Genomic DNA, 56,736 nt, shown 5'->3' with positions numbered 1-56,736 from the left:
CGACGGCGTCACCGGTGAAGACCTTCTCGGCGTAGTGGACGTGGTTCCCGCTCCACGCGGTGTGGACGGCCCGCACGCTGCCCGTGTCGAAGCCGAGTCCCGGTGTGCCGGCATGGAGTACGTGGGCGCTGTCCGCACCGGTGCGCCCCTTGCGACCCTCCCTCAGGTGGGTCCCGACATTGAGGCGGCTGCGCTGCGGTGTGCGCTCACGCCCCCAGCGCCCCGCAAAGTCGAGGACCTCGTCGTGCCCCGCGGGCAGCGGCAGCGCGAGGGTCACCCCGTCGACCGTGAAGGGCCCGTCGTCGAGGTTGGTCAGCGTGGCCCGGACCCGGACCAGCCCGGACGGGTCCAGCCCCAGCTCGAGTTGGAGCGTGAGCCGGGCCTCGGCGTCGAGGGCGCGGACGTCGAGCAGGCCGGGGCCGCCGGCGTGGGTGTGCTCGAGGGGTGCCCCGTCGAGCGAGACGCGGTCGACGACGAACCTCGTGCTCCACGAGCGTCCGGAGCGTGAGCCCTGCAGCCCGGGGCGGCCGGTCCACCCGGTGTGCTGCTCGGGGAGGACCGCCAAGCGGCGCGGCGGGTCGATGTCGTTGGGCCGTTGAGCGCCACGCCGGCCCGGACGAGGGCGGGGAGGTCGTGGACGGTGAGCCCGGGCAGCCGCTCCCCCCAGTGGACGACCGCGGGGAGCAGGTGGTCGGAGAGGTCGACGACGAGGGTGACCTCGTCCGTGGAGAGGGCGACGGTCAGGGCGGCGGGTTCCGTGGATGGCGTGGGCATGGGTAGCGGCTCCAGAGGTCGGGTCCGTGCGGGCGGTGTCGTGGTGTCCTCGTCAGCCGGTGACGGCCTCAGCCCGGACGAGGACGAGGGTGTCGACCTTGAGGAAAGGGCTCTGCAGCCCGACGCTGCCGAGGACGTCGCCGGGGAGGGTGACCCCCCGGCGGGCCCAGTCGGGCGCCACGGTCCGCGGCGGCACCTCCCCCGTGGGCGTGAGCAGGGTGACGTGGTAGGCGGTGTCGGGACGCAGACCCGGGAGGGTGCAGCGCCCCGCCGGCCAGACGAGGCTGTGCTCGAGGAGGGACAGCTTGTACAACGCCTCGCTGCCGTCCCGGGCGACGACCCCGTCGAGCTGGAGGGCGCTGTTCGGGGTGTCGGAGTGGACGACGGTCCCGGTGTGGAGCAGGTTCCGGTGCCGCTTGTGGAGGTCGACCCAGGCCTTGAGCCGGGCAAGCTCGTCGGCGTCGGCGGCGCTGAGGTCCCACTCGATCCCCAGGTGGCCCCACAGCGCGGTCCCCACCCGGAAGTCGAGGTCGAGGCGGCGCCCGGTCGTGTGGTCACCGCCGGAGCCGACATGCGTACCGAGCAGCTCCGGCGGGACGATGAGGCCGGTCATCGGGTTCATCCGGTGCCGCTCGTGCGCGTCGATGCAGTCCGACACCCAGAACCGGTCGGCAACCTCGGCGGTGGCGAGGTCGACCCGCGCCCCGCCGCCCGCGCACGACTCGATCTCCAGGCCCGGGTGGCGCTCCTTGAGCTCGGCCATGAGGCGCAGGACGGCCAGGCTCTGCACGTGCACGCCGGCACGCCCCGTGGGCGAGTGCGCCGCGTCGACCAGTGGCCGGTTGTGGTCCCACTTCAGGTAGGCGATGTCGTACTCCGCCACGAGGGCGCTGACCTGCTCGAGGACGTGGGCGTACGCCTGCGGGTGGCCCAGGTCGAGGACGTGCTGGTGGCGCGAGGGGATACCCGGCCCGTGGGCGGTCTGGAAGAGCCAGTCCGGGTGCTGCTCGGCGACCTCGGAGTCGAGGTTGACCATCTCCGGCTCGACCCACAGCCCGAACTCCATGCCGAGCCCGTGGACCCGGTCCACGAGCGGGCGCAGCCCGTCGGGCCAGACCTCGGGCGACACGACCCAGTCGCCGAGTCCCCGGGTGTCGTCACGACGCCGACCGAACCAGCCGTCGTCGAGGACGAATCGCTCCACCCCCACGGCTGCCGCGCGGTCCGCGAGGTCGAGCAGGTGCTCGGTGTCCTGGTCGAAGTACGTGGCCTCCCACGTGTTGAGGATGACCGGCCGGGGCCGGCTCGGGTGGTGGGGCCGGGCGCGCAGCGTGTCGTGGATGCGCGAGGACGCCTCGTCCAGGCCGTGGCCCCACGTGCCGACGAGCCAGGGCGAGGTGTAGCTCTCCCCCGCGTCGAGCACCACCTCTCCCGGCAGCAGCCGCTCCCCGCCGCGCAGGAGTCTCCAGTCCGTCGTCGTCCGCTCGGCGTAGACGACCTGGTTGCCGGCGCAGGCCAGGTGCAGGCCCCACACCTGGCCGCGGCGGTACCCGAAGTCGGTGGTGCCGGCGAGGAGCAGCGTGGGGGCGTCGTGCCCGGGGCGCCCGCCCCAGGACTCGCGCACCCACGAGCCGATGTCGAAGGGGCGGCGCTGCGGGTGCCGCTCGTTGGCATGGCGGCCGGTGAAGTCGAGCAGCTCGACCGCCGGGGACGGGACGGCGAGCGCGGGCTCGACCTGGGTCACCTCGAAGGGTTCGACGCCGGTGTTGCGCACGGTCGCGCGAACCCGTAGCAGCCCGGAGTCGAGGAGCTCGACCTCGGTGCGCACGACGAGGTGGGAGGCGTTGTCGACGGCCTCGGACTCCAGCCGGGTCGCCGAGGACGGCACGGCGCCGTCTGCGGGGCCCAACCGGTGGTGCACGGCCTCGAAGGTCGGGCTCCAGTCGCGCCCACCCCGGTGCCCGAGGATGCCGGGGCGCCCCAGCCACCCCGCGCTGTGCAGGGGCAGGAGGGCGACGTGCTCCTGGGTGGTGATGACCGAGTCGGTCAGCGGGTACCCGAGCGCCCTCAGCACCTCGGCGGGGTCGGCGTGGTCGGGCAGCTCCCGACCCCAGTGCACGATGCCGGGCAGCGTCGCCGGTCCCAGCCGCAGCAGGACCGTTGTCCCTCCACGCGTCAGGGCGACCACGGTCTCGTGGTCCCGGCCGACGGCGGCGGAGGTCTGCGGGGCGGGCGGGGCGGGGGCGGTCAAGAGACAGGCCTTTCAGACTCGGTGCAATGGCGGGGCCGACCGGTGCGGCAAGGAGGAGACCGCACCGGTCGGCCGGGACCGGCCCTGTACGGGGAACCGGCCGGGGGGTCGCCCGGGGCCCCCTCACGGGGCCCGGGCGGCTTCGGTCACTTGAACAGGGCGTTGACCTGCTCGTTGGCTCCGGTGAGCGAGCTGGCGTCGGCCTTGCCGGACATCACGGCGTCCATCGCGGGCTGCATGATGGCGTTGATGTCCGCGGCGTTGTCCGTGATCGGGAAGAGGAACGTCGTCTTCTCGTCGACCTGCTGGGTGAACGCCGTGACGTCGATGCCCTTGCCCTCGAAGGCCTTCTTGGCGGCATCGACGCCGGAGCTCACCGCGGGGAAGACGACCCCGGCCTCACCGACGATGTTCTGGCAGTCCGCCGAGCCGAGGAACGCGACCCACTTGGCGGCGCCCTCCTTGTTGTCCGTCCCCGCGAAGATGGAGTCGGCGAGGCCGTTGAACATGCTGGCGCGCTTGCCCTGGGGCCCGACCGGGGTGGGGGCGATGCCCAGCTCGAGGTCCTTGTACCCCGTGTAGGAGCCGATCATCCACGAGCCGTTGGCGTTGATGGCCGACTTGCCGGCGCCGAAGTTGTCGTTCATGCTCGCGCCGACCGTCGTCTCGAGCGACGGCATGTAGCCCTTGTCGATCAGTCCCTTGAACCAGGTGATCGACTCCTGGAAGCGCGGGTCGTCGTAGTTGTACTTCGTGCCCCACGGGTTCTTGTCGGTGTGGGTCCATCCGGTGGTACCGGTGAAGTAGCTCCACTCCGTCTGGCCGTTGCCGGCGCCGGACCCGGCGAGACCGAGGCCGTAGACGGCGACGTTGCCCTTGTCGAAGCCGGCCTCGTCGCCGCGCTTGCCGCTCTTGTCGACGGTGAGCCTGGCGATGACCTTCTCGTAGGTGCCACCGTCCTGCGGGTTCCACGTGAGGTCCTGCATCTCCTCGTCGGTGATGCCGGCCTCCTTGGCCATCTTCTTGTTGTAGAAGAGCGCGACCGTGTCCCAGTCCTTGGGGAGCCCGTAGCGCTTGCCGTCCTCGGCCACCCAGAGGTCGGCCAGGCCCTCGGCGTACTGGGTGGTGTCGACGTCCTTGATGACGTCGTCGAGGGGGAGGATGACCTTGTTCCTGACGAACTCCGGGTACTTGGACAGGTGGTCGGTGAACACGTCCGGGGCGGTGTTCGACTGGAACCCGGTCGTCAGGGTCGACCAGTAGTCGTCCCAGCCGCGCTGGGTGATCTTGACCTTCAGCCCGGGGTTCTTAGCGGCGAAGGCGTCGGCGCACTTCTGGTAGGCGGGCTGCTGGTTGGCGTCCCAGAGCCAGTAGTCGATGGTTCCTCCGCCGGCGGAGCCCCCGTCGCCGTCACCACCGCCGCACGCGGCGACCGTGAGGAGGGGGAGGGCTGCCAGAGTGGCGAGCGCTCGGGTGGTCTTGCGGTTCATGTCGTTCCTTCCTGGGCGGACCGTGGCGTCCGAGGGGGTTGTTGTGATGGGTGGGGTGCGGTTACTTGATGCCGGTGAAGCCGATGGAGTTGACGATCCGGCGGCCGAAGATCGCGTAGAGGATGAGGACGGGGACGGCCGCGATGAGGGTGGCGGCCATGAGCCCGGCCCAGTCGGGGGATCCCTGGGGGGTCTGGGAGCGGAAGACGCCGAGAGCCACGGTGAGGACGCGGGACTCGTCCGTCTGACCGACGAGGAGAGGCCAGAAGTAGTCGTTCCAGGCGGCGATGAACTGGAGGATCCCCAGCGTGATGATCGGCGGCATCGCCATCGGCATGATGATCCGGAAGAAGATGCGCAGGTGGCCGGCGCCGTCGATGAGGGCCGCCTCGTCGATCTCCCGCGGGATGCCGAGGAAGAACTGCCGGAGGAAGTAGATCGCGAACGGGGTCATGAAGAACGTGGGCAGGATGATGCCGGGCAGGGTGTTGAGCAGCCCGAGCGCCTTGATGGTGAGGAAGTTCGGGAGCGCGGTGAAGATCGGCGGGACGAGCAGCGCGGTGAGGAACAGACCGAACACCGTGTCCCTGCCCCGCCACCGGAGCCGGGCGAAGGCGTAGGCGGCCGCAGCGCTGAACACGACCTGCCCGACCGTCACCGCGGAGGCCACGAGGACGCTGTTGCGCAGGTAGAGCCAGAAGCTGATCGAGGCGCCGGACCCACCCTCGGCGAGGGCCTCCTCGACGGACGCAAGGCCGAGCACCCGCTTGAAGCCGCCGAGGCTGAAGTCGGCCGGCAGGAGCGAGCCCGAGGCACCCGCGAGCGCCCTGTTGTTCGACAGCCCGGTCCGGACCGTCCAGTAGAACGGGAAGATCGTCAGGAGGATGAAGAGCCACAGGACGGTCCAGGAGAGCAGCCGTCCCCAGTTGACCCGTTGGGCCAGGCCGGACCGGTGGTCGGGGTGCCGTGCCGAGCGCCGGGCCCGCGAGGTCGTCGTCGAGGTCGTCGTGGTTGCCATGTCAGCTCCTCAGGCCAGGTCCGACTCGTTGCCGCCCAGGAACTTGTTCTGCGCCCAGGCGACGACGGCGAGAATGACGAACAGCACGGCGGACAGGGCTGCGGCATAGCCGAAGTCGCTTCTCTCGAAGGCGCGTTCGACGATGTACACCTGGATGACGCGGGAGGCGTTCCCCGGGCCACCGCCGGTCGTGACCGCGACGGTGTCGAACACCTGGAACGAGCCCGTGACGGTGATGATGAGGACGAGGACGAGGACCGGTCGCAGGAGGGGCAGCGTGATCCGCCAGAACGTCTTCCACTCGGTGGACCCGTCCACCGCCGCCGCCTCGTAGACGCTGGTGGGGATGGTCTGCAGCCCCGCGAAGATCAGCAGGGCCGTGTATCCCATGTGCTTCCACACGTTGACGAAGGCGATGGTCGGGATCGCCCAGCTCTCGTTGCCGAAGAACGCGATCCGGCCGATGCCGCTCCACTCGAGGAAGGAGTTCACGATGCCGATCTGGTAGTCGAGCATCCAGAACCACAGGAGGGCGGCGATGACGGGGGCGATGAGGTACGGCAGGAGGATCGAGCCCCGGATGATCCCCGACTTGGTGAGGCGGTGCATGAGGACCGCGAGGCCGAGGGCGATGACCGTCTGGAAGCCGATGTTGAGCACGACGTACCAGAGGGTCACCTTCATGGAGTTCCAGAAGAGGGCGTCCTGGGCGATGGCGACGTAGTTGTCGAAGCCGATGAGCTCCGGTGAGCCGAAGAGGCTGAACTCGGTGAAGCTGAGGTAGAGGCCGCGGACGGTCGGCCACAGGTAGAACGTCACCAGCCCGAGGGCAGCCGGCGCGATGAAGAGCAGGGCGATGCCGAGGTCGCCCTTGCCGACCTCGGGCCGCGGGGTGCCGGCCTTGCGGCGCAGCGCCCGCGCCGGCGCCGGGACGACGGGTGGTGCGGTCATCGAACCCTCCTCAGGGTCGTGGCGACCCTGGGTGAGGGTGAGCCGCCGTTGGCCTTAGTGCTTTAACGAAACATCGCTTTAACGAAACATGACAGACTCCCCCCATGACGTCAAGACCCGTCCAACCAGCAGTCGGTCACGAGTCGGCAACGGGAGCCGGGGGCGTGGGCCCGCTCCAGGGCGCCGCTACCCTTGGCCGGGAACGGCCGGCGGCGCCGGTGACCAGCGACGACGGAGTGACGAGGATGGCAGTGCACCGGCCGGTGAGACGTCCGCGGATCGTCGACGTCGCGAAGGCCGCCGGGGTGTCGCCGCAGACCGTCTCGAACGTCATCAACGGCCGTGGCGGTTTCACGGAACCCACCCGGGCCAAGGTGGAGCGGGCGATCGACAAGCTCGGCTTCCAGCCCAACCGGTACGCGCAGAGCCTGCGGTCCCGGCGCACCGGCCTCATCGGCTTCGACCTCGTCCGGCGGCAGCTCGACGTCTCGAACCCGTTCACCGTCGGACTGCTGCACGCCCTGGTGCCCGCCGCCAGTCACCACAACCGGCGCGTCCTTGTGTTCACGCACGACGAGGAACAGCCCGAGGAGTTCCGCACGACGGCGTCGGCCGGGCTGGTGGACGGCTTCATCCTCTCGGACTCCACGGCCGGCGACGTCCGTGCCCGGATCCTCGAGGACCTCGGGGTCCCTTTCGTCGTCATGGGCCGTCCTGAGACCGGCTCCGAGGTCGTGGCCCTCGACATCGACAACGCCCTCGCCATGCACGACGCCGTCGACCACGTCGTCGACCAGGGGTGCCGCGACATCGCCTACGTCGGGTACAGCGCTCCGGCGCACTGGAACGTCGACCGTCGCCGGGGCACGCGAGAGGCGTTGGCGGCCAGGGGGATCCGGCTCCCGCGGCACCGGGTGATGACCGCGGCCTCCTTGAAGGCCCTCAGGGGTCGGCTCCCCGAGTTCCTCACCCACCACGGGGTGCCCGATGCCGTCATCACGTCAAGCGACTCCATCGCCGTCGCCACCGTGGCGATCGCGCAGATGCTCGGCATCCGAGTCGGCAAGGACGTCGCCGTGACCGGGTTCGACGACAGCCCACTCGCCACCATGGTGAGCCCCGAGGTCACGAGCATCTCGGTGCCGGTCGAGCCGATCGCCGAGCAGCTGCTCGACCTGCTCGACCAGGTGCTCCAGGGCGGGCCGGTCCCGCCCACGGCTCCGGTCGGCACCCGGCTCATCGTGCGCGGCAGCAGCGGCTTCAACCCCCGGGGACGGTGAGCCACGCGCAGGTGTCCGGCGGGAGGTGGCTGCCGTCGAGCGCCCCGCTTGCGAGGAGCACCTCACCGTCCGGCAGCTCGACGGCTGCCTCACCCATGTTGAGCACGCACAGCCAGTCGGCACCGCGACGGAAGCCGATGGCCGTCGGGTGCCGCGGCAGCCAGGTGAAGTCGGGGCGCCCACCCAGCAGCTCGGCCCGCAGGGCGAGCGCGCGGCGGAAGAACGACAGCGCCGACGACGGGTCACCGGCCTGGACGTCCACGGACAGCCCCGCGAACGAGGCGGGCTGGGGGAGGTGGCCCGGTCCGGGGCCGAACCCGAGGCTCGGGCCGTCCGGTGCCCAGGGCAGGGGCACGCGGCAGCCGTCGCGGCCCTTGACCGCTCCGGCGGAGCGCAGCCACATCGGGTCCTCGAGCAGGGCCTCGTCGAGGTCGGGCACCTCCGGGAGCCCCAGCTCCTCCCCCTGGTAGACGTAGGTCGAGCCCGGCAGCGCGAGGAGGACCATGGCCGCCGCGAGGGCGCGCGCCCGTCCTCGGCGCAGGTCCGCGCGGGGGGCGGTGCCGGCGCTGAGCAGCCACGCGTTGAGGTCGGTCCCCACCGGGAGGCCGTAGCGGCTGGCCGGCCGCACGCAGTCGTGGTTGCCGAGCACCCAGGTGCTGTTCGCCCCCGACCTGGCCGAGGCCTGGCGCTCCCTGTCGATCGCCGCACGGAACGCGTTGGCGTCCCACGGGGTGTCGAGCAGGTCGAAGTTGAACGCCTGGCTCAGGCCGCCCTCGGTGAGGTAGCGGTGCACCCGCGCTCCGGGCACCGCGGCCTCGGCCACCGTCATCCGGGGCTCGTCGTAGTCGTCGAGCAGCTCGGTCCAGCGGCGGTACACGGCCATCAGCTCGTCGCGGTCGAACAGCGGGTGGCTGCCGTCGAGCGGGGTGAGCTTCGGGTCGAAGCTCGTGATGTCGGCCCAGGGCTCGGACAGGTCCTTGGCCAGGCCGTGCGCCACGTCGATGCGGAACCCGTCGACACCACGGTCGGCCCAGAACGACAGGGTCCGCTCGAAGTCACGGTGCACGTCCTCCTCGTCCCAGTTCAGGTCCGGCTGCTCGGGGGCGAACAGGTGGAGGTACCACTCGCCGTCGGGCGCGCGGGTCCAGCAGGTCGGGCCGAAGTGCGAGGGCCAGTCGTTCGGCGGCAGCGCGCCGCCCTCTCCGCGACCGGGTCGGAAGATGTACCGATGGCGTTCGGGCGCCCCGGGCCCGGCCGCCAGGGCGGCGAGGAAGTCGGGGTGCTGGTCGGAGGTGTGGTTGGGGACGATGTCGACGATGACCCTGATGCCGGCGCCGTGGAGCGCGTCGACCATCTCGTCGAAGTCCTGGAGCGTGCCGATGACCGGGTCGACATCGCGGTGGTCGACGATGTCGTACCCACCGTCGGCCAGCGGCGACGGGTAGAACGGCGAGAGCCACACCGCGTCGATGCCCAGGGCCGCGAGGTACGGGACCCGGTCCGTCACCCCGCGCAGGTCACCGACCCCGTCACCGTTCGCGTCGGCGAAGCTGCGCGGGTAGATCTGGTAGACGACGGCCTCGGGCCACCACGGCGCCCGGGGCGGCACCGTGCGATGGCGTCCCGGGCCACGGGTGGGCGCGAAGCGCCCCGTGCGCTCGTGCAGTGCGCTCATCCCTTGACGGCCGAGGACGCGACGCTCTGGATGAACCAGCGCTGGAAGGCGAGGAAGACGACGACGACGGGGATGACCAGCATGACGCCGAAGGCGAAGATCTGGCCCCAGTCCGTCGGGGGCTGACCCTTGAAGACGGCGATGGCGAGGGGCAGCGGCCGCACGAGTGGCTGGTCGACCATCATCACGGGGAAGAGGAAGGAGGACCACGCCGCGAGGAAGGTCAGGATCGTCACGGAGGCGTACACCGGCTTCGACATCGGCACGATGATCTGGACGAAGATCCGGAACGGCCCCGCGCCGTCGAGCGACGCCGACTCCTGGATCTCCTTCGGGATCGAGATGAAGAAGGTGTAGAAGAGGTAGATCGAGAAGGCGCTCGCGACGAACGGGATGTACTGGACGAAGTACGTGTTGCGGAAGTCGTTCATCAGGTAGAACAACGGCACCGCGATCGCCTCGAAGGGCAGGATGACGAGCAGGATGATGATCGCGAGGATCGCGTCCCTCCCCCGCCACCGCAGCCGGGCCAGGGCGTACGCGGCCATCGAGTTCACGACGAGGCCACCGATGACCGTCACCGACGTCACGATGATCGAGGCCAGGTAGAAGTTCTGGAAGTAGCCGCTCGCGTCGCTGTCGAACCGCTCGAGGACCGCCGTGTAGTTGTCGAGGCTGAGGTTGGTCGGCGCGAACCCGGCGAGGCCGTTGAGCACTTCGTCGGCCGGCTTCATCGACCCGATGACCATGTAGAGGATCGGGGAGACGAAGAGGAGGGAGACGACGACGAGCAGGACGTAGGTGAGCGCGACACCGATGCGACGACGTGTCGCCATCGTCAGCCGCGGTGTGTCCGTGGTCGCGGGCCGGCTGGCCCTGGACTCGGTCAGGGTTGCGGAGCTCATCACTGCACCTCTCGGTCCTGGCGCAGGACGCGCTGCTGGATCACCGTGATCACGACGATCACGAGGACGAAGACGACCGTCATCGCCGCGCCGCGGCCCACGTTGTTCTCGACGAACGCGGAGGTCACGGCCTGGTACATCACCGTGGACGTCGAGTTGTTCGGCCCGCCGCGGGTCATGATGTAGACCTGGTCGAAGAGGCGGAACGAGAAGATCGTCGTGACGATGACGACGAAGATCAGCGTGTTGCGCAGCCCCGGCAGGGTCACGTTGCGGAACTTCTGCCACGCGTTCGCGCGGTCGAGTGTGGCCGCCTCGTAGAGCTCCTGGGGGATGGACTGCAGGCCCGCCAGGATGATGATCATCTGGAACCCCACACCGGCCCACATCGACATCAGGGCGATGGAGGCCAGGGCCATCTTCGGGTCGCCCAGCCAGTCCTGGGGCCCGACGGCCCCGAACGTCACGGCCGACAGGAACGCGTTGAGCATCCCGAGCCCGTCGCGCGCGAAGATCAGGCTCCAGATCGTCGCGACGAGCGCCATCGGGAAGACGACGGGGAGGAAGAACAGGGTCCGGAAGACCGAAATGCCGCGCACCTTCCGGTTCAGCAGCGTCGCCAGCGCCACCGCGAGCGCGGTCTGGAGCGGGACGACGAAGGCGGCGAAGACGACGTTGTTGAGCAGGCTGCGCCAGAAGACCGGGCTGGTGTCCCCGTCGAGGAGGATGCGGCGGTACTGCTCGAGCCCCATCCAGACGTTCGGCCGCGCCCCGTCGAGCCGCACGTTCTGCATCGAGAGCACGAAGGCCATGACGAACGGCAGGGCGACGAAGAGTGCGAGGAGGACGAGCGCGGGGGCGCTCAGCAGGTAGCCGGCGGCGTTCTCGTGGCCGTAGCGGTTGCGCCTGGTGGGGGTGCGTTCACGCGTCATTGCGGGACTCCGATCGGTCGGGGGGCCGGGGGTGGCGAGGGACCCTCGTTCGGCTCGCCACCCCCGGCACGGAGGTCAGGACCTCACTGGTAGTTGTTGTTGTCGGCGGCGTCCTGGTCGATGGCCTTGGCGGCCTTGTCGAGCTCGGACTGCGCGTCCGCGCCGCCGTAGATCGCCCAGAAGGCGTCGGAGAACTTCTGGTTGATGACCGGCCAGCCGGGGCTGATGGTCCGCGGGACCGTGACGCAGGCCGGGGTCGGGTCGGCGGAGCCGCAGGTCTTCGACAGCTGCTGGCCGTAGAGCTCGAGGTCGCCACCGGGCCCGTAGAGCTTGCTGGCGGCGAGGGCGGTGGTGGTGCCGGGGACCGCGCCGTTGGCCTCGGTGATCTGGCTGACCCACTGGTCCTGCATGATGAACTCGAGGAACGTCGCCGCCGCCTCGCTGTTCGCGGACTTGGCGCCGATGCCCCAGCTGTGCGAGCCCTGGCCGCTCTTGGTGCCGTTGCCGAAGTCGGGCAGCGGCATGACGACGAGGTCCTCACCCAGCGCCTCCTTGTGGGCGGGGTAGGTCCAGTGCCCGACCCACGCCAGCCCGACGCGCTTGTCGGTGAACGCCTTGTCGTCCGCGTCGGGGTCGACGAACTGCCGCCACGAGGCGAACCGGGTCAGGGCGGCCGCGACCTTCGGGTCGTTGAGCGCCCCGGTGGCCTTGCCGTTCTTCACGAGCGGCTGCCCGGCGCTGTTGACGACGGGCGTGAAGGCGTACCCCGGCCAGGTGCCGCTGTACTGCTCCTTGATGTCCAGGCCCTTGCCGGCCGGGCTCTTGGCGGCCAGCTTCTTGACGGCGTCCTCGAACTCGTCGACCGTCCAGGCGTCCTCGATCGTCGTCGGGACGTCGGTGACGCCCGCGTCGGCGAGCATCTTCTTGTTGCCGTACAGGCCCAGGCCCGAGTCGTACTGGGAGACCGAGTAGGTCTTGTCGCCGACCTTGCCGAGCGCCTGGATGGAGGGGAGCTCACCGGAGAGGACGGCGTCGGACACGACGCCGTCGAGCGGTGCGAGCTTGTTGGCGAAGACCAGCGCGGCCGCCGTCTCGCCGTCGAACTCGAACACGTCGGGCAGCGCGTCCGCCGCGGTGGACGTGAGGGTCTGGCCGTACGTGGCCTGCGGGATGAGGGTCAGCTCGGCCTTGATGTCGGGGTTCGCGGCGTTGAACGCCGCCACCTCGTCCTTGGCGGCCTTGACCTCGCCCTCCTGACCCTCCTGCGCCCACACCTTGAGGGTCGTGGTGCCGGCGGCTGCGGCCTTGCCGGAGTTCTCGTCGGTCTTGGCGCACCCCGTGAGGGTCGCGGCGAGGGCCAGGCCGACGGCGCTGGTCGCGACCAGGGCCTTCCTGCGCTGGGTGGTGGACATTCGTGACTCCTTCGTCTCTGACCCGGACGGGCCGTCGCACCGGGCCGGGCTCCGCGGGAGGCTGCGGAGGGGACGTCGGTGTCGGTCACGGACGAGGATCCTCGCAGTGTTGACGCGCGTCAACACTTGCTGAGGTCACGGATTGGTAACGGCCGGGAAGGTGCTCTAATGGCGTCCGACGCGTGGACGGAAAGGGGCTCGGATGGCGACACGCAAGGACGTCGCCCGGCGCGCCGGGGTCTCGGAGGCGACCGTCTCGTACACGTTGTCCGGCAAGCGCACCATCTCGGCGGCCACGCAGGAGCGGGTGCGGCAGGCGATGGCCGAGCTGGGCTACCAGCCGCACACCCTGGCGCAGGCCCTGGCCGGAGGGTCGAGCCCGGTCATCGCCGTGCTGTTCCCCGTCGCCGAGCGCGGGATCTCCAACGCGGACATGGAGTACGTCCTCGGAGCCGCGGCCGCCGCTCGCGAGGCGGGCCGTCACGTCCTGCTGTGGCCGACGACGGGCGACGACGTCACCGACGTCGTCGCCGTGCACCGCAGCGGACTCGTCGGTGGGGTCGTCCTCATGGAGGTCCTCCTCGATGACCGCCGTGTCGTCGACCTGACGGAGGCCGGCGTCCCCTGCGCCCTCATCGGCCGGACCGGCGAGGCCGACGGCATCCCCTTCGTGGACCGCGACTTCGACGCGTCGACCGAGCTCGCCGTCGCACACCTCGCCGAGCTGGGCCATCGCGATGTGTGGTTCCTGTCAGGACCGAAACGCTTGGTACAGAGGGGTTTCGGCGCACCCGTCCGGGCGGAGCGGGGTTTCCGCGAGGCCTGCTCGCGGCACGGGGTCCGTGGATCCGTCCGGTACGCCGAGGCGCTCCCGGAGGCCGGCAGCCGGGTCGCCGCAGCGGTCCTGAAGGCGGCCCGGCGGCCGTCGGCCCTGGTCTCGCTCAACGTCGAGGCCACGCTCGGCCTCCTGCAGTCGGCACCCCATGCCGGCCTCGCCATCCCCGACGAGCTGTCGGTCGTCTCCATCGGCGTTCCCGAGCCCTGGGCCGCGGCCTCCGAACCGCCCCTCACGAGCATCAGCACCCCGGCGGCCGAGATGGGTGCGACCGCCCTGCACCAGCTCATCGACCTGATCGGCGGGGGCGCGGAGACCGATCGGCAGTCCCTCTTCTCGGGTGAGCTCGTGGCCCGCGGGAGCACCGCACGGCGGTGAGCCGCCTGACCGGGCGGCGGTGGGCGGGCCCCGGCTACCCCTCTGACGCGAGTCCGAGGTGCTCGCGCAGCATCCGCACCACGAACCGGTGGTCCTCGACCTGCGGCAGCCCGGAGACGCCCATCCACCCGACCACCCCCGCCGAGCGCACGCGCAGCGGGACGGCCCCGCCGGCGGCGGAGAACCGCTCCGCGGGCAGGGCGAACTTCTCCGTCAACGTCGTGCCCTGGTCCCTGCACAGTCGTGCCAGGGCGAGGGAGGAGCGCTCGAAGCGCATCACCACCCTGCCCTTGCGGCGCAGCCAGGCGTCGTTGTCGGCGGTGGATCCCGGAAGTGCGGCGTGGAAGAGCTGGTGGTCACCGCGCCACAGCCCCACGACGACCGGCAGCCGCTCGTCGCGGGCCGCCGCCACGGCGCGCTGCCCGAGCGCGTACGCGACGTCCTCGTCGAGCGCCGGCAGGACCACCTGCTCCTCCTGCCGGGCGATCTCCTCCAGGGTCGGCCACTCGTCACCGCTCGGCATGACGACCTCCTTCACGGGTCCGGGGGCGATGTCGTCGGGTCACTGCCACGTCGGGGCGGCTCGACCGCACCCCACCTGACGAGGATTCTGCAGCACGACCCGGGGGGTGACCCTCCGAGCGTCGGGGCCCAGGGGTCGTCACCGGGTCGAGGACGTGTGCCGTGCCCGCTCCCGGGACCGCAGGTCGGCGGCCGAGCGCCGTGCGCTGTCGGCCGCGAGGTCCTCGTCGTGCGTCTGCGACTCACGCTCGGCGCGCACCCGGTCCCGGTAGGCCTCGAGCTCCCGCGCGACCGTGGCCTCGTCCCAGCCGAGCACCGGCGCGACGACGCCGGCCACCGCGTCGGCGGCCCGGACCCCGCGGTCGGCGACCTCGATCGAGATGCGGGTCCGGCGGGTGAGGACGTCGTCGAGGTGGAGGGCGCCCTCGTGGGTCACTGCGTAGAGGACCTCGGCCACGAGGTAGCCGTCAGCGCCGTCGAGCGCCTCACGCAGGGCTGGGTCGGTCCGGGTCGGCTCGAGCACCTCTGCGACGAGGCTGCCGTAGCGGTCGAGGAGCCGGCGCACCCGCCAGGTGGGCAGGGACCACTCCGCCGCGAGTGACGCGAGGGAGTTGCTCAGCGCCGCGTACCCCTCGGCCCCGAGGATCGGCGTCCGGTCCGTCACGCAGGGGGCGACGGGCCGGTCGATGTCGTGAACCGCGGCGTCCACGGCGTCGCGCGCCATGACGCGGTAGGTCGTGTACTTGCCGCCGGCGACGCTGATGAGCCCGGGTGAGGGTCGCGCCACGGCGTGCTCGCGCGAGAGCTGGCTCGTCTCCTCGGACTCCCCCGAGAGCAGCGGGCGCAGCCCGGCGTAGACACCGAGGATGTCGTCATGGGTCAGCGGTGTGACGAGGACCGAGTTCACCTGTGAGAGAAGGTAGTCGATGTCCGACCGGCTTGCGGCTGGGTGCAGCTTGTCGAGGGTCCAGTCGGTGTCGGTGGTGCCGACCAGCCAATGGTTGCCCCACGGGATGACGAAGAGCACGGAGGAGGCGGTGCGCAGGATGAGCCCGGTCTCGGAGTTGATCCGGTCCCGCGGGACGACGAGGTGCACCCCCTTGGACGCCCTGACCCGGAAGCGTCCACGCGTCTCCGCGAGCTCCTGGACCTCGTCGGTCCACACCCCGGTGCAGTTGACCACGACCGACGCCCGGACGGTCGTCGATTCCCCCGTCTCGACGTCACGCACCTCGGCCCCGATGACGCGGCCGCCGTCGCGCAGCAGCCCCACCACTTCAGTCGAGGAGCGCAGCACGGCGCCGTAGTGGGCCGCGGTGCGCGCCACCGTCAGGGTGTGCCTGGCGTCATCGGCCTGGGCGTCGTAGTACTGCAGGGCGCCGACCAGGGCGTCCGGTCGGAGGGCGGGGCAGATCGTGCGGGCCCCGCCGCGGCTGAGGTGCCGGTGACGCGGGAGGCTGCTCCGTCCCGCGAGCGTGTCGTACAGCGCCAGGCCGGCCCCGACGTAGGGCCGTTCCCACCCGCGACCCTTGAGCGGGTACAGGAAGGGCACCGGCTTGACGAGGTGGGGCGCGAGCCGGGTCAGCATGAGCTCGCGCTCGTGCAGCGCCTCGCGGACGAGCCGCACGTTGAGCTGCTCGAGATAGCGCAGCCCCCCGTGGAAGAGCTTGCTGGAGCGCGACGACGTGCCGCTCGCGTAGTCGCTCATCTCGACGAGCGCCGTGCGCAGGCCGCGGGTCGCCGCGTCGAGGGCGACCCCCGACCCGGTGACGCCGCCGCCGACGACGAGGACGTCGAAGGAGCCGTCCTGCAGTTCCTGCCACGCGGTGGTCCGGTGGGCCGGGCCGAGGGTGTCACGGGCGTTCACGATGCCTCCTGGTCGCTGGTGGTGGTCGGGACCCATCCGAGGGAGCGGTCGACGGCGTCGTTCCAGCCGCGCCAGCCACGGGTGGGCAGCGGCGAGGAGGGATCGGGCAGCCAGCGCCGGCCGGGTCGACGCAGCCCGGCCAGCGCCTCGGGGCCGTCCCACACGTCGACCGCCAGCCCCGCGGCGAAGGCTGCCCCGAGCGCGGTCGTCTCCGTCACCTCCATCGAGGCGACCGGGACCTTCAGGGTGTCGGCCTGGAGCTGCATCAGCAGGGAGTTGGCCACCATCCCGCCGTCGACCTTGAGCTCCTCGAGCGGGCGCCCGGTGTCGGCGGTCATCGCGTCGACGACCTCGCGGGTCTGGTAGCACGTGGCCTCGAGGGCGGCCCGCACGAGGTGCGCGCGCGTCGTGAACGCCGTGAGCCCGGCGATGACGCCGCGAGCGTCGGGGCGCCACCGCGGGGCGAACAGGCCCGAGAAGGCCGGGACGACGTAGACACCCCCGCTGTCCGGGACGGCTGCGGCCAGCGGTTCGACCTCCGCGACGTCGCGGATCAGCTCGAGCCGGTCGCGCAGCCATTGGATGAGTGATCCGGCGACGGCAACCGACCCCTCGAGCGCGTAGCACGCGGGGCGGTCACCGAGCTGGTAGGCCACCGTCGTCAGGAGCCCGTGGCGGCTCGTCACCGGTTCGCCGCCGGTGTTGCACAGCAGGAAGCCTCCGGTGCCGTAGGTGCTCTTCGCGGAGCCCGGCTCGAAGCACGCCTGCCCGACGAGGGCCGCGTGCTGGTCGCCGAGTGCGGCGGCCACGGGGACCCCGGGGAGCGGACCGTCCGGCGCGCCTGCGCCGTACACCTCCGACGAGCTCTTGATGGTGGGGAGGATGTCGAGCGGCACGTCGAGGAGCGCCGCGAGCTCGGGGCTCCAGGACAGCCGGCGCAGGTCCATGAGCTGTGTCCGGGAGGCGTTCGTGACGTCGGTGACGTGGACGCCACCGTCCGGTCCTCCCGTGAGGCGCCAGACGAGCCAGGTGTCCACGGTCCCTGCGAGGAGCTCACCGCGGAGGGCGCGGTCCCGGGCGCCCTCGACGTGGTCGAGGACCCAGGCGATCTTGGGGCCGCTGAAGTACGTGGAGACGGGAAGCCCCGTCACCTCGCGGACCAGATCGGCCTCCCGCGCCCCGAGGCGGGCGCAGGCCTCGGAGGTGCGGGTGTCGTGCCACACGACCGCCGGATGGATGGGCTCACCCGTGTGGCGGTCCCAGACGACGGCGGTCTCGCGCTGGTTGGTGATGCCGCAGGCAACCACGTCGGCCGGGCCGATGCCGGCGTCGGCGAGGGCGCCGACGGTCACCTCGACCGTGCGGTCCCAGATCTCCAGGGGGTCGTGCTCCGTCCAGCCCGGCCTCGGGTGGTGCTGGGCGTGCTCACGCTGCGCGCGCCCGACGACCCTGCCCGTTGCGTCGACGACGAGGCACCGCGTGCTCGTCGTGCCCTGGTCCACGGCCGCGACGAACGGCGGCTGCGGTTCCCGCGGCTGTTCGGACCCGGTGCTCACCACGTGAGGACTCCCTTGACGACGGTGAAGGCGGCCCCGACGAGGGCGAGGCCGATGGCCAGGTGCCGCGCGAGCTCGTGGTCGACCCGCCGCGCGAGCCGCTGTCCCCCGGCGAGCCCCAGCCCCAGGCCCAGCAGCGAGACGAGGAGGGCGGCTGTGGAGATCTGCGGCAGGCCGCCCTTGGCGACGAGGGACAGCGTGTTCGTGAGGATCGAGAAGAGCTGGAAGGTCGCGACGAAGCGTCGGTGTTCCCACCCCGTGCTCACCGCGTACAGCACGAGGGCGGGGCCACCGACGCCCGCCGTGACGTTCATGAAGCCGCTCGCGCCGCCGGCGACGACGGCCCCGCCCCGACCACGCAGGACCCGGGCCCGCTCGCTGAGGACGACCGCCCCGAGCGCCACGATGACGGTGAGCCCGATGACGACCATGAGCTGGGGGGCCTCGACGGTGCGGGCCACCCAGGCACCCGGGGGGATCGCGAGGACCGCGGGCACGGCGAGGAGCAGGCCCTTGCGCCACTGCGTCTCGCGCCAGTGGGCGGCGAGCACGACGGCGCTGACGAGGAGCCCGAGGAGGTTCGCCAGCAGGACCCCGTCGAACGGACCGGCCACGAGCACGAGCAGCGGGGCGCAGACGAGCGCGAACCCGATGCCGGTGACCCGCTGCGTCAGGGCCCCGGCCATCACGCTCAGGGGGAGCAGCGCCAGCTCGGCCGTCACGCCACCATCACCTCCGTCGTCACGTCGCGGGTCAGAGACCCAGGGAGAGGTACCGGACGTCCTCGAACTCGGCCAGGCCCAGCGCCGCCCCCTCGCGTCCGAGACCGGACTGCTTGACCCCACCCATCGGCGCGAAGGCCACCGACGGCAGCGCGTTGTTGACACCGACGATCCCGGCCTCGAGCCGCTCCCCGAGGCGCCAACACCGGGACACGTCCGATGACCACACGTAGGCGGCGAGGCCCATCTCCGTGCTGTTGGCCCGCGCGAGCACCTCGTCGGTGTCCCGGAACCGGAACACGGCAGCAGCCGGGCCGAACACCTCCGTCGTGGCGAGGCCGGCGCCGTCGGGGACGTCGGTGAGCAGGGTCGGGGCGAGGAAGCTGCCGCCGGAGGGCACTGACCGCTCCGCGGTGAGTCGCGTCGCCCCCATCGAGAGGGCCTCGTCGACCAGGGCCGTGACGGCCCCGACGCGGCTGTCGTCGATGACCGGGCCGAGATCCGGGCAAGGGTCGGCGAGCCCGTCGCCGACCGTCATCGCGTCGACCCGCGGCACGAGCCGGGCGAGGAACTCGTCGTGGACGTCCTCGTGGACGTAGAAGCGGTTCGCCGCGATGCACGACTGCCCGCTGTTGCGGAACTTGGCGAGGAGGGCTCCCTCGACGGCCGCGTCGAGGTCAGCGTCCGGGAACACGACGAACGGCGCGTCACCGCCCAGCTCGAGGAGCGGCCGGACCACACGGCGTGCCGCGCCCGCCATGATCTCGCGGCCCACGGGCGTGGACCCGGTGAAGGTGACCGCACGCACCGCGTGGTGGTCCAGCAGCGCCTGGGTCACCTCGCGCGGCGGTCCGTGCACGACGTTGACGACCCCGTCGGGAAGGCCGGCGTCGACGAGTGCCCGGACGAGCTCGGTAACGGCCAGGGGCGCCTTCTCCGACACACGGACCACGACGGTGCAGCCGGCCGCGAGGGCAGGCGCGAGCTTGCGGGCCTGGATCGAGCAGGGGAAGTTCCAGGGCGTCAGCGACGCGACGACCCCGACCGGGCGGGTGATCGTCAGGTGACGCCGGTCGGCGGCCTCGTGGGGGATGACCTCCCCCCCGGGGCGGCGCGCCTGCTCGGCGAACCACCGGAGGTACTCGGCGCTGAAGGCCAGTTCGCCGACCGCCTCGGGTCTGCGCTTCCCGGCTTCCCGGGCGAGCGTCGTCCCCAGGTCCTCGGCGCGCTCGGCGACGAGTCGCGAGGCCTCGAGGAGGATGTCGGCCCGGCGCCGGGCCGGCAGCTCGGCCCACGCGTCGAAGGCCGAGGCGGCGGCGTCGGCGGCGCGCCGGGCCGTGCCCGCGTCACCCCAGGCGACGGTGCCGACGACGGCGCCGCTCGCGGGGTCGGTGACGTCGAGCGCGGCGTCGCTCTCCTCCCAGGTGCCGGCGACCAAGTGGCGGGCGGTGGTGGTCACGATGGGTCTCCTCGGTGGTGGGTTGGGTGGTCGAGGCTCAGCGGACGAGCACGTCGGGCCGTCGGCGGCCGCCGACGGTCAGCGTCGGCCACGTGCCGTCGTCGACGAGGGGTTGGGGGCCGTCGGGGAGCACGAGGCAGGTGTCCTCGACCTTCCAGCCCGCGGCGCTGGGGTTCCAGGCCACGACGGCTCCCTCCTCGAGGATGTCGTCGCTGCCGGGGGACGCCGGGAACTCCCGGGGCACGAAGCCGCTGAGCCCGCCCTGGTGGTGGCGGTGCCACTCGTCAGCAGCGAACCCGTGGGTCTCGTAGGCGGAACAGCCGGACGCCACGACGTCGCCGAGGCGAGCCCCGACGACGGAGTGGTCGAGGAAGGACTGTTCGACGCGCAGGAGCCGCTCGTAGGCGTCGCGTTCCTCGGCGCCGGGCGGGGTGAAGGACACGACGCGGCTGATGCTGGCGATGAGGCCCCGGCGCCTGGCGCACGCGACGAGGAGGGCCCGGCCGCCCAAGGGCTCGGCGACCGGGAGCGGGTGCCGGTGGGCCTCGAGGTGCGGTGCGCCGCCCACGAGGAGGACGACGGGGTCGAGCTCGCGCTCGAGGAGCTCTCGGGCGAGGACCCCGGCGGCGGCGTACCCGGTCGACGACGGGCTGACGGCGAGCGCGGCCGCCGTCGCCGCGGCAGCGCCGTCACGACAGACCTCGGCGAGCAGCGCCCGCTGGTCGGTGGTGAGCCGTCGGCGCGCCTGCGCCAGCTCGTGGGTGACCGACGTGACCGACGGGAGGGCCCGGTCGCTGCCGACGCGGTCGCCGGTGGGAAGCCTGCTCTCCCGTCCTTCCCACCAGGGCACGACATGCCACTCGACCTCGCACGCGTCATCGAGCCCGCTCAGCTCCTGGTGCCGCAGGCGGGGCGCCTCGATGGCGTTGGTCACGACGACGAGGGACGGCGCCCGGTCCGTCCGCGCGACGTGGACGACGACGTCGAGGCACGCGGTCTCGAGAGTCTGCGGGACGTTGACGCGCGCGCCGAGCAGCCACGTGAGGTTAGCCGGCTCACGGACGACGAGGCTGTCGAGGTCGAGACGGGCCGCGACATCAGCGAGCACCGCGAGCTTCTCGCCGAGGTCGGACCAGCGGGGGTCACCTGACATGTCGCACCGGGGGTCCGGAGAGATCGGCCGGGAGGCCGCCGAAGCCCACGAGCGAGGACGCCGCGGCGGCGAGGTCGTCATCCGTGACGTCGCCGTACGCATGCAGCGTCCACGGGGTGCCGGCCAGGTCATCGACGGCCCGGACGGACTCGTCGACCGGGACGCGGGGAACGATGGCCCCACCGCGGACGAGCACGGGCATCCGCTCGAGCGGGGCGGTGACGGTGTGGTGGCCCGGGCCGACGAAGCGGCTGTCGTCGTGGAGGTCGAACCACTCCCCCTCCGGGACCCAGAAGGTGCGCTCCACCGGGGCGTCGCCGTCGTCGAACACCGGCACGACGAGGAGGTCGCGACCGAGCATGAAGCTGTCGTCGACGCTGCGGGCGACACGGTCGTGGGGGTAGTGGAACCCGAGCGGACGCATGACGGGCCAGCCGTTGCGGGCCGACTCGCGGGCGACCTGCCAGAGGTAGGGCAGCAGCGAGTAGCGCAGCCGCACCCAGTCGCGGCAGATCCGAAGGGCCTCCTCGCCGAAGGCCCACGGCTCACGTGGACGCAGCCCGTGGGCCCGCATGAGCGGCGACAGCGCGCCCATCTGGGTCCATCGCACGTACAGCGCCGGGCTCAGCTCCGGACCGAAGAACCCGCCGATGTCGTGGCTCCAGAACCCGGGGGCGCTCAGGGCGTAGGAGAGACCACCTCGGACGGTGGCCTGCATGCCGGCGACCGTCGACTCCGCGTCGCCTCCCCACTGCCCGGGGTAGCGGTGCGACCCCGCCCAGCCGCTGCGGCCCCAGACCAGCGGGGCCCGCCCCGTGAACTCGCGGATGGCGTCGGAGACGGCCCCGTTGTAGCGCAGCGGGTAGAGGTTGTGCGCCTGGTGCGGGGGGGTGCCGTCGAAGAGGGCGACGTCGTCCGGGAGCGCCTCGCCGAAGTCGGTCTTGAAGACGGCGACCCCGTCGGCGAGGAAGTCGCGGTGCATCTCCTGCCACCACCGCTTCGCGGCGGGGTTGGTGAAGTCGACCAGCGCGCGCATCCGGCCGTCCGGGGTCGGGGTCTTCTGGATGCCGGCGAGGGACCCGTCGAGGCGACGGACGAGGTAGCCCTCCCGCTCGGCCTCCTCGAAGATCGGGGACGCCGGGTCGAGGTACGGGAGCTCCCACACCGACAGGCGCAGCGAGAGCTCGGTGAGGTCCTCGACGAACTGCTTCCGCGGGCCGAATCGCTTCTCGTTCCAGATGAAGTCGGTGTTGAGGCGGTCGACGACGAGCCAGTCGGGGTCGAGGTGGACGACGTCCATGGGAACCCCGTTCGCCCGGGCGCTGCGTCCGACCTCGAGGACCTCCTCGCTCGTGTGGTAGCGGCAGCGGCCCATCCAGTAGCCCAGGGCCCACGGCTCCGGGACGTCGGCTCGCCCGGTGAGCGCGGTGTAGGCCGTCAGGCGGCGCGCCGGGTCGGGTCCGGCCATGACGTAGAGGTCGATCGCACGGTCGTGGACGCCGAGGGAGAGGACTGACGGGCGGGAATGCCCCACGTCCGCGGTCACGACCGCTCCGGTGTTGAGGAAGCCCGTGTAACCCGCCGAGGAGTGCCACACCGGCACCGGCTTGTAGGCCAGCCCGGTGCCGGTGCCGCACGCGTCCTCGCTGCGCAGCGTGAGGAGCTGGCCGTTCTTCACGAGGCGTCCGAACTGCTCCCCGAAGCCGAGCACGTCCTCGTCGGGTCCGAGCTCGAGGTTGAGCGTCGTCGACGCCTCGGTGGCGAGGACCGAGGGAGCCGTGAGCAGCCCTGCGACCTGGCGCAGGCGGTCGGCCGTGCGCAGGACAGTGGCCCCGCTCGCGCGGTCGACCAGCCGCAGGGTGAACGGGGCCCGCCCGACCTCGAGGCGGAGGGTGGGCGACTCGATGACCACGTGGGTCCCACCGTCCTCGACCCGCAGCTGCTGGACCTCCGGGGCCGGGGTGAGGACGATCCCGAGGCCGGTCCCGTCGTCGGTGAGCGTCGGCGCGCCCGCCGGTGCGAGGACGAGCCGGAGGCAGTCGGGCTGCGGCGCGGTGACCACGACCTCGAACGCGGTGACGTCGGTCGGAGGCAGGTCGATCTCGGGCAGGTTGGGCATCTGCGTCTCGACACCCTGGGCCTCCAGCGGCTCACCGGTGAGCCAGCCCGGCATGACCCCGAGCTGGACCCCGGGCAGGCCGTCGACCGCCAGACGGACGGTCGTGCCCGTGTCGTCGGGCGTGGCCTCCCCGACCCGACGGAGCAGGAGGGCGGTCGCCGCGGCTGTGGTGGGTTCCATGCTCACCCCTTCACGGCACCGGCCGTGATGCCGGCGACGAAGTAGCGCTGCAGGAAGACGTAGGTCACGACGATCGGGGCCGACGCGACGACGACACCGGTGAAGAGCAGCGGGTAGTCCGTGAGGAACTCGCCCTGGAAGGAGAGCAGGGCGACAGGGATCGTGCGCTTGTCCGCCTCGTTGATGAACAGCAGCGGGTAGAGCAGGTCGTTCCAGTGGATGACGAAGAGGAAGATCGCCGTCGCGGCGAGCGAGGGCACCGACACCGGCACCACGACCGAGCGGTAGGTGCGCCACGGACCGGACCCGTCGACCGACGCGGCCTCGAACAGCTCCCTGGGCAGGGTCTTGAGGAAGCCGGTGAGGATGAACACCGCGATCGGCAGCGTGACGACGATGTTGATGAGCACGAGGCCGACGAGGGAGTTGGTGAGGCCGAACGTCTCGAACTGCACGTACTGGGGGATCATGTTCGCCTGCGCCGGCACCGCCATCCCGAGGACGATGAACCCGAAGAGCAGGGCGCTCCTCCACCCCGAGGTCCGGCTGATCCCGTACGCGGCGAGGCTGGACACGAACAGGGTGAGCGGGACCGACAGGCCGGTCACGATGACGCTGTTGCGGAACGCGGTACCGAGGCCCGACTCTCCGACGACCCTCTGGTAGTTGCCGCCCTGCCAGTCCGTGGGCGGCGTGAAGGGTGAGGCGAACAGGGCCTGGCTCGTCTTGAACGAGCCGAAGACGACCACGACGAGGGGGACGACGACGAGGACGGCGTAGACGCCGAGCACGGCGCGACGGGTCAGGGTGTAGCTCACGGTTCTCTCCTCACGCGTCCGGGCTGCTTGCCTTGACGGACCGGCGCTGGATCCAGGTGATGACGGCGATCAACGCCATGAAGACCAGCGACTCGGCCGCGGCGTAGCCGAACTGGGAGTTGGCGAAGCCCGAGTAGATGCGGGTCGACAAGATGTCGAGCGAGCCCTTGGGCGGGTTGCCCCCGAGCCCGAGGATCAGGTCGAAGGCCTTGAACGACTGGACGGTCGTGTACGCCATGACGACGGCGGTGGCGGGGGCCACCATCGGCAGCGTGACGTGCCGGAACTGCTGCCACCGACTCGCGCCGTCGGTCTGCGCCGACTCGTAGAGCTCGGCGGGGATCTGCTGCAGCCCCGCGATGTAGATGATCATCATCTGCCCGACGTGGAACCACACCTGGGTCACTGCGACCCAGTAGATGGCCTGGGTGTCGTTGCCGAGGAAGGCGCTCTGGAACCGGTCGAGGCCGACGGCCCCGAGGACGGAGTTGATGAGACCGAAGTTGGGGTCGTAGACGAACTTCCAGACGAAGGCGACGGAGACGCTCGACAGGATCGTCGGGAAGAAGAAGATCGACCGCAGCGCGACGGAGGAGCGGCTGTTCTTGGAGAGGAACACGGCGAGCGCGAGCGAGAAGGCCGTCTGGAAGACGACGACGACGAGCATGAACTTGAGGTTGTTGCCCAGTGCGTTGCGGAAGAGGGAGTCGTTCGTCGCGATGTTCACGAAGTTGTCGACACCGACGAACCGCGCTGTGGGGCTGAAGCCGTCCCAGTCGGTGACGGAGTAGACGACTCCCTGGACCGTGGGGGCGACGAAGAATGTGATGTAGAGGACGAGTGCCGGGACGGGGAACAGCCAGAGCGCCGGGTGGGCCCTCTGGGGTCCCCGGCCACGCGAGCGCCGCGCGGTCCGGGTGCGCGCTCGCGTGGCGGGGCCCGCGGGGACGAGCGTGGTCGACATGGTCAGCGCAGCTTCTGGTCGATGATGCCCTGGGCCTCGTCGGCCGCCTGCTCGGGCGAGGTTCCCGAGACGACCGCGACGCACGCGGCCTCCACGGCGGCCCGGATGTCGAGGTCGTTGAACTGGAAGCGCGGCGCCAGCATCGTCTTCTTCTCCAGCCACGGCGCGTTGTGCTTGAGGTCGGCGTTGGTGTACTCGACGTCCTTGACGGTGACGTGCTGGGCAGTCCCGTTGGCGTACACCGCCGCGTTGACCGGGTCGGAGAGGAACTCCAGCCACTTGAGGGCGGCCGCCTGACCCGTGCCGGCGGTGTTGACCCCGAGGATGAACGTCGCGTTGTAGATGCCCTCGTACCTGGCGCGGTCGGCCGACACGGTGATCGGCGCGATGAGACCGATGGGGAACTCGGCACCGAGCTTGCGCACCGCGCTGATGTGGAACGAGCCCGTCGCGAGCATCCCGGCCTTGCCGCTGGCGAACAGCTGCTGCAGCGGCTCCGAGCTCGTGCCCGTGGAGTTCGACCCGAAGTACGGCGTCAGCTGCTGGTACTGCTTGAGCGTGCCGAGGAACCAGTCGTCGGTGGCCTTGGCGGCGCCGGCCTCGATGTCGGCGAAGGCCGTGTCGTTCGGCATGTTGTTCATGACCATCGAGTTGATGAGCTGGCCCGCGTTGGCCGGCTCGCCGCCGGGCCAGGCGATGGGGGTCAGCCCCTTGCCCTTGAGGGTCTCGCACAGGGCGAGGAAGCCGTCCCAGTCACCGGGAAGCTCGCTGACCCCGGCGGACTCGAAGGCGTCCTCGTTGAAGAGGGGCATGTTGAAGACCAGCTGGTAGGGCAGGCCCATCTGGGCGCGGTTCGGTGCCTGACCGGCCTTGATCAGCTCGGCGAAGTAGCCGTCGATGAAGGGCTGGGACCCCAGCCCGGCGTAGAGGCCGGCCTTGTTCATCGCGACGAACTGGGCGCCGCGGAACGCGACGAAGGCCGTGCCGATCTTGCCGCCCCTGATCTTCTGCAGGGCGGTGCTCTGGTAGTCGTTCGACGGGGCGATGTCCTGGATGACGTCGGCCTCGGGGTTCTCCTTGCGGAAGGCGGCGATGAGGGTGTCGAAGACCGCCTTGTCCTCGGCGCGCCAGTGCGCGAAGGAGACGGTGCCGGTGGCCTTCTCGGCCGACACGGGGGCGAGGGCGTCGGCGGCCGTGGTCGCGGCGCCGCTCGCGCCCCCGGTGGTGATGGTGGGCCCGACGCAGGCCGAGAGCGCCCCGCCGAGGCCGAGGGCGCCGAGGCCATGGAGGAAGCGGCGGCGGTCGATCGAGAACTGGTCAGACATCGTTGTCTCCTTCGGTTCCTGAGGGAAGACCCCAGTCCACGACGGGGATCCCGACGAGGTCCGCGACGGCCCGCAGCTGCGGACGGACGTCGGACCACGCGAGCACCGTGTGGTGGGGAAAGCCACCGGTCACGAGGCCGGTGACGAAGGTGGTCGCGTCGGTGGCGAGCCGGACGGCGGCCGTGTTGCCCTGGAAGCGGTTGGGCTCCGCGACGGACTCGCCGGCGGCGAGGAGCAGTCGGAGGTGTCCCGGGCGGGAGGGGTCCTCGGTGAGCCGGGCCATGCACACCGGTCCGGTGCGCAGGGGGAAGTTGCCGGCCACGCCGAGCTTGCGGTTGCAGTGGGTCGTCTGGGTCGCCTCCGCGGGGTCGGCGGCGAGCGAGGTCGCGGCTGCGCCGCAGTGCCAGAGCCGCACGACGTCGCGGTCGGCGTCGAGCTCGACGGTGTCGACGAGGTAGGTCGTGCCGGAACCGGCCGCCTCCATGAGGAGCATGGTCACGGCCCCGTAGACGTCGCGCTCGCACGCGGTGGGGGTGCCCTCGTCGGCCACACGGGACAGGGACGAGCACGGGCAGGCGCCGAGCTGGGTCGGGAACTCCGGCCAGCACCGGATCGCCATCCCCGACAGGTCCCGGCCGTCGCGCCAGCCACGCATCGCGGTGGTGATCCGCGCGGAGGTGAGCGCCTGTCCCTGGTCGACCGTGCCCAGGCTGGGCTGGGCCTCCAGGGCCTGGCCGTGCTCGCTCGTCGCGTCGTCCGCGTCGACGTCTGCGACCCGGGAGAACATGTCGTCGACGGTGATCTGCTCGACCTCGACTCCGAACAGCCGCGCCACGAGGTCACCGTCGTACTGGCTGGGCGTGAACCCCGGGGGCGCGTCCCCGACGAGGCCCAGCCGGCGCCCCGCGAGCGAGGCGAGGACGGCCTCGGCGGCGGTCCGGTCGGCCCGCGGGCCGGTTGCCGTGGGTGCCGGGACGACCTCGGGCAGCCGACCCCGGAGCGCGGCCTCGAGGGTGCGGCGGGTCCCCTCCTCGTGGGGGTCGCCGTGGACGAGCCGGGGGGCCCTGCCGGCGTGCACGACGAGGGCGTGGCCGAAGAGGTTGGCGCCGCACATGGAGTTCAGCCACAGCCGGTCACCCACCGGCCCGGGCTCGCGGAAGGACCACAGCAGCACGGGCTGGTCGAGCTCGCCGTAGAGCTCGAGGGCCGGGGTCGCGTCGGAGAAGGAGGCGCAGACGTTGACGACGAGGTCGGCGGGCACCGCGAGGAAGGGCTTGGCGGCGGCGACGTCCTCGGGGGTCATGACGAGGCCCTCGGGACCGGTGACCTCGGCACCGAGCTCGGTGAGGAGCGCGCGTGCCTCTGTGGCCAGCCGTTCGGCGACGTCGACCCGGAAGGTGGGCCTGGCGGTGGCGACGACGACGACCCGCGGGGCGGCGGCGAGCGACGTCATCGCCGAACCAGCTCGTCGACGAGCTCGCCGAGGCGCTGCAGGCGCGGCACGGAGACCTCGTGGAGGTCGCGCTCGAGGTCGGCGCTGCCGATGACGGAGGCCCAGACGGCACGGCCGGCGAGGAAGCCCGAGGCGCCCTCGCGGCAGGCGAGCTCGACGGCGCGCGGGAAGAGCTCGGCGGGCACGCCCGAAGAGAGGACGACCCAGGGGGAGGACACCGCCGCGGTGATCTCGGCGCACGCGCGCCGGATCTCGTCCTCGTCGCCCTGGCCCTTGCGCGGCACCTCGGCCTTGTAGAGGTCTGCGCCCAGCGAGCCGAGCTCGCGAGCGGCCTCGACGACGCAGGTGTCCCAGTCCCATGCCCCTCCGCCGCGCGGAGCCTTCGCCACGGGCTCGATGATGCTGACGAGCCCGGCGGCGCGGCACCGGTCGACGAACTCCTCGACCATCTCGATGCGGCCGGAGGCCGCTTCGTCAGGGCGGTGGATGACGAGGAGCTTCATCGCGACCGCACCCTGGTCACGCACCGCGGCCGGGTCGACGGCGCGGTCGATCTCGACGGCGGTGACGAACTCGCCGTTGCCGGCGATGAAGTGGTCGGCAGCCGCGATGAGGCCGCAGGACGGGGCGACCGCCCCGGAGTCGACGACGGCGTCGAAGGCGAACTGCTTGTCGACGAGCACCGCGGACGCGTGGGGGGTGAGGACGCGCGTGGCGGCGACCTTGAAGTCGGTGAGCTGCTCGTCGGTGACGGGCGCGCTCTGGTGCTCGGCGAACATCGCCCGCATGGCCTCGCGCTGGTCGACGGCCAGCATGGCGAAGCCGCCACCGGGGCGCGCCACGGCCTCGAGCCCGTGTCGCGTGGCGGGCGTGGTCGCGGTGGTGGGGTCGGTCATCGGTTCTCCTGGGTTCTGGGTCGCTGCGGACACGGTTCGGACGGCCGGGGGCAGGGTGGGTGGTTCACGACCCCTGAGGGTCGGGGGCCGGGGTGAGTGCCTCGAGCACTTCCGCCAGGTCCGGGATTCGCGACCTTCCGTCGAGGCCGCGGCACGAGAGGGCGGCGGTCACGTTGGCGTAGGCCAGCTGCTCCTCGAGCGGGAGATCGCGGACGACGGCGGTGACGAGGGCGCCGTGGAAGACATCCCCGGCGCCGAGGGTGCTGAGGACCTCCACGCGGTGCGCGGGGGCGTGGGCCGAGCGGCCGGTCGAGGTGAGCGCGTACGAACCGCGCGACCCGTCGGTCGCCACGACGGTGTCGCAGCCCTCCGCGAGCGACGCCGCGAGGAGGTCCTCGACGCTGCGCCCGGCGCCATGGCGGCGGGCGAGCGCCTCGACCGTGGGGACGTGCAGGCCGACACCGCGGGCATCGAAGCCGGGGATGTCGTTGCCCGCGTCGACCGAGAGCAGCTGCCCGGCCTGGACGAGGCCGGAGCGGTGCACCGGCTCCCAGCCGGCGTGGTCCACGTGGACGACGGGCGCCCGCGCGATGAGGGCCGCGCCCCGCGTGATGTCCAGGCGCGGCGCCGGCCGGTTGCAGATGGCACGGGTCCCCCGGGTGCGGTCGACCACGACGACGCTCGCCGCCGTCGCCGCGTCGGCGACGACGGTCACGCCGGAGACGTCGACGCCCTCGGCCTCCAGGCCCGCGAGCACCGCGCGACCGTTGGCGTCGTCCCCGACGGTCCCGACGAAGGCAGCGCGGACGCCGTGGCGCGCCGCGACCACGGCGGAGGTGGCGGCCGGACCCCCACCGGCGTAGACGACCTCGTCGGCCACGACCCTCTCGTCGGGGTGCGGGAAGCTCGGGACGAGCGCGATGGCGTCCAGTGTCGCCACTCCGACGAAGACCGCTTCGACGCCTTGACCGTGGACCATCCGCTCAGTACTCCTTTGCACCGATCGCTTGACGATGTTGCAATCTTATCTCTAGATGTTGGAAAGTCAACACCTTGATGTCGATTGTCTCCCGTTATGCTGGGACGGTGCCCGGACCTCCCAAGACGCCCGACCTCGAGCCCGGGGGCTCGGCCCCCGAGCGGCGCCGCCGCATCCTCGAGAGCGTCGAGCACGCCGGTTTCGTCTCCGTGACCGAGCTGACCCGGCGCCTCGGGGTGTCGGACATGACGATCCGGCGGGACCTGCGCAAGCTGGCCGGCGAGGGCCGCGTCCGCGTCGTGCACGGCGGCGTCAGCGGCCTGCGCCCCGCCCTCCACTCCCCGGCGTTCACGAGCCGCGCGCACGAGCACGCGCCCGGCAAACAGGCCATCGGCATGGTGGCAGCCCGCTCGCTGTCACCGTCGGCCACCGTCGCCATCGACGCCGGCACGACCACCTACGCCGCGATGCAAGCCCTCCCCGAGGACTTCCGGGGCACCGTCGTCACGCACTCGGTGCCGGTCATGCAGTTGGCGCTGGCCCGCGGCATGAGCCGGCTCGTTGGCCTGGGGGGCGAGCTCCTCCTCGACAGCCAGGCCTTCATCGGGCCCCGGACAGTGGAGTCCATGCGGGGCCTGCGCGTCGACACCCTCTTCCTCGGCGCAGCCGCCGCCGACGAGCACGGCATCTACGTCTCCACCGACCACGAGCGGCCCACCAAGCTCGCCCTCATGTCGATCGCGCAGCGCACCGTCCTCCTCGTGGACGAGAGCAAGTTCGCTGCCTCCGCCCCGGTGCTGCTCTGCGGGTGGGACGCCATCTCCGGGGTGGTCAGCGACGTCCCGCCCCCGCCATCGCTGACACGCAGGCTCGAGGCCCTCCCGGAGGGCCTGCTCCTCGCAGGTTGACCGGCCCCGAGGCGGCCGCCGTCAGAGCTCGTTGCGGGCGACGACGCCCTGGGCCACCACGAGGGAGACCCGCTCGAGGGCACGGTCGTCCTGCAGCGGGTCCGTGTCGACGACGACGACGTCGGCCCGGTGACCTCGGGAGAGACGGCCCACCTGGCCCGTGAGCCCGAGCAGGGACGCCGCGTGGGTGGTCGCGGCGCGGACCGCGTCGAGCCGGGGCAGCCCGGCCTCGATGAGCAGGCGCACCTCGACCCCGATCGGGTCGACGTCCGTCCCGAAGGAGTCGGTCCCGGCCACGACCGTGACACCGCGCGCGTGGGCCTCGCGGATCGCCGCCTGCAGGACCGGGACGTACTCGCGGCCGCGCGCGGCGAGGACCGGGTTGGGCGACTCGCTCAGGCCCACGATCGCCGCGGTGGTCGGCGTGAAGAAGGTGCCCCGCCGGGCCATGAGGTCGATGGTGGAGTCACCGACGAACACACCGTGCTCGATGCTGCGGACCCCGGCCCGGACGGCGCCGTCGATGCCGGCCTCGCTGTAGGCGTGGCACAGCACACCCCGCCCCCGGGCGGCCGAGACGACGGCGGCGATCTGCTCGCGGTCGTAGACGAGCTCGGTCGGGTCCTGCTCGGGCAGGCCGGCGCGCGGGTTGGCCCGTGTCTTGACGACGTCGACCCCCCGGGAGAGGTTGACCCGGGTCAGGTAGGCCAGGTCCGAGGTCGAGCGGACCCCGCCCGCGAGGGCGGCCAGCGGCGCGAGGGCGGGATCGGCGAGCACCGTGTCGCCCAGCTGCGGCGAGACGAACACCCCGGCCGCGCGCATCCGCGGCACCGACCCGGGCGCCCAGTCGACGAGCGGTCGGAGGGCGACGTCCTGGTAGAACGAGGACGACCCGCTGCGCACGGTGGTCGCCCCGGCCCGCAACACCGCCCTCGCGTCGGCGAGCGCGTTGACGTGGACGTGGACGTCGACCAGACCCGGGAGCACCCACCTGCCGTGGACCTCGATGGTCTGCGCCCGTCCGGCCACCCGGGCCACCGCGGCACGGGTCTCGTCGCGCGTCCCGGCTGCTGCGACGACGCCCTCGTCGAGGACGACGACGGCGTCGGGCGTGACGTGGCCGGTCAGCGGGTCGAGCATGGTCCCGCCGACGATCAGCAGGGCCCCGGGACGCGCCGGGCGACCGTGGTAGCGCGGCGCCGGGGGCGCGTCGCCCGACGCCGCCTCGGCCGCCGGTGCCCCGAGGACGCTCGCGGTGGACAGGCCGGCGAGCGCCGCGGCCCCGGCCAGGACGTTGCGCCGGACGACACCGGGCGCGGGGTGGACGACGGCGGCGTCGTGGTCGTGCAGGCACATGGGGGGCTCCTCGTGTTCGGTAGGACGCGGCGCGGCGGGTGGCGCCGCGTCGACCTTTTGGTATACCTAAGTGGTATACCAAAAGAGAGGGGTGGGGCAATGGCTACCGACCGGAAACATCCGGGGGCGCTGCGCGAGGGCGTGCGCGACGCCATCCGCGAGCTCGTCATCTCGGGCGAGCTGCCGCCGGGGAGCCGGCTCGTCGAACGGCAGCTGGCGAGTCGGCTGGAGGTGTCGCGGGTCCCCGTCCGGGAGGCGTTGCGCCTCCTGGAACGCGAAGGCCTCGCCGAGGAGCGCCCCACCGGTGGGATGGTGGTGCGCCGACTCAGCGATGACGACCTCGAGACCCTCTACGAGGTGCGGACTGCCCTGGAGGACGTCCTGTGCCGGCGCCTGGTCCGGACCCTCGACGACGACGGGCTGGACCGGCTCCAGGCGGTGGTCGACGCGACGACCGCGGCCATCGACGCCGGCGAGGTCGCGACGGCGGTCCGCGAGAACGCCCGCTTCCACGAGCTCCTCGTGGCGGAGTCCGCCAGCCGCATCCTCGAGTCGGTCATCGAGCCGGTCGCCGGACGGCTGCGTTGGATGCTGAGCCAGCACGGCGACGTCCGCGGGATGAACGCCGAGCACCAGGCCATCCTCACCGCACTGCGCGACCGCGACGCCGAGGCGGCCATCGAGGCCTGCCGGATCCACCTGGTCAGCAGCCGGGCCGAGTCCGCGGTCAGGCGCTGGACCCCGGCCGGCGTCGTGGGCACGCCCGGGGAGGCCGCTCGGCCGTGACGCGCGACCCCTCGGTGGGTCAGGTCGGTCCGGCTCCACGTGCGTCGGAGCGCTCCTCGCCCCGGGCGTCCCTCGTGTGCTTCGCGAGGCGCAGCCAGGTCTCGACGACGGTGTCGGGGTTGAGGGACATGGACTCGATGCCCTGGTCGAGCAGCCACTCGGCGAGGTCGGGGTGGTCGGAGGGCCCCTGGCCGCAGATGCCGACGTACTTGCCGCGGGCACGGCAGGCCTCGATGGCCATCGAGAGCATCCGCTTGACGGCCGGGTTGCGCTCGTCGAACCCGCCGGCGACGAGGGCGGAGTCGCGGTCCAGGCCGAGGGTCAGCTGGGTGAGGTCGTTGGACCCGATGGAGAACCCGTCGAAGTGGTCGAGGAAGGCGTCGGCGAGGACGGCGTTGGAGGGGACCTCGCACATCATGACGACCTGCAGGTCGTTCTCCCCCCGGCGCAGCCCGTGCGCGGCGAGGAGGTCGATGACGCCCTCGGCCTCCTCGGTGGTCCGCACGAACGGGATCATGATCTTGACGTTCGTCAGGCCCATCTCGTCGCGGACGTGGCGCAGCGCCTCGGCCTCCATCGCGAAGCACTCGGCGAAGTCGGCCGACAGGTACCGGGCGGCGCCCCGGTAGCCGATCATCGGGTTCTCCTCGTGCGGCTCGTACCGCGAGCCCCCGAGGAGGCCGGCGTACTCGTTGGACTTGAAGTCCGACATCCGCACGATGACCGGCTCGGGAGCGAACGCGGCGGCCAGCATCGAGATGCCCTCGGCGACGCGCCGGACGAAGAAGTCACGCGGGCTGTCGTAGGCGGTGATGAGCGACTCGATCTCGGCGCGCAGCCCGGGCTCCTGGTCCTCGAGCTCGAGCAGCGCCCGGGGGTGGATCCCGATCTGCCGGTTGATGATGAACTCGAGCCGGGCGAGGCCGATCCCGCGGTGCGGCAGGCGGGAGAACTCGAACGCCTGGTCGGGGGTGCCGACGTTCATCATGATCCTCACGGGGATCTCGGGCATGTCGTCGAGCGCGGTCTCGGTGACGGTGAACTCGCGCAGACCGTCATAGACCCGCCCGGTGTCCCCCTCGGCCGCCGAGACGGTGACCTCCTGACCGTCGGCCAGTGAGGCTGTCGCAGAACCGGTTCCGACCACAGCGGGGATGCCGAGCTCGCGGGCGATGATCGCCGCGTGGCAGGTGCGCCCACCGCGGTTGGTGACGATCGCGCTCGCCCGCTTCATGATCGGCTCCCAGTCGGGGTCGGTCATGTCGGCGACGAGGACCTCGCCGGGGACGAAGTCGTGCATCTGCTCGGCCGACCCCAGGACCCGCACCGGGCCGGCGCCGATCTTCTGGCCGATGGCGCGGCCCTCGGCGAGCACCGGGCCGCGCTCGACCATCGTGTACCGCTGCAGCACCGAGCCGCCCTGCCGGGACTTCACCGTCTCCGGGCGCGCCTGGAGGATGTAGAGCTTCCCGTCGAGGCCGTCGCGCCCCCACTCGATGTCCATCGGCCGGCCGTAGTGCTCCTCGATGGACACCGCGTAGCGGGCGAGCTCGGTGACCTCGTCATCGGTCAGCGACAGCAGCGGCCGCTCGGCAGGGTCGACCTCGACGAACTCGGTCGTGCGCCCCACCTCGGCGTCGTCGGTGTAGACCATCTTCGTGGCCTTGTCGCCCACGCCCCGTTTGAGGATCGCAGGGCGACCGGCGGCCAGTGCGGGCTTGTAGACGTAGAACTCGTCGGGGTTGACCGCGCCCTGCACGACCGCCTCCCCCAGTCCGTAGCTGCTCGTGACGAACACCGCGTCGGGGAAGCCGGACTCGGTGTCGATGGTGAACATCACCCCTGAGGCGCCGACGTCGGAGCGGACCATGCGCTGCACGCCCGCCGACAGCGCGACCGCGGCGTGGTCGAAGTCGCTGTGCACCCGGTAGGCGATCGCGCGGTCGTTGTAGAGCGAGGCGAAGACACGCTTGATGGCGAGGAGCACCGCGTCGATGCCGCGCACGTTGAGGAAGGTCTCCTGCTGCCCGGCGAACGACGCGTCCGGCAGGTCCTCGGCCGTCGCGCTCGAACGCACGGCGAAGCTCGCGTCCGCCCCCTGCTCGCCGGCGAGCCGCTCGTACGCCTCCCGGATCTCGGCCTCGAGGTCGGGCGGGAACGGCTGCTCCTCGACCGCCTCGCGGATCCGGCCCCCGACGTCGGCCAGGGCTCGGGTGTCCTCGACGTCCAGCGCGGTGAGCATCGCGTTGACCCGGTCGGCCAGCCCCTCGTGGGCCAGGAAGCGCCGGTACGCCTCGGCCGTCGTCGCGAAGCCGTCGGGGACGCGCACCCCGGCCTTCGCCAGGTGCTGCACCATCTCGCCGAGGGAGGCGTTCTTCCCGCCGACCGACTCGACGTCGCCGAGCCCGAGGTCGGCGAACCACGCCACGTTGTCACTGCTGCCGCTCACGGCTGCTCCTTCTCGACGGGCGGCGAGGACGCCGCTTCGGTCCCCGGGGTCACAGGAGGCCCGGGAGCTTGCTGGACTGCATGATGACGGCCGCCATCTCCTCGACCGACATCGACGCCGAGTTGATCGACGGGATCCGGTGGGACCGGTACAGCGCCTCGGCGCGGCGCAGCTCGTAGCTGCACTGCGCGAGCGACGCGTAGCGCGACCCGGGCCGGCGCTCCCCCCGCACCTGGCTCAGCCGCGCCGCGGTCGACAGCAGCCCGAAGCACCGGTCGGCCAGACCCCGGATCGGCCGCGGCAGGTCACCGGTGTCGAAGTCCTCGTCCACGAGCGGGTAGTTGGCCACCTTCAGGCCGTGCTGCAGGGCCAGGTACATCGACGTCGGCGTCTTCCCGCACCGCGACGGCGCCACGAGGATGAGGTCGGCCGCCTCCAGGTGCCGAAGGCTCGCCCCGTCGTCGTGCTCCATCGAGTACTCGATGGCCTTCATCCGGGCGTCGTACCGCCGCGTGTCGCCCAACCCGTGCAGGGCCGCGGCACCGTGCGTGGCGTTGACGCGCAGCACCCGCTCCACGGTGTGCAGGTGGGACCCGAACAGGTCGATGAAGGCGCCGCGCGTCTCCTGCAGCACCTCCCGGACCGACTCGTCCGAGACGGAGGAGAAGACCAGCGGGGTCACCGAGTCCGTGCACGCCTCGTCGAACACCGCCCGCACCTCGCGGGCCCGTTCCACCGTCGTCACGAACGGGAACTTTCGCCGCTGGAACGCCACCGACGGGAACTGCGCCAGCATGAGGTTCCCCAGCGTCTCCGCGGAGATCCCGGTTCCGCCGGCGACGAAGAACACCGGAGTGCTGTCCGACGCAGCCGATCCCTCGCTCATTCCGACACCCTCCACCGCGAGAGCCCGTCGGGGCAACCGCGGCTCCGCGAACCGACGAGCACCAGACCGGGTCGACCGAGGACACCCGGAGCGTCGAGGTCGTTCGCGCTCGTGGACGTGGGCTGATGAAGGCTGCGCGAACCGGCTGAAGGGACCGCCGGGAGCCGTCGCCTCATTCGGCGGCTCCCGGCGGTGGCCATGGGGGCGTCCGGCTGGTCGCGCTGCCGTGCGTCACTCGGTGACGGCACGCGCGTCGACGGGCGCTGCGTCCTCAGCCGACGTCCGGGACCGCGGGCTCGCCGTCGAGGGTCGACAGCACGAGCCGGTCACCGGCCCAGGACGCCCGCATCGGGTCGGTGATCTCGCCGACGAACTCCCCGTCCACGACGTTGCGGAAGGCGAGGAACCTGGCCTCGCCGGTGTCGCGGTCGTCGATGAACTTGCCGACGTACAGCGAGCCGTCGGTCAGCTGCTGGGCGCCGGCGATGTCGAAGGGCCCGGTCACGGACGGCGCGGCGGTGACCCAGACACCGGGGTCGGGCGCCGAACGCAGCTGCGCCCCAGCGGGGTTCGCGACCCGGCGACCGTTGAAGACGAGGACGTCGCGACCGGCCACGCGAGCCAGCTGGAACACCTCCAGCTCACCGAAGCCCTGGCCCGGTCCGGTGAGCGGCGGGCGCAGCTCCCACGAGACGAGGTCCGGCGACCATGCGTGCCCGACCACGCCGCGGTCGACGGTGTCGTCGGGCGCACCCGGCGGCCCGTCCGCCGACCGGGCGGTGATGAGCATGTGCCATCCCTCGCCGCCGGGGTCGGCCACGACCCACGGGTCACGGAACGCCTCGTCGTGCCAGTGCCCGTCCTCGGCGAGCTCGTACCACCGGGGGTCCGCCCGCAGGACGGGCCCGGGGTCCTTGGTCCACGTCGTCAGGTCCGGCGAGGTGGCGCACCCGATCGTCTGGACGACGAGCTCCGTGACGGGGTCGACGGTGGCGCCGGTGTAGAACATGCACCACGGTCCGTCGGGGTGGCGCACCACGGATCCCGTCCAGATCGCCAGGTCGTCGAACGCCGGCGCGTCACTGCGGACGAGGGCGTCGGCCACCCGCTCCCAGCGGGTGAGGTCGTCGGAGACCGCGTGTCCGACCGAGGCCCGGCGGTGCCTGGCCTCGGGGTCCTTGAGGGCGCGGGACGCGTAGAGGAAGAACAGGTGGTAGGTCGACCCGTCGTCGACGAGCCAGCTGTCCCAGACCCACGCGTCGGGCAGTCGGAGCACGGTTCAGCCCTTGACGCCGCTGGAGGCGATCGAGTTGATGAAGGCCCGCTGGAAGGCGACGAAGAGCATGAGGACGGGGACGGTGATCATCGTGGCGTAGGCCATGATCTGGCCCCAGGAGACGTTCAGCTGCTTGAAGTAGTCGATGCCCACCATGACCGGACGCAGCTCCTCGGACTGCACCGCCATCAGCGGCCAGAGGTACTGGTTCCAGGTGGGCAGGAAGGTCAGGATGGCCACCGTGGCGACGGCCGGACCCGCGAGCGGCATGACGATGCTGCGGTAGATCCGGAACCACCCCGCACCGTCGACCGTCGCCGCCTCGTCGAGCTCCTTCGGGATCGAGTCGAAGTACTGGTAGAAGAGGAAGATCGAGAACGCGTTGGCGATGAACGGGATGATCTGCACCTGGTAGGTGTCCAGCCATCCCTCCTCGAACCCGTTGGGGCCCCAGAAGGGGAGCTTGTTCGACCACCAGAGCAGCGGCAGCGCGAGGGTCTCGAAGGGGACGATGAGCGTCGCGAGGATGACGCCCAGGACGATCCCGCTGCCACGGAACTTGATGCGCGCCAGGGCGAATGCCGCCATCGAGTTCACGATGACGCCGAGGACGACGGTGACGACCGAGATGATGATGGAGTTGAGCATGAACGTCGCGAACGGCACGCGGTCGAAGACCCCGGTGTAGTTGTCCAGCGACAGGTCGCCGACGGGCAGGAACGCCCCGACGCCGTCGAGGTCGGAGAAGATCTGGGCGTCCGGCTTGAAGCTCGACACGATCATGAAGAGCAGCGGCAGCCCGAAGACGAGGCAGAGGAGGACCCGCAGGGCCACCCCGAGACCGAATCGCCAGGAGCGCTGGGAGGTGGAGTCCTCGCCGGCGACGTGGGCCGGCTCGACCGCGGTCTCCGCGACGTGGGGGAGGGTGGTCATGATCAGTCCTCTCGGGTCAGTCGGCGCTGGATCAGGGTGACGACCAGCACGAGGGCGAAGAACGCCAGGGAGATCGCCGACGCGTAGCCGGTCTGCTGCTGCTGGAAGCCGGTGCGCACGGCCATGAGCACGACCGTCGACGTCGAGTCCAGCGGCCCGCCCTGGGTCATGATGTTGACCTGGGTGAACAGCGAGAACGCGGCGATCGTGATGGTGATGAGGATGAAGGTGCGCGTCTGGCGCAGGCCCGGCCACGTCACGTAGCGGAACTCCTGCCACGTGCTGGCGCCGTCGAGCTTGGCGGCCTCGTACAGCTCGGGCGCGACGGTCTGCAGCCCCGAGAGCCAGATGACCATGTGGAAGCCCATGGCCTGCCATGCGGACATGAGGATGATGGCGATGAGTGCCGTGTTGGGGTTGCCGAGCCAGTCGGGGCCGTCGATGCCGACCTTGGCGAGCACCTGGTTGATCAGCCCCTGGTCCTGGTACATGAACAGCCACAGCATGGACACGACGACCATGGACGTGACGACGGGCAGGAAGTACACCGTCCGGAAGAAGTTGACGCCGCGCATCTTGACGTTGACGAGCAGGGCCAGCCCCAGCGCACACGCCGACTGGAAGGGCACGATCACCACGGCGAAGAGGATGGTGTTGCGCAGGGACTTCCAGAACGTCGCGTCCTCGAAGAGCCGGGCGAAGTTGTCCAGGCCGATGAACTCGGCCGGTCGCGGTGAGATGAGCCGGGCGTCGGTGAACGCCAGGAGGAAGGTCAGCCCGATCGGGATGAGCAGGAACGTGACGAGCAGGACCGCGGCCGGCAGGAGCATGAGCAGGGCGGTGTTCCTGGACGAGCGCTTCTTGGTGCCGGTTCGTTGCCGCGTCTCGCTTCGCGGCCGGTCGAGGGTGGTGGTCATCGTTGACCTCCTTGCGGGTTGGAGCCGATGAGGGCGGTCGCGGGGACGGCGTCGCTGCGCCGTCCCCGCGACCCGGTGTCGGTGGGACGTGGGCCTACTTGAAGTAGCCGTTCGACTTCTGGTTGGCGTCGATGTTCTTGACCGCCTGGTCGAGTGCTGACTTGGGGTCGGCGCCGTTGATGATGTCCTGCGCCGTCTTGGTGAACTCGGTGGCGATGAACGGGTAGCCGGGCGTCACCGGGCGGAGCACCGCGTACTTCTTCGCGTACTCGAGGAAGATCTGGTTCTCGCCGTCGGGGCCGTAGCCGGCGACGGTGGCAGCGGCGGCGTCCGTCGCGGGGATGTTCTTGGTGTCCCCGGCGACCTTGGCGACGTACTTGTCCTGGGCGGCGAACTTCATGTAGTCGAGCGCCCCGGCGGTGTCCTGGCAGTTGGCGGAGATGCCCCACTGCCACGAGCCGCCGCCGATCTTCGGGCCCTGGCCGAGGTCCGGCGGGGGAAGGAAGAGCGTGTCGTCCTTGAAGGCCGTCCGGGTGTCGGTGGCCGTCCAGGTGCCGTTGTAGAGGATCGCGGTCTTGCCGTTGATGAAGTCCTTGGCCGGGTCGGCGCCGGACTTGAGCGGGGCGAGGCCGTCCGCGACGAGGCCGTGGAACCAGGTCGCCCACTCGACCGCCTCCGGACCGTTGAGCACACCGTCGGCCGACTCGTACGAGTTCCGGTCGATGAGGTCGCCGCCGAAGCTCTGGAGCATCGGCGAGTAGGCGTAGGGCCACCACTCGCCGGTGAAGCTCGTCGCGAGGTCGAGCGGGTTGGCGTACTTCCCGGACTGCTTGATCTTCGTCAGTGCCGCCGTGAACTCGTCCTTCGCCCACGGCTGGTCGATCGTGGGGATCCGGATGCCGTAGGCGTCGAGGATCGACTTGCGGGTGACCATGACGAGGGCGACGTCGTAGTACCCGTAGGAGTAGGTCTTGCCCTCGTACTTGCCGATGACGCTGGGCAGGAAGGTCGACAGCGTGGAGTCGAGGCCCTCGAGCGGGGCGAGGTAGCCGGCCCAGGCCCAGTTCGGCACGTTGGGCCCGTCGATGTCGAGGATGCAGGGCAGCTTCTTGCTGGCGGCGGCGGCCACGACGGACTGGTTGTAGGAGTCCTGCGGGAAGGCCTGGACCTTGACCTGGTACTTGGTCTGGCTCTTGTTGTAGTCGGCGACGATCGACTCGATCGCCGCGAGCTCGGCCTTGTTGCCGGCGTTGTGGGTCCACATCGTCAGCTCACCGCCACCTCCACCCGACGACGCGCTGGAGCCGCCCTTGGCGCAGGCGGCGAGCGAGACGGGAAGTGCGGCGGCGAGCAGGCCGACCACGACGCGACGAGCCGTCGAACCGCGACGGCGGGAAGTGGGATGCATGTCGTCCTCCGGTTGAGACAGGTCCAGCACCGTTGCTAAAACCTTTCAGCAGAACGTAGCAGAGCCCGCGGCCTTCGACAACCCCTTGCTAAATCCGTTTCATCGGCGGTTATGCTCCTGCCCATGTCGACCAAGCGCGTGACCCTGGCCGACGTCGCCGCGCGCGCCGGGGTGTCCAAGACCGCGGTCAGCCTCATCCTCAACAACCGCCCGGGGTCGCGGCTGTCGGAGGACGCGGTCGCGCGGGTGCAGGAGGCGGCGGAGGCGCTGCGGTACCGGCCCAACCCGGCGGCCCGGTCGCTCCGCCTGGGGCGCACGACCACCATCGGGTTCATCTCCGACGAGGTCACGGTCACCCGGTTCGCCTCCGCGATGATCCGCGGCCTGCTCGACGTGGCCGACGAGCACGACCACGGGGTGCTCATCGCCGAGACCGGCCAGCACCCGAAGCGGTTCGAGGACGCCCTCGAGTTCATGATCGACCGGCAGGTCGAGGGGATCGCCTTCGGCTCCCTCACCGCCCGCCAGATCGACCTGCGCCCCCTCCCGGCCACGATCCGAACCGTCGGGGTCAACTGCACGAGCGACACGCTCCAGGCCACGGTCCTGCCGGCGGAGGAGGTCGCCGGGCGCGCCATCGCGCAGAGCCTCCTCGATGCCGGGCACCGGCGCATCGCCATCATCGGCAACGCCCCCATCGCCTGCTCGGACCCGCGGATCTCCGTGACGATCCCCTTCCGGCTCGAGGGGATCAACGCCGCGCTGCGGGACGCCGGGGTCGACCCTGTCGCCGTCCTCGACTTCGAGGAGTGGGAGCCGTGGCACGGGTACGACGCCACGAGCGAGCTGTTGCGGTCGGGCACGCCGTTCACGGCCCTCATCTGCCTCAACGACCGGATCGCCTTCGGAGCCCAGCAGGCCCTGCAGAAGGCGGGACTCGAGGTGCCCCAGGACGTCTCGATCGCGTCGTTCGACGACGACGAGATCGCGTCCTACATGCGACCGGGGCTCACGACGGCCCGGCTGGACTACGAGCAGATGGGGCGCCGGGCCATGGAGCTGCTGCTCGGCACGGACACCCCCGAGGGTCAGCACCTGGTCCCCATGGAGGTCCAGGTCCGCGGGTCCATCGCGTCGCTGGCCTGACCGCCTCAGCGCGACAGCTGGGATCCCGCAACAGCCGCTCCCGTGCAGACCTCGAGGACGGGCCCGTCGAGGATGACGGTGAGGTCGCCGACCGCCTCCCCGTAGTGGGCGGGCAGGCGGACGTGCGTGGCTCCCACGTTGACGATGACCTCGTCCCGGCCGGTCGTCACCTCGACCTGGCCGTGCGGCGTGCCGCTCAGCGCGTCGATGTCGACGAGGACCAGCCCGTCCTCGGCCGCGGCGGCTCCGGCGGCGGCCACGACGTCCGGGTGCGGGCTCAGCCGCAGCGACCCGTCGACGACCCCGAGCCGGTAGGGGATGCTCAGCGCGCCCGACCACCCGGCATCGAGGTCGGCGACGCCGCGGATCCAGAAGATCACGCAGGGTGCGTCCTCGGCGTCGCGGAACACCGTCGCCGCGTAGTGGCCGCCGCCGTGCGAGATCTGGGTCCAGCGCGAGTTGACGAACCGGCCGTCCTCGAGGCGGCCCACCGCGGCCAGCGCCTCCCCGGTGATGCCGTCCATCCACGAGTTGGTCAGGAGGACCTCGTGCCCGTCGACCTCGACGAGGTGTGGGCACTCCCAGGCCGTGCCGAGCCAGGGGCCGTCGTTGCGCGGTACTCCCACGGCGAGCTCGCCCGCGTAGGTCCAGGTCGCCAGGTCGTCCGACAGCCACGTCAGCACCACGGGGCTGCCGTCGGTGAAGCCGGCGCCGACGACCATCCGCCAGCCGCTGCCTTCACGCCGCACCGAGGGGTCGCGGAACACCGCGATGCGCTCGCGGGTCACGTCGTCGAGGGGCAGGTGCACCCGGTCGCCGCTGGTCCACCGCCGCCAGTCGTCGCTGTCCGGGACGGCCGTGCGGACCGCAGCACGCTCGAGGTCGGGCCCCCGGGTGGAGCTGTAGAGGATCACCGCCTTGCCGTCGGCATCGAGGACGAGGGTGCCCGTCCAGCAGCCGGTCTCGTCGGGGGCCGGCACGAGGGCGGTCCCCTGGTGCTCCCACCGGAGGAGGTCCGTCGACGTGGCGTGTCCCCAGCTGATCTCCGGCGCCCACGAGGGCCGGTCGGGGACCGCCTGGTGGAACAGGTGGTAGACGCCGTCGCGGTGGACGACCCCGTGGGGGTCGTTGAGCCACCCCGACGGGGGGGTGAGGTGCAGGGCCGGGCGCCCGTCGTCACGGGGGGACCGGCCGGCCGGGTCGACACCTGGGTTCACGTCTGATCCTCTGGTTGCTAAATGGTTTCAGCGAGGGTAGCAGGGGATCCCGGCCGCGAGGGCGCATCGATGGCCCGGGCCGGCTGGCGCGGGCCGGACCCCGAGCGGTCGACGACGAGCGGCAGGCAGTGGTCGGCGCGTTCGTCCGCGTGCGGACGGAGCAGGACGATGGCTGCTGACGCGGCGACCCGCCCCGGCCGTCTGCGTGCCGAGGACGGTTAACCTCCTGTCGAGGCCTGCCCGCCACGCCGGAGCGATTGACGACACCGTCAGGGTGGCCGTCGCTCGCCGAGACCGTCCCCGGAGGAGACATGACCCCGTCCGAAGCCGAGCCCGTCGAGGTGACGGCAGGGTGCGTCGTCCTCGACATCGAGGGCACCGTCAGCCCCACGTCCGCCGTGCTCGGGACACTCTACGACCACGCCCGGCCGCGGCTCGGTCCGTGGATCAGGGACCACGGCGACGACCCGGTCGTCCGCCGCGCCGTCGCGGACGTGCGACGCGAGGCCGGCCTGCCGGACGACACCCCGGTCGAGGACCTGGTCCGTGTCCTGCACGGGTGGATGGACTCCGACGTCAAGGCGACCCCGCTGAAGACCCTGCAGGGGCAGATCTGGGCCGAGGGGTTCGCGGCCGGCGACCTGGTCGCGCCCTTCTTCGACGACGTCGCACCGGCGCTGCGCGCCTGGCACGAGTCCGGCGTCCGGCTGGCGTGCTTCTCGTCGGGATCGGTCGCGAGCCAGCGGCCCTGGTTCCGGCACACCGACGTCGGCGACCTGTCCGACCTGGTGGAGGACTACTTCGACACCGCGAACGCCGGTCCCAAGCGGGAGGCGGCGTCGTACCGGCGGATCGCCGACGCACTCGGCGTCCCCGCGGGCCTCGTCTTCCTCTCGGACGTCCCCGCGGAGCTCGACGCCGCGGCGGAGGCGGGCTGGGTCACCGTCGGCGTCGCGCGCAGCGGCGAGCCGCAGGAGGACGCCGACTTCGGTTCCCACCCCGTCGTGGCGTCCTTCGCCGACGTCATCCTCCTCCCCGTGACCCTGGACCGGGGCGCGTCATGACGGTCGACCGCGACGCGGCCCTGGCCGCGGGCGCGCGGATGGCCGACACCGCTCGGCTCCTCGCGGCCCACGGCTGGATGCGTGCGACCTCGGGCAACCTCTCCGAGGTCGTCGCCGCGGACCCGCTGCGCGTCACGGTCACCGCGAGCGGTCTGGACAAGGCCGAGCTGACGCCCGAGTCCGTCGTGGTCGTGGACGGCGCCGGCCTCCCGGTCCCCGTCGAGGGCCTGGCCCCGCGGAAGCCGTCCGCCGAGGCCGCGCTCCACGCCCACATCGCCGCGGCGACGGGCGCGGGCGCGGTCGTGCACGTCCATGCGCTGGCAGCCGTCGTCGCCGGCCGCCGCTGGCCACGTGGCGTGCGTGTGCAGGGACTGGAGATGCAGAAGGCCCTCGGCCGTGCGGCCGACGACGACCTCCTCGTCCCCGTCATCGCCAACAGCCAGGACATGTCCGAGCTGGCCGACCGGTTCGACGACGCCTACGACCCCGCCACGCCCGGCGTGGTCGTGGCCGACCACGGCCTCTACGTGTGGGGGAAGGACCTGGTCCAGGCCCGTCACCGGACGGAATCGCTCGAGTGGCTGCTGTCGTTCCAGGTGCAGACCGCGTGAACCACCCGACCGACCGACGACCCAGGAGGACCCCGTGACCCTGCTCACCGTGTACACCGATGGCGACGCCCCCGAGAAGGTCCTCGAGTCCGAGGAGACCGAGGACATCGCGGTCGCGCTCAAGGAGATCGACGTGCGCTTCGAGCGCTGGGAGGTGGCCGAGGAGTTCGCCGCCGGCGGTGACCAGCAGGCCATCCTCGACCGCTACCGCGAGGACGTCGCCCGCGTCATCGAGGCCGAGGGGTACGTGCTCGTCGACGTCGTCCAGCTGCACCCCACCGAGGACCCGGGGTGGGAGGAGCTGAAGACCGCGGCCAGGAACAAGTTCCTCTCCGAGCACACCCACGACGACGACGAGGTGCGGTTCTTCGTCTCCGGCAGCGGCATCTTCTACCTGCACACGCAGGGCAAGGTCTACGCCGTGCTGTGCGAGGCCGGTGACCTGTTGAGCGTCCCCGCCAACACGACCCACTGGTTCGACATGGGGACCGAGCCCGACTTCACCGCCATCCGCTTCTTCCACGACGAGGACGGGTGGGTCGGCAACTTCACCGGCAACCCCCTGGCCGAGCGGATCCCCGGCTACGACCAGATCACGGAGGCACGCGCGCGTTCCTGAGGCCAGGAGGGCGTCGACAGCTCGCTCGCAGCCGCGGCATCCAGGAGGACGGTCGCGTTCGCGTGGGTCTGGAGCACACGAGCGGGACAGCGAGACCGCTGGCCATCGTCACGACCATCGGCGCGGTCTGCTTGAGCCCGAAGGCAAAGCTCTGCCGCCGTTGCGCGACGAGCTGGACGACGGCGGGTAGAGGCTTCATCGACAACCCGAGGCACCGTCGTCTGCCGGACCGGCTGGACACGGCTCGCCACAACCCGAAGGTTTCCCATGACGGTCTGGAGCACGACCGTTCGCGCCACTCACGTGCTGACGAACGCCGCCCTGGTTGGCGGCTCCCTCATGGGGGCCGTGGGACTCAACCCCGCGTCACGCGAGGGCGATGACGCGCGCGAACGGTCCCGAATCGCGGAGGAGGGATGGCGCCGCTGGGGTCCGGTCCAGGGAGTCGGGATCGGGCTGCACGTGCTGAGCGGCGTCGCGATCCTCGCCGACAACCGGTGACGAGGCCGCCCGGCACCGAGCCCGCGAGCTCTTCTCCCGGCTGCAGGTCCTGCAGTGGGCCACCCCCACGGCGACCGCCGGCCTGCTCGTCCTCGATGCCTGCCTCGGCGAGCAGCAGCGCGGTGTGGCCGGGCTCCTCGACCGGGCATCGAGGCTGCGCCGCCGGTGAGCCGGGAGTTCCCCTTCGAGTTCGATGCGAGCGACCGGGTCAGCGGAGGACCCGGCAGGCCAGCTGGAGGGCGAGGCGCGTCTGCGGGTCCAGGAGGTCGGCGCCCAGCATGGTCTCGATCCTTTGGATGCGGGCGCTCACGGTGTTGCGGTGCAGCCCGAGGCGGTGCGCCGTGGCGATGACCGTGGACTCCTCGTCGAGGTAGACGGCGAGGGTCTCGCGGTCCGCCTCGGTGAGGGGGGCGAGCAGTGACTCGGCCGCGGGGGCGAAGGTGTCGCTGCTCGTCCAGGAGAGCAGCAGCTGCTCGAGGCCGAGGCTGTCGATGGGGACGAACCAGCCGGTACGGGCCCGGTCGGCCGCGAGCCGGGCGGCGTCGCGCGCCTCGCCGAGGGTGGCGGCCAGCCCGACCGGTCCCGCTCGGAGCGAACCGACCCCCGTGGCCACCGGGAAGGTCTCGAGCGTCGCCGTGTGCACGGAGTGGAGATCACGGGTTCGTTGCGCGACCAGGGCCGGGCTGGGGGCCCGGGGCAGGGTCAACCAACCGATGACGCCCACTCCTCGGGTCGTCACGTGCGAGTCGACCGGGAGCGGTGCCAGCCGTGACGTCACGAACCGGAGCAGCTCGAGGGGATCGACCCGGCCGCGACCGACCATGCGGAACCCGAGGTGGTATCCGGTGGTCCGCCAGCCGTGCGCCAGCATCCGCTGCTCCACCTCGGGGTTGGTGTCGCCGCGGCTCTCGAGGAAGTCCCCGAGAAGGCCCGAGGCGCGGGACACGTCGCTGACCGACTCGACCTCGTCGACGAGGAGCCGGGCGGCGACGATGGGCATGAGCACCTCGACCGCGGTGGCCAGCGCGTTGCGGTGCGCCACACCGGCGTCCGGCCCGAACAGGGCGATCCGAAGTCCTTGGCGCGTGCGGCTCTGGACGGGAACCGAGGCAGCGACCCCGTCTGCGCTCTCCGCGACGTCGAGCCAGCGGTCGAAGTCGACCCGTTCCAGGAGGGAGGCAGGCATCGGCTCGCCGGCGGCCTGCAGCACGCCGTCACGGTCGACGAGCGCGATGCCCCGGCCCACGCCGGCGACGACGTGATGCAGGAGGTCGCCGAGGTCGTGCGCCTGGTACTCGATGGATCTGGCGATCCTGCGGACCGTGGCGAGGGTGAGGGCGTCGCGCGCCTCGTGGAGCTGCCAGCACGCCCGGGCCAGGCGGGTGGGGTGTTCCACGTGGAGGACGACGATGCCGAGGCGAGCGGCGAGCACCGTGCTGCCCTCGCCGACCGGGGGTCCGGTGAGGGCGATGCCGGTGAACCCGCGGTCGTGGACCCGGCGCAGCAGGGCGTCGACCTGCCAGGACGCGGAGGGGGCGGGGGCGACGAGGACGGCCAGCCCGTCATCGACCGACTCCGGCAGGTCCTCCTCGCCGACCTCGACGGCGACGCTCGCCCAGGCGGTCTCGACGGCCCGGCTCCCGGCGAGCAGCCTCAGGCCGCCGGTGTCGGGGTGCTCCAGCAGCGCCTCGAGGGTCAGTGCCGCGCTCACCGACGGTTCACCCGGCCTCCAGGCCCTCGAGGCCCCAACGGGCGGGCCGGGCCCGCGCCAGCCGGCGGGGGTCCGCCGCCCACCAGGCCGGTGCCGGCAGCTCGAGGACGACGACGTCCTTGCCCGGTGCCAGCTCGTCGACCTCGAGCGGGCTGCGGCTCACGGAGTCCAGCACGACGATGATCGTCGGGCTCGAGGCCACGACGACACCGTTGCGCACGACGGCGATGAACTCCGAGCGCGCCACGAGGCGGAGCACGTCCCCGGCCTCGGTCCGGAGCTCGTGCACCAGCACGTCCTCGGCGGCGTGCTCGGGTCCGCCCGCGACGATCCGTCCCACCCCGAGCAGGGTGCCGCCGAGCGCCGAGGCCAGCGCGGCCGGCGACCGCTGGTGGGCCTGGAGGTGCGACCGGCCGAGGGCGAGGGCGCGCTGGAGCCCCCGGGGTACGGCGTGCTCGAGGAGGTCACCGACACGGAACCCGCCGACGGCGAGCCCCGCCCATCCCCCGTTGCACAAGGTCGCGGTGCGCAGGACGCGTTCGAGGTCCTCGGGGCGGGAGGCGTGGACGAGGGCCACGCCACCGGCCCCCGTGGGAACCGCGGCGACCAGGTCGGGAAGGTCGTCGACGACGAGCGAGATCTGGTCGAGGTCGGGGAAGGCGCGACCCATGCCGTCGGCATCGACGATGGGCCGTTCCCCGGCGAGCTGGAGCGGTGCCAGCCCGTTCAGCCCGGCCCCCTCCACGGAGCACACGACGGAGCCGTGGACGCCGAGCCACCGCTCGACCGCGGCGATCGCCGGGGCGAACGGCGCCTCGTCCGGCAGCCGCTCCTCGAGGAGGAGCGTCGAGCCGACGTAGGCCACGGCGACGCACGGGCTATCGGGGTCGAGCTCGTCGACGCCGTGCACCTCGATCGGCCAGTCAGCCGTTCGATCCAGGACGAGGCGCGCGACCTCCGGCGACCCGCCCCCTCCCGAGCCGAGCAGCGCGAACCCGCGGGCGAGCGCCGGCAGGTCGTCGGCGTGCAGGAGCAGCGGCACCGCACCAGCCTAGGGCGCGGCCACCGCATGGTCGGAGTTGAGGATCTCGACCGGGACGAACTCCTCGGCGAGCCCGAACGCCTCGGGCCCGAAGGTCGAGAGCGCGGCCGGGGTCCGCATCATGTCCGGGGTGGAGATGCCCAGCACGCGGACCCGTTGTCCGTACCGCAGCCCCTCGGTGGTGATGGGCTCGGCCGACTCGCTGTCGACGACGCAGATGAGGTCCGGGACGATCGCGACCGTCTCGCCGTTCCGCAGCGCGATGAGGTTCTCGTTCTGGAACCGGATCTCGAGCTCGTCGTCGCTGCCGTCGGCCGGGGCGATACGCGCGACGCCCTTGGCGAAGCCATCGGTGGTGCGCCGGTCGACGTCGACGACCTTGCCGGTGAACAGGGTGCGCACGTGCGTGTACATCGTCGTCGCCAGCGTGTCGCGGATGGCATCGAACGGCGAGCGCTTCTCCTCGCGGGCCCGGCGGATCGCGCGACCGAGAGCCAGGGCCATCGAGATGGTGCGCGGCACGGCCGTGCGACGCACGTCGGCGCCCGTCATCGCGTACTCGGCGATGTGCCCGACGCCGCCGAGACGGATCGTCACGGCACGCGCGAGCCACTCCATCTGGCGGTCGTCGTCACCGGTGTCGATGATGACCCGCTCGCCCCGCTCGCCCGCGAGGGCCAGGGGTGACCCGTGGACGCCGTAGACGGCGAAGGTCTCCATCGACAGCTCAGGGAAGGCCCGGCCCATCCCGTCGGCGTCGACGACCGGCAGGCCGGTCTCGGCGGCGACGATGAGCGGGATCATCGAGTTGATGCCTCCGCACTCGATCGGCATCGTCGCGTCGGCGGTGCGGCCGAGGTGCTCCTCGAGGATGCGCAGCGCGAGCGTGGGTTCGGTTCCCGCGGGGATCTTCTCGATCATGACGGTGGGGGCGCCCATCTGCGCGGTCGGGATGACGAACAGGTCGTCCGCGATCTCGTCCGGGTCCAGGATGGTGATGGCGCCGTCACCGAGGACGCGGTCGACGAGCATCATCCCGATGTAGGGGTCCCCACCTCCTCCGGTCCCGAGCAGGGTGGCGCCACGCGCGAGGTCGGTCAGGTCCTCCCTGGTGATCTGCCAGCTCACGAGGCCACCTCCAGGGCTCCGTCGAAGCGGTGTGGCTCGAGGTCGTACCCGAAGTAGCGCGGACCGACCATGGCCAGGGCCTCCCTCGTGTGCCACCGCTCGTCGGAGGGGGCGGCGATGACGCGGACGCGCTGCCCGTACCGGAGCCCCTCGGTCGTGATCGGCTCACCCGAGTCGTGCTCGAGCACCATGATGAGGTCGGGGGTCGTCGCGAGGACCTCGTCGCCGAGCTCGGCGAGCAGGTGCTCGTTCTGGAACGACAGCCGGAGCGTGCCGGCGTCGCCCTCGACCCGGGCACGACCGCGCGCGAAGCCGGTCGTGGTCGCCCGCTCGACGTCCACGACCTTGCCGGCGAACAGCTCGCGTCCGCGCAGCTCCTCGACGACGCGGGCCACCGGGTCCTCCTTGGCGGCGCGTGCGGCGGTGATCGAACGGCCCACGGCGGCCGCCTGCGAGAGCGAGCCCGCCACCATCGTCTCGCGCAGCCGCGCGCCGCTCTGGGGGAAGAGCGAGATCATGAACGAGCAGCCCATCTCGACGCAGGCGACGCGCGCGATCCGCTCCGCCCAGTGGTTGTCCACCGTGGTGAGGACGCCGGAGTTGCCCTTGTCGTCCGCGAAGGCCAGCGGCGTCGCCGAGGCCCCGGAGAGGGTGGGCAGGACCATCTGGAGCTCGGGGAAGGCGCGGCCCATCGCGTCGCAGTCGACGAGGGGGAGGCCGAGGGCGGCGGCCGCCGCGATCGGGATGGTCGAGTTGACGCCCCCGACCTCGGCGCAGGCGATGTGGGTGACCGGGCCGTCGAGGAACGGCTCGACCGCGCGTACCGGGGTCACGACCTCCTCCAGCGAGGGCAGCTTCTCGACCATGACGGTCGGCGCACCCATCATCGCCACCATGACGACACGGGCGTCGTCGGGCACCTCGTCGACGCCGACCACGGTGACCGGCCCGTGGGTCGCGAGCGCCTGGGTCGCGAGGAGGGCCCCGATGTGGGGGTCGCCGCCGCCCCCGGTGCCGAGCACGGCCGCGCCGCGGGCGAGGTCGGCGACGTGGTCGGCCTCGAGTGTCCAGGCCATGGTCAGGCCCCCATGTGGAGGTCGCCGACGGCCTTGACCCGGACCCGCGTGGCGTTGCCGGGCAGGTACGGGATCGGGACCTGGTCGAAGTCGACGATCGTGACGCTCGACGGGCTGGCGCCGGCGGCGATCGCCTTGTCGACGGCCTCCTGGCGGACCTCGTCGAGGATGGCGTCGCGGCGGCCGGGGTCGACCGCGAGCACCTTGTCGATCTCGCCCCCGACCTGGGCGATGGATGCTCCGATGGCGTTCGCGACGGCGTAGTTCTCGGGCCGGTGGACCTCGCCGAAGATGGGGATCTCGTCCGGCAGCAGGATCGAGCCGCCGCCGACGGCCACGACGGGGATGGGCTCGGCGGAGGTCCGCATGCGGTCCACGGCCTCGGCGATGCGTTCGGCCACGCGGTCGAGGGCGCGAGCGACCATGGCGCGGTCGAGGTGGGCGACGAGGGAGGCGTCACCGATGTCGGCCCGGCCGGCGGCGACCGCGAGGTCCGTCGCGGTCAGCTGGCTCCCGCCGAAGACGAGCGCCTCGGCGGTCAGCTTGTAGCCGACCGAGTGGGGACCGACGTCGGCGGCGGGGAGGTCGACGTGGCTGCCACCGCCGATCCCGATCGAGAGGACGTCGGGCATCCGGAAGTTGGTGCGGATGCCGGCGACCTTCACCTCGGTCGTCGTCTCCCGCGGGAAGCCGTTGACGAGGAGGCCGACGTCCGAGGTGGTGCCCCCGATGTCGACCACCGCGCAGGACTCGAAGCCGCTCGTCGCCGCTGCGCCGCGCATCGAGTTGGTCGGGCCGGACGCGAACGTGGCGACCGGGTAGCGCCGGACGAAGTCCTCGTCCATGAGGGTGCCGTCGTTCTGGCTGAGGAAGATCGGCGCGTCGATGCCGTGGGCGCGGACGGCGGCGGTGAGGCCGTCGACGATCGAGACGGCCATCTCCCGCAGCGCGGCGTTGATGATCGTCGCGTTCTCGCGCTCCAGGAGGCCGATCCGGCCGATCTCGTGGGACAGGGAGATGGCGACGTCGGGGCCGAGCTCGCTCGCTACCACCTCCGCCGCCTCGATTTCGAGGTCGTGGTTGACGGGGCTGAACACCGAGGAGATGGCGACCGAGCGGATGCCGTGCGCGGCCATGTCTGCGGCGTGCCGCCTGAGCTCGTCGTGGTCGATCGGCGAGATCGGGCGACCGTCGAACTCGTACCCGCCGTGGGCGAGGTAGGAGCGGCCCGAGATGGCCTCGCGCAGGCCGGCCGGCCAGTCGACGAGGGGCGGGAGGGCCCGGGTGGCGGGCAGCCCGAGGCGGAGGGCTGCGGTGGGGGCTAGGCGTCGGGCCTCGACGAGCCCGTTGATGAAGTGGGTGGTCCCGATCATCACCGCGTCGATGCTCGCGCCCTCGAAGGGGTGCTGGCTGCGCAGCTGCTCGACGGCGGTGACGATGCCGCTCGTCACGTCCTCGCTCGTGGACTCCTTGACCGCGGCGAGAACCTGGGTGCCGTCCATGAGGACGGCGTCCGTGTTCGTCCCGCCGACGTCGATTCCGATGTGCATGGCTCTCCCTGAGGTCGTGGGCGGGTCGTCAGTGGACGGGCACGGAGTCGGCGACGGGCGCGGCGTCCCGCGTGTCGGCCCGGCCGATCCCGCGGACGAGGCCCAGCTTCCCGGCGACGACATAGAGGACGACCGACAGCACCAGCGAGGTGATGCTCGGGATGCCCCACGTCACGAAGTACCCGACGGCCGACGAGACGACCCACACCACGAGCGTCGCGGGGACGATGCGCGGCGCCGTGGCGGGCAGAGCCCCCTCGAGTCGGGTCCGGTCGAGCTCGCCACGCCACTGCTTGACGATGAAGTACTCCGCGATCATGATCCCCGCGATCGGCGGGAAGGCGACGCCGAGCAGGATGAGGAAGTCGGTGAAGTGGCCGAGGATGCCAGCGGCAGCGAGGACCGAGCCGACGACGCCGAGGACGATGGTCGTCGTGACGCGGTGCAGGTCGCGGCCGAATGCTGTCGACACGAAGTTCACCAGGCCGAGGGAGGACGAGTAGAGGTTCCAGTCGTTGATCTTCAACGTCCCGGTCAGGACGATGAGCAGTCCGACGAGGCCGACCGAAGAGGTGACGATCGCGACGATGTTGCCGGTGCCCGCGGCGTGGGCGAGGAGCACACCGGCCAGGCCGATGACGAACTCCCCCAGGGTCACCCCGACGACCGTCTGCTTCACGACGTCCGCACCCGAGCGGTTGAAGCGGGTCATGTCGGCAGTGATGATCGCGCCGACGATGAGACCGCCCGCGACGATGGCCGTGCCCTGCCCGACCGACATCGCGGGGCCGGGCGGTGGGGAGGTGAGCAGCTCACCGATGGAGTGGCGGGTCAGTTCGGAGAGGATCGACCAGCCGACGAGGACGAGGAAGAGCGGCACGGTGATGTTGGCGAGCCACTGCATCCCGCCGAACCCGACCGCGACGATCCCGGTGACGATGAGGCCGAAGATGAGGCACCAAGCCCAGACCGGCAGGACGCCCGGCATGAGGGCCTCGAGGGAGTCGGCGGAGATGGCCGACTGGATGCCGAACCAGCCGATGAGGCTGATGCCGATGGCGAGGCCGACGAGGGACGCGCCGACCTCGCCGAACCCGGTCCACCGCGCCAGGAGGGCCGTGTTGAGCCCCTCGCGTTGGCCGATGATGCCGACGACGCACATGATCACCTCGAGGATGATCGACCCGAAGAGGAAGGCGAGGACCGCCTCGCCGAAGGTCATGCTGAAGCCGAGCGTGGCGCCGAGCAGGAACTGCGAGAGTGCACTGACCTGACCGAACCGCTGGACGGCGATGCCGAACCAGTGGCGCTGCGCGGGGGGCGCCACTCGGGAGAGTGCGAAGTCGTCTGCGTGTGCCATGCCTGGGTTCCTTCCGGGTGGGTTGGGGGCACGGCAAAGTTAGGGTCACGGTCGGGCCGCGGCAATGGGCATACCGCCCATATTGTCCACTGGCATGTGCATGTTGCACTGCCGTCGGCCACCGCTTCGTCGTCTGAGCACCAGATCGGGTGCTCCGCCCTCAAGCGTCGGCGGGGAAGCACCCCATCGTGGTGGGGAGCCCTTCCACGGCCTGCGGTGCACCGAGCAGAGACGCGGGAACAGGCGCGGCGAACCTGACCCACCCGCCCTCATTGATGTCGTCTCTCCGACTGGGCTTCGAGCGCGCCGTACCGGGCCAGCCACGTGTGCAACGCCTGCCGGGACACCTGCCACGACGCCGCGACCTCGGTCACCGTACGGCCATCGCTGATGACCGCCAGAACCGCCTTGTACCGCTGCTCAGCCACGCTCATCTCCCCCATGAAGAGAGCGTCAAGGATCAGCCGAAGGAACGGTCGAGCATCAGCAGGAACACTGTCACCCACCAGCCCAAGACGACATGTCCAGCATCAGGCGAAGGCACACAGGGCGATGGAGCTGGCGGGGGGACTCGAACCCCCAACCCCCTGTTTACAAGGCCGACCCGAAACAGTCACTAGCTCTCTGACCTGCACAAATGGCGATGGCGGTGCGACACGCGGGCCCGCGTGCGATTGGAACGTCATGACACGACGTGTCCTGGCAGCCTCATCGCAGGTCATCGGAGTGGCCCTGTGAAGCCGACTGGCGCTGATGCTCGACATGCCTCTTCGGCTGACACGCCAGGTGGCGGGGCCCGTATCGTCCCGTCCTGATCCCGAACCGATGGTCCAGGCACCTCGCAACGCACGAGTGAGAGGCCTTGCCGCGGCGGGTCTATCCCTCGGCCGGGAAGGTGCTCCGGATCGCGTCCGTGAGCGCCTCGGCATCGACGTCCCGGCCGGCGGCCGTCCGCGCGCCGATCGCCAGGCCGAGGATGTAGGAGCCGACTGGGGCCATTGGCCGGGCGAAACCGTGGGCGATCTCCTTGGTCAGGCCGTGGATGCCCGTGACGTCCACCGCCGAGGGGTCGACGTCGACGGCCCGGCAGGCGTCGGCGATCCAGTCGTGCCACTGGTGCTCAGCGGCGACGAGGTCGGTCATGGCTGAGGTCCTTCCGGAGTCGGTTCGGGTTACTTCTTCTGGAGCTGCGGCTTGTCCCATCCGCGTTGCGGCGCCCGGTTCCCCGTGCCGCGGCCGGGGCGTTCGTCCCGGGAGCGGTACACGAGGTAGGGCCGTGTGATGTAGCCCAGTGGGGCCGAGAACACGTGGACCAGCCGGGTGAAGGGCCACATCGCAAAGAGCAGGAACGCGAGCAACGCGTGGGCCTGGAACCCGATGGGCGCCGTCGCCATGAGCTCGGGCTGCGGCTGGAGGGCGAAGATGCTGCGGAACCACGGTGAGACACCCTCGCGGTAGTTGTACTCGCCGCCGAACTGGAACAGGCTGCCCGCGATCGTGTTCCAGATCCCGAGGACGATTACCGCTCCGAGGACGAGGTACATCACCTTGTCGTTGCGGGTCGTGGCGCTGAACACCGGCCCGTTCGTGCGACGTCGGTAGACGAGGATGGCGAGTCCGGCAACGGCGGCGACGCCTGCCGGGATACCGCCGACGAGCGCGATGACGTGGTACGTGTGCCGGTCGAGCCCGACCGCGTCGGTGACCGACTGCGGCAAGACCAGACCCATGACGTGACCACCGACGACCCCGAGCATGCCGAAGTGGAACAACGGGCTGCCGATGCGGAGCAGGCGGTCCTCGTAGAGCTGGCTCGAGCGGGTCGTCCACCCGAACTTGTCGTAGCGGTAGCGCCACACGTGCCCGACGACGAACACGGCCAGGCAGACGTAGGGGACGATCACCCACAGGAACGTCGTCATCGGGGGGCTCCTACCGGAATGGTCGGGCCAAGCAGGGCGGTCGTGTCGACCGGCTCGGGTCGGGGGTTGATGCGCGGGTCGAGCGCGTAGGAGTCGAGACCGACGTCCTCCTGGGGTGGTCCCTGCGCGAGCAGCTTCAGCAGCGCGGCCTCGTCGTCGCCCTCGAGCGTCGGAAGCGTGGACCGTAGGGCTTCGAGCACGGGCGACCAGGGCGACCGGCGGCGGACCAGACCGGCGCGCAGCACCTCGATGGCGACGCGGTGGCGGGTCAGCAGGTCCCAGGCGGTGTCGCGGTCGTGGAGCGCGCCGAGCTCGAGGACGACGCAGAGGTGGTCGGGCAGCTCGACGTCGGTGTCGAGGACCGCGCCCGCGCGGCGGAAGGCCTGCTTGAACTCGACGAGTGCGACGCCACGGCGCCGGGTGTCACCGTGTGTCACGTAGGTGAGGTGCAAAGAGCAGCGGCGGGTGACGTCGAACGTGTCGACGTACTCGCGCTGGAGGTCGCCGAGGGTCTCCGGAGCCACGCCGTCGAGGTACTCCAGGAGCGGGTCGCGCTGAGCGGAAGCGAGGGCGGCCACCACCTCACGCAGCATCGGGATCCGCTCGAGGAGAACGGTGTCCGGATAGTCGAGGAGGAGGGAGACGACCTGCCACGTCGCGGCGAGTGCCGCGTCGTCGACGGTCGGAGCGGCGTCCCGGTGCCGGAGCCACCTCATCGTCCTGCCTCCGTCCGGTCGGCGCCGGCCGCGCCGTCGGCGGTGCTCGTGCGCTCGTCGTCGGGGAACATCCCGTCGGGGAGGCCACGACCGTCCCAGTTGAGCAGGTTGACCCGACCCCTCTTGCTCCCCCCGCCCACGAGCTCGTCACTCGTCTGGCGTTCCTGGAGCATGTGGAAGTTCTCGACCGCCACGGGCGTGGGGACGCCCGACCCCTCACCGAAGAGGTCCTGCTGACCA

At 71.5% G+C, this 56,736-nt stretch carries 49 protein-coding genes and 1 pseudogene (2 of these 50 cut by a window edge); 9 read left to right on the top strand and 41 right to left on the bottom strand.

Annotation, left to right across the window (positions count from 1 at the left end):
• The 5 genes from ACK8HX_RS08265 to ACK8HX_RS08245 form a co-directional block, all read right to left on the bottom strand.
• Window positions 1–565, bottom strand: the start of a protein-coding gene (locus ACK8HX_RS08265; protein ID WP_411940202.1) for an alpha-galactosidase. It extends 1,493 nt beyond the left edge of the window; only the first 565 of its 2,058 coding nucleotides appear in the window; its start codon is at window positions 563–565; the stop codon falls past the left edge of the window.
• A 261-nt stretch (window positions 566–826) separates the two neighbouring features.
• Window positions 827–3,025: an alpha-galactosidase gene (locus ACK8HX_RS08260; RefSeq protein ID WP_411940201.1), complete on the bottom strand. Its 2,199-nt coding sequence runs from the start codon at window positions 3,023–3,025 to the stop codon at window positions 827–829.
• 146 nt (window positions 3,026–3,171) lie between these two features.
• Entirely contained in the window at window positions 3,172–4,515 is a 1,344-nt protein-coding gene (locus ACK8HX_RS08255; protein ID WP_411940200.1) for an ABC transporter substrate-binding protein, read from the bottom strand.
• 61 nt (window positions 4,516–4,576) lie between these two features.
• A complete protein-coding gene (locus tag ACK8HX_RS08250; RefSeq protein WP_411940199.1) occupies window positions 4,577–5,533 on the bottom strand; it encodes a carbohydrate ABC transporter permease in 957 nt (318 codons plus the stop codon).
• A gap of 9 nt (window positions 5,534–5,542) precedes the next feature.
• Window positions 5,543–6,484: a carbohydrate ABC transporter permease gene (locus ACK8HX_RS08245; RefSeq protein WP_411940198.1), complete on the bottom strand. Its 942-nt coding sequence runs from the start codon at window positions 6,482–6,484 to the stop codon at window positions 5,543–5,545.
• Between the two features lie 245 nt (window positions 6,485–6,729).
• Between ACK8HX_RS08245 and ACK8HX_RS08240 the strand changes: the two genes are divergently transcribed.
• Window positions 6,730–7,764 carry a LacI family DNA-binding transcriptional regulator gene (locus ACK8HX_RS08240; protein ID WP_411940197.1) on the top strand — a complete coding sequence of 345 codons (1,035 nt, stop codon included), beginning with the start codon at window positions 6,730–6,732 and terminating at the stop codon, window positions 7,762–7,764.
• On the opposite strand, the gene ACK8HX_RS08235 is transcribed toward ACK8HX_RS08240, so the two are convergent.
• The 4 genes from ACK8HX_RS08235 to ACK8HX_RS08220 form a co-directional block, all read right to left on the bottom strand.
• Window positions 7,745–9,439: a glycoside hydrolase family 13 protein gene (locus tag ACK8HX_RS08235; RefSeq protein ID WP_411940196.1), complete on the bottom strand. Its 1,695-nt coding sequence runs from the start codon at window positions 9,437–9,439 to the stop codon at window positions 7,745–7,747. The genes ACK8HX_RS08240 and ACK8HX_RS08235 overlap by 20 nt on opposite strands.
• Window positions 9,436–10,344, bottom strand: coding sequence for a carbohydrate ABC transporter permease (locus ACK8HX_RS08230; protein WP_411940195.1), 909 nt, complete (start codon window positions 10,342–10,344; stop codon window positions 9,436–9,438). The genes ACK8HX_RS08235 and ACK8HX_RS08230 overlap by 4 nt, the downstream gene beginning before the upstream one ends.
• On the bottom strand, window positions 10,344–11,276 hold the full coding sequence (locus ACK8HX_RS08225; RefSeq protein WP_411940194.1) for a carbohydrate ABC transporter permease: 933 nt from the start codon (window positions 11,274–11,276) through the stop codon (window positions 10,344–10,346). Before ACK8HX_RS08225 ends, ACK8HX_RS08230 begins: the two co-directional genes overlap by 1 nt.
• A gap of 83 nt (window positions 11,277–11,359) precedes the next feature.
• Entirely contained in the window at window positions 11,360–12,688 is a 1,329-nt protein-coding gene (locus tag ACK8HX_RS08220) for an ABC transporter substrate-binding protein (protein WP_411940193.1), read from the bottom strand.
• Between the two features lie 202 nt (window positions 12,689–12,890).
• Between ACK8HX_RS08220 and ACK8HX_RS08215 the strand changes: the two genes are divergently transcribed.
• A complete protein-coding gene (locus ACK8HX_RS08215; protein WP_411940192.1) occupies window positions 12,891–13,901 on the top strand; it encodes a LacI family DNA-binding transcriptional regulator in 1,011 nt (336 codons plus the stop codon).
• A gap of 34 nt (window positions 13,902–13,935) precedes the next feature.
• Here the strand turns inward: ACK8HX_RS08215 and ACK8HX_RS08210 are convergent, their stop codons facing one another.
• The 13 genes from ACK8HX_RS08210 to ACK8HX_RS08150 form a co-directional block, all read right to left on the bottom strand.
• On the bottom strand, window positions 13,936–14,424 hold the full coding sequence (locus ACK8HX_RS08210) for a heme-degrading domain-containing protein (protein WP_411940191.1): 489 nt from the start codon (window positions 14,422–14,424) through the stop codon (window positions 13,936–13,938).
• Between the two features lie 138 nt (window positions 14,425–14,562).
• The gene (locus ACK8HX_RS08205) at window positions 14,563–16,290 is read right to left on the bottom strand and encodes a glycerol-3-phosphate dehydrogenase/oxidase (protein WP_411940190.1); all 1,728 of its coding nucleotides are present in this window, start codon (window positions 16,288–16,290) and stop codon (window positions 14,563–14,565) included.
• On the bottom strand, window positions 16,287–17,846 hold the full coding sequence (gene glpK / locus ACK8HX_RS08200) for a glycerol kinase GlpK (protein ID WP_411940189.1): 1,560 nt from the start codon (window positions 17,844–17,846) through the stop codon (window positions 16,287–16,289). Before glpK ends, ACK8HX_RS08205 begins: the two co-directional genes overlap by 4 nt.
• Window positions 17,843–18,568 (bottom strand): TSUP family transporter, encoded by a 726-nt coding sequence (locus ACK8HX_RS08195; protein ID WP_411940188.1) that lies wholly within the window; start codon window positions 18,566–18,568, stop codon window positions 17,843–17,845. The genes glpK and ACK8HX_RS08195 overlap by 4 nt, the downstream gene beginning before the upstream one ends.
• A gap of 31 nt (window positions 18,569–18,599) precedes the next feature.
• Window positions 18,600–20,027, bottom strand: a complete 1,428-nt coding sequence (locus ACK8HX_RS08190) for an NAD-dependent succinate-semialdehyde dehydrogenase (RefSeq protein ID WP_411940187.1) — start codon at window positions 20,025–20,027, stop codon at window positions 18,600–18,602.
• 37 nt (window positions 20,028–20,064) lie between these two features.
• Window positions 20,065–21,180, bottom strand: a complete 1,116-nt coding sequence (locus ACK8HX_RS08185; RefSeq protein WP_411940186.1) for a M24 family metallopeptidase — start codon at window positions 21,178–21,180, stop codon at window positions 20,065–20,067.
• Window positions 21,170–23,479, bottom strand: a complete 2,310-nt coding sequence (locus ACK8HX_RS08180) for a glycoside hydrolase family 31 protein (RefSeq protein WP_411940185.1) — start codon at window positions 23,477–23,479, stop codon at window positions 21,170–21,172. The genes ACK8HX_RS08185 and ACK8HX_RS08180 overlap by 11 nt, the downstream gene beginning before the upstream one ends.
• Before the next feature lie 2 nt (window positions 23,480–23,481).
• A complete protein-coding gene (locus ACK8HX_RS08175; RefSeq protein ID WP_411940184.1) occupies window positions 23,482–24,297 on the bottom strand; it encodes a carbohydrate ABC transporter permease in 816 nt (271 codons plus the stop codon).
• 10 nt (window positions 24,298–24,307) lie between these two features.
• A complete protein-coding gene (locus tag ACK8HX_RS08170) occupies window positions 24,308–25,261 on the bottom strand; it encodes a carbohydrate ABC transporter permease (RefSeq protein ID WP_411940183.1) in 954 nt (317 codons plus the stop codon).
• Between the two features lie 2 nt (window positions 25,262–25,263).
• On the bottom strand, window positions 25,264–26,586 hold the full coding sequence (locus ACK8HX_RS08165) for an ABC transporter substrate-binding protein (protein ID WP_411940182.1): 1,323 nt from the start codon (window positions 26,584–26,586) through the stop codon (window positions 25,264–25,266).
• Window positions 26,579–28,039 carry a hypothetical protein gene (locus ACK8HX_RS08160; RefSeq protein ID WP_411940181.1) on the bottom strand — a complete coding sequence of 487 codons (1,461 nt, stop codon included), beginning with the start codon at window positions 28,037–28,039 and terminating at the stop codon, window positions 26,579–26,581. Before ACK8HX_RS08160 ends, ACK8HX_RS08165 begins: the two co-directional genes overlap by 8 nt.
• The gene (locus ACK8HX_RS08155) at window positions 28,036–28,935 is read right to left on the bottom strand and encodes an aldolase (protein ID WP_411940180.1); all 900 of its coding nucleotides are present in this window, start codon (window positions 28,933–28,935) and stop codon (window positions 28,036–28,038) included. The genes ACK8HX_RS08160 and ACK8HX_RS08155 overlap by 4 nt, the downstream gene beginning before the upstream one ends.
• Before the next feature lie 64 nt (window positions 28,936–28,999).
• On the bottom strand, window positions 29,000–29,914 hold the full coding sequence (locus ACK8HX_RS08150; RefSeq protein WP_411940179.1) for a PfkB family carbohydrate kinase: 915 nt from the start codon (window positions 29,912–29,914) through the stop codon (window positions 29,000–29,002).
• Window positions 29,915–30,021: 107 nt separating this feature from the next.
• Here ACK8HX_RS08150 and ACK8HX_RS08145 point away from each other — a divergent pair, with 107 nt between their 5' ends.
• Window positions 30,022–30,822: a DeoR/GlpR family DNA-binding transcription regulator gene (locus ACK8HX_RS08145; RefSeq protein WP_411940178.1), complete on the top strand. Its 801-nt coding sequence runs from the start codon at window positions 30,022–30,024 to the stop codon at window positions 30,820–30,822.
• Window positions 30,823–30,843: 21 nt separating this feature from the next.
• Here the strand turns inward: ACK8HX_RS08145 and ACK8HX_RS08140 are convergent, their stop codons facing one another.
• Window positions 30,844–32,178 (bottom strand): amidohydrolase family protein, encoded by a 1,335-nt coding sequence (locus ACK8HX_RS08140; protein ID WP_411940177.1) that lies wholly within the window; start codon window positions 32,176–32,178, stop codon window positions 30,844–30,846.
• Between the two features lie 99 nt (window positions 32,179–32,277).
• Here ACK8HX_RS08140 and ACK8HX_RS08135 point away from each other — a divergent pair, with 99 nt between their 5' ends.
• Window positions 32,278–32,964 (top strand): GntR family transcriptional regulator, encoded by a 687-nt coding sequence (locus ACK8HX_RS08135; protein WP_411940176.1) that lies wholly within the window; start codon window positions 32,278–32,280, stop codon window positions 32,962–32,964.
• Between the two features lie 19 nt (window positions 32,965–32,983).
• Here ACK8HX_RS08135 and ppsA read toward each other — a convergent pair whose 3' ends face one another.
• From ppsA to ACK8HX_RS08105, 6 genes are all read right to left on the bottom strand, one after another.
• Window positions 32,984–35,413 carry a phosphoenolpyruvate synthase gene (gene ppsA, locus ACK8HX_RS08130; RefSeq protein ID WP_411940175.1) on the bottom strand — a complete coding sequence of 810 codons (2,430 nt, stop codon included), beginning with the start codon at window positions 35,411–35,413 and terminating at the stop codon, window positions 32,984–32,986.
• A gap of 49 nt (window positions 35,414–35,462) precedes the next feature.
• Window positions 35,463–36,299, bottom strand: coding sequence for a pyruvate, water dikinase regulatory protein (locus tag ACK8HX_RS08125; protein WP_411940174.1), 837 nt, complete (start codon window positions 36,297–36,299; stop codon window positions 35,463–35,465).
• A gap of 271 nt (window positions 36,300–36,570) precedes the next feature.
• On the bottom strand, window positions 36,571–37,575 hold the full coding sequence (locus ACK8HX_RS08120) for a glycoside hydrolase family protein (RefSeq protein WP_411940173.1): 1,005 nt from the start codon (window positions 37,573–37,575) through the stop codon (window positions 36,571–36,573).
• Between the two features lie 3 nt (window positions 37,576–37,578).
• Window positions 37,579–38,508, bottom strand: a complete 930-nt coding sequence (locus ACK8HX_RS08115; protein WP_411940172.1) for a carbohydrate ABC transporter permease — start codon at window positions 38,506–38,508, stop codon at window positions 37,579–37,581.
• A 2-nt stretch (window positions 38,509–38,510) separates the two neighbouring features.
• Window positions 38,511–39,425, bottom strand: a complete 915-nt coding sequence (locus ACK8HX_RS08110; protein ID WP_411940171.1) for a carbohydrate ABC transporter permease — start codon at window positions 39,423–39,425, stop codon at window positions 38,511–38,513.
• 94 nt (window positions 39,426–39,519) lie between these two features.
• Window positions 39,520–40,788 (bottom strand): ABC transporter substrate-binding protein, encoded by a 1,269-nt coding sequence (locus tag ACK8HX_RS08105; protein ID WP_411940170.1) that lies wholly within the window; start codon window positions 40,786–40,788, stop codon window positions 39,520–39,522.
• 168 nt (window positions 40,789–40,956) lie between these two features.
• On the opposite strand from ACK8HX_RS08105, the gene ACK8HX_RS08100 reads away from it, so the two are divergent.
• Complete coding sequence (locus tag ACK8HX_RS08100) at window positions 40,957–41,979, top strand: LacI family DNA-binding transcriptional regulator (RefSeq protein WP_411940169.1); 1,023 nt, start codon at window positions 40,957–40,959, stop codon at window positions 41,977–41,979.
• Window positions 41,980–41,984: 5 nt separating this feature from the next.
• On the opposite strand, the gene ACK8HX_RS08095 is transcribed toward ACK8HX_RS08100, so the two are convergent.
• Window positions 41,985–43,196: a glycoside hydrolase family 32 protein gene (locus ACK8HX_RS08095; RefSeq protein ID WP_411940168.1), complete on the bottom strand. Its 1,212-nt coding sequence runs from the start codon at window positions 43,194–43,196 to the stop codon at window positions 41,985–41,987.
• Between the two features lie 311 nt (window positions 43,197–43,507).
• Here ACK8HX_RS08095 and mtnC point away from each other — a divergent pair, with 311 nt between their 5' ends.
• The 4 genes from mtnC (at window position 43,508) to ACK8HX_RS08075 (ending at window position 45,991) form a co-directional block, all read left to right on the top strand.
• The gene (gene mtnC / locus ACK8HX_RS08090; protein ID WP_411940167.1) at window positions 43,508–44,260 is read left to right on the top strand and encodes an acireductone synthase; all 753 of its coding nucleotides are present in this window, start codon (window positions 43,508–43,510) and stop codon (window positions 44,258–44,260) included.
• Window positions 44,257–44,871 carry a methylthioribulose 1-phosphate dehydratase gene (mtnB, locus tag ACK8HX_RS08085; RefSeq protein ID WP_411940166.1) on the top strand — a complete coding sequence of 205 codons (615 nt, stop codon included), beginning with the start codon at window positions 44,257–44,259 and terminating at the stop codon, window positions 44,869–44,871. The genes mtnC and mtnB overlap by 4 nt, the downstream gene beginning before the upstream one ends.
• Window positions 44,872–44,905: 34 nt before the next feature.
• Entirely contained in the window at window positions 44,906–45,490 is a 585-nt protein-coding gene (locus tag ACK8HX_RS08080) for a 1,2-dihydroxy-3-keto-5-methylthiopentene dioxygenase (RefSeq protein ID WP_411940165.1), read from the top strand.
• Between the two features lie 267 nt (window positions 45,491–45,757).
• Window positions 45,758–45,991, top strand: coding sequence for a hypothetical protein (locus ACK8HX_RS08075; protein ID WP_411940164.1), 234 nt, complete (start codon window positions 45,758–45,760; stop codon window positions 45,989–45,991).
• A gap of 208 nt (window positions 45,992–46,199) precedes the next feature.
• On the opposite strand, the gene ACK8HX_RS08070 is transcribed toward ACK8HX_RS08075, so the two are convergent.
• The 11 genes and pseudogenes from ACK8HX_RS08070 to narH all read right to left on the bottom strand — a co-directional run.
• Entirely contained in the window at window positions 46,200–47,702 is a 1,503-nt protein-coding gene (locus ACK8HX_RS08070) for a PucR family transcriptional regulator (protein WP_411940163.1), read from the bottom strand.
• A 7-nt stretch (window positions 47,703–47,709) separates the two neighbouring features.
• The gene (locus ACK8HX_RS08065; protein WP_411940162.1) at window positions 47,710–48,744 is read right to left on the bottom strand and encodes a DUF917 domain-containing protein; all 1,035 of its coding nucleotides are present in this window, start codon (window positions 48,742–48,744) and stop codon (window positions 47,710–47,712) included.
• Between the two features lie 9 nt (window positions 48,745–48,753).
• A complete protein-coding gene (locus tag ACK8HX_RS08060; protein WP_411940161.1) occupies window positions 48,754–49,872 on the bottom strand; it encodes a DUF917 domain-containing protein in 1,119 nt (372 codons plus the stop codon).
• Window positions 49,869–50,948, bottom strand: coding sequence for a DUF917 domain-containing protein (locus tag ACK8HX_RS08055; RefSeq protein ID WP_411940160.1), 1,080 nt, complete (start codon window positions 50,946–50,948; stop codon window positions 49,869–49,871). The genes ACK8HX_RS08060 and ACK8HX_RS08055 overlap by 4 nt, the downstream gene beginning before the upstream one ends.
• A gap of 2 nt (window positions 50,949–50,950) precedes the next feature.
• Window positions 50,951–52,498 carry a hydantoinase/oxoprolinase N-terminal domain-containing protein gene (locus ACK8HX_RS08050; protein WP_411940159.1) on the bottom strand — a complete coding sequence of 516 codons (1,548 nt, stop codon included), beginning with the start codon at window positions 52,496–52,498 and terminating at the stop codon, window positions 50,951–50,953.
• 28 nt (window positions 52,499–52,526) lie between these two features.
• Window positions 52,527–53,858 (bottom strand): purine-cytosine permease family protein, encoded by a 1,332-nt coding sequence (locus ACK8HX_RS08045; protein ID WP_411940158.1) that lies wholly within the window; start codon window positions 53,856–53,858, stop codon window positions 52,527–52,529.
• Window positions 53,859–54,130: 272 nt separating this feature from the next.
• A pseudogene (locus ACK8HX_RS08040) lies at window positions 54,131–54,301 on the bottom strand (helix-turn-helix domain-containing protein); the annotation flags it as partial.
• A 433-nt stretch (window positions 54,302–54,734) separates the two neighbouring features.
• On the bottom strand, window positions 54,735–55,001 hold the full coding sequence (locus ACK8HX_RS08035; RefSeq protein ID WP_411940157.1) for a DUF6457 domain-containing protein: 267 nt from the start codon (window positions 54,999–55,001) through the stop codon (window positions 54,735–54,737).
• Between the two features lie 29 nt (window positions 55,002–55,030).
• Window positions 55,031–55,780 carry a respiratory nitrate reductase subunit gamma gene (narI, locus tag ACK8HX_RS08030; RefSeq protein ID WP_411940156.1) on the bottom strand — a complete coding sequence of 250 codons (750 nt, stop codon included), beginning with the start codon at window positions 55,778–55,780 and terminating at the stop codon, window positions 55,031–55,033.
• On the bottom strand, window positions 55,777–56,496 hold the full coding sequence (narJ, locus tag ACK8HX_RS08025; RefSeq protein ID WP_411940155.1) for a nitrate reductase molybdenum cofactor assembly chaperone: 720 nt from the start codon (window positions 56,494–56,496) through the stop codon (window positions 55,777–55,779). The genes narI and narJ overlap by 4 nt, the downstream gene beginning before the upstream one ends.
• Window positions 56,493–56,736, bottom strand: the final stretch of a protein-coding gene (narH, locus tag ACK8HX_RS08020; protein ID WP_411940154.1) for a nitrate reductase subunit beta. The gene runs 1,448 nt beyond the window's last position; 244 of the gene's 1,692 nt are visible here — the last part of the coding sequence; the start codon falls outside the window, past its right edge; it ends in the stop codon at window positions 56,493–56,495. The genes narJ and narH overlap by 4 nt, the downstream gene beginning before the upstream one ends.

It is taken from the genome of Oryzobacter faecalis (assembly GCF_046764005.1).
In the GTDB taxonomy this organism is placed as follows: Bacteria; Actinomycetota; Actinomycetes; order Actinomycetales; family Dermatophilaceae; genus Oryzobacter; species Oryzobacter faecalis.
The sequence above is the reverse complement of the archived record's forward strand: the minus strand, read 5'-3'. Positions and strand labels throughout refer to the sequence as shown.

What these genes read in the sequence shown, in the direction of transcription:
- ACK8HX_RS08045 (WP_411940158.1), bottom strand. Translation starts at nt 53,858, where the DNA reads ATGGCACACGCAGACGACTTCGCACTCTCCCGAGTGGCGCCCCCCGCG.
- ACK8HX_RS08185 (WP_411940186.1), bottom strand. Translation starts at nt 21,180, where the DNA reads ATGTCAGGTGACCCCCGCTGGTCCGACCTCGGCGAGAAGCTCGCGGTG.
- ACK8HX_RS08100 (WP_411940169.1), top strand. Translation starts at nt 40,957, where the DNA reads ATGTCGACCAAGCGCGTGACCCTGGCCGACGTCGCCGCGCGCGCCGGG.
- mtnB (WP_411940166.1), top strand. Translation starts at nt 44,257, where the DNA reads ATGACGGTCGACCGCGACGCGGCCCTGGCCGCGGGCGCGCGGATGGCC.
- ACK8HX_RS08245 (WP_411940198.1), bottom strand. Translation starts at nt 6,484, where the DNA reads ATGACCGCACCACCCGTCGTCCCGGCGCCGGCGCGGGCGCTGCGCCGC.
- ACK8HX_RS08170 (WP_411940183.1), bottom strand. Translation starts at nt 25,261, where the DNA reads ATGTCGACCACGCTCGTCCCCGCGGGCCCCGCCACGCGAGCGCGCACC.
- ACK8HX_RS08210 (WP_411940191.1), bottom strand. Translation starts at nt 14,424, where the DNA reads ATGCCGAGCGGTGACGAGTGGCCGACCCTGGAGGAGATCGCCCGGCAG.
- narI (WP_411940156.1), bottom strand. Translation starts at nt 55,780, where the DNA reads ATGACGACGTTCCTGTGGGTGATCGTCCCCTACGTCTGCCTGGCCGTG.
- ACK8HX_RS08155 (WP_411940180.1), bottom strand. Translation starts at nt 28,935, where the DNA reads ATGACCGACCCCACCACCGCGACCACGCCCGCCACGCGACACGGGCTC.
- ACK8HX_RS08140 (WP_411940177.1), bottom strand. Translation starts at nt 32,178, where the DNA reads ATGTGCCTGCACGACCACGACGCCGCCGTCGTCCACCCCGCGCCCGGT.
- ACK8HX_RS08220 (WP_411940193.1), bottom strand. Translation starts at nt 12,688, where the DNA reads ATGTCCACCACCCAGCGCAGGAAGGCCCTGGTCGCGACCAGCGCCGTC.
- ACK8HX_RS08125 (WP_411940174.1), bottom strand. Translation starts at nt 36,299, where the DNA reads ATGAGCGAGGGATCGGCTGCGTCGGACAGCACTCCGGTGTTCTTCGTC.
- ACK8HX_RS08135 (WP_411940176.1), top strand. Translation starts at nt 32,278, where the DNA reads ATGGCTACCGACCGGAAACATCCGGGGGCGCTGCGCGAGGGCGTGCGC.
- ACK8HX_RS08255 (WP_411940200.1), bottom strand. Translation starts at nt 4,515, where the DNA reads ATGAACCGCAAGACCACCCGAGCGCTCGCCACTCTGGCAGCCCTCCCC.
- ACK8HX_RS08235 (WP_411940196.1), bottom strand. Translation starts at nt 9,439, where the DNA reads ATGAGCGCACTGCACGAGCGCACGGGGCGCTTCGCGCCCACCCGTGGC.
- narJ (WP_411940155.1), bottom strand. Translation starts at nt 56,496, where the DNA reads ATGAGGTGGCTCCGGCACCGGGACGCCGCTCCGACCGTCGACGACGCG.
- ACK8HX_RS08050 (WP_411940159.1), bottom strand. Translation starts at nt 52,498, where the DNA reads ATGCACATCGGAATCGACGTCGGCGGGACGAACACGGACGCCGTCCTC.
- ACK8HX_RS08150 (WP_411940179.1), bottom strand. Translation starts at nt 29,914, where the DNA reads ATGGTCCACGGTCAAGGCGTCGAAGCGGTCTTCGTCGGAGTGGCGACA.
- ACK8HX_RS08160 (WP_411940181.1), bottom strand. Translation starts at nt 28,039, where the DNA reads ATGACGTCGCTCGCCGCCGCCCCGCGGGTCGTCGTCGTCGCCACCGCC.
- ACK8HX_RS08215 (WP_411940192.1), top strand. Translation starts at nt 12,891, where the DNA reads ATGGCGACACGCAAGGACGTCGCCCGGCGCGCCGGGGTCTCGGAGGCG.
- ACK8HX_RS08110 (WP_411940171.1), bottom strand. Translation starts at nt 39,425, where the DNA reads ATGACCACCACCCTCGACCGGCCGCGAAGCGAGACGCGGCAACGAACC.
- ACK8HX_RS08250 (WP_411940199.1), bottom strand. Translation starts at nt 5,533, where the DNA reads ATGGCAACCACGACGACCTCGACGACGACCTCGCGGGCCCGGCGCTCG.
- ACK8HX_RS08225 (WP_411940194.1), bottom strand. Translation starts at nt 11,276, where the DNA reads ATGACGCGTGAACGCACCCCCACCAGGCGCAACCGCTACGGCCACGAG.
- ACK8HX_RS08180 (WP_411940185.1), bottom strand. Translation starts at nt 23,479, where the DNA reads ATGGAACCCACCACAGCCGCGGCGACCGCCCTCCTGCTCCGTCGGGTC.
- ACK8HX_RS08230 (WP_411940195.1), bottom strand. Translation starts at nt 10,344, where the DNA reads ATGAGCTCCGCAACCCTGACCGAGTCCAGGGCCAGCCGGCCCGCGACC.
- mtnC (WP_411940167.1), top strand. Translation starts at nt 43,508, where the DNA reads ATGACCCCGTCCGAAGCCGAGCCCGTCGAGGTGACGGCAGGGTGCGTC.
- ACK8HX_RS08165 (WP_411940182.1), bottom strand. Translation starts at nt 26,586, where the DNA reads ATGTCTGACCAGTTCTCGATCGACCGCCGCCGCTTCCTCCATGGCCTC.
- ACK8HX_RS08075 (WP_411940164.1), top strand. Translation starts at nt 45,758, where the DNA reads ATGACGGTCTGGAGCACGACCGTTCGCGCCACTCACGTGCTGACGAAC.
- ACK8HX_RS08035 (WP_411940157.1), bottom strand. Translation starts at nt 55,001, where the DNA reads ATGACCGACCTCGTCGCCGCTGAGCACCAGTGGCACGACTGGATCGCC.
- ACK8HX_RS08115 (WP_411940172.1), bottom strand. Translation starts at nt 38,508, where the DNA reads ATGACCACCCTCCCCCACGTCGCGGAGACCGCGGTCGAGCCGGCCCAC.
- ACK8HX_RS08240 (WP_411940197.1), top strand. Translation starts at nt 6,730, where the DNA reads ATGGCAGTGCACCGGCCGGTGAGACGTCCGCGGATCGTCGACGTCGCG.
- ACK8HX_RS08055 (WP_411940160.1), bottom strand. Translation starts at nt 50,948, where the DNA reads ATGGCCTGGACACTCGAGGCCGACCACGTCGCCGACCTCGCCCGCGGC.